Raw genomic sequence first — 57,671 nt, forward strand, 5'->3', positions numbered from 1 at the left:
TATCACTTATTGTTGCATTGCACGTTCCTGGAATGACATTGCAAGCTATGGATAAATCAATAAAGTTGTTAAATACAATCAATCAAGCTTCCAGGGTTGATCGAGCACAATTTAAAGAATTGGCGAAATATTCTCAAAGTTTTTTGATGACAAATATAGACAAATTAGCTTGTCAAAAAAACGAGTCTGGTTTTATAAGAATAAATATTCCCATTTTAAAACAAGTTAGATCTAAATTTTGTGGAATTAAAAAGATTAGGGCTAACTATTGGACCCCTAATGCAGGGATAGTTATTAGTCCAGAAAGTATACATACACATCCAAATTATTTTGAAAGTTTTATTGTTAAAGGGGGCTATAATCATGAAATATACGAACCTGGAAATAAAAAAAATTCTAAGTATGATCTTTATCGCATCTTAAAAGATGGTGATTCAAAAAGTTTTGTATTTATTGGCGATACTTCATTACAGTTTGTGAAAAATGAATGTGTAGAGCAAGGCGCAATTAAGGCCTTTGATAAAAAAATGATTCATCGAGTTATGAATACAATGCCTGAAACACTTTCTCTCAATGTAGTATTTAATGATAACAATGAAGATCAGGCCTCTTATAACATATATTTGACTAAACATGGAAAACTAGGTGATGTCAAAACAATTAGAGATTTAATTTCAAATGACAAATCAAAGCCATTTATACATGAAATTATATCAGGCCTTGAGGGATTAATTAAATCTACTTAACAAGGATTTGCTTGATGAAAGAGAAAATATTTATAAATTTAGTTTTGGGTTCTTTGGTTTTTCTAGCCATTTTCTTTTTGAGCGCGGAATATTATAAACATAAAAAACCAAAAGCTATTTTGATCGGGGCTGCAGGAAAGCAAGGTCAAGAATATTTTAATTTATTGAAAAATGATATTGAGTTTATGGCTTTTGTCGTATCTCCTAATACTTTTCAAGATATTGAGAAGCAAAGTTTTTTAGAAGCTGCAATGCGAGGCAATATCAAGATTTTTGTAGGAATAGAAGAATTAAAGCAAGCAATAAGTAATAACCAGATTAATTTTGAAGTTGCTTTTATTGCCATTCCACATCATCTTCATGAAGAATTCACTACATTATTATTGCGAGATAATAAAATAATTATAAAAGAAAAACCACTGGCGCTTAATAGTCAAGAAGTTGTGACTTATGAAAAAATATCAAAAATAAAGCAACCTCCTATATTTACTATAGTACAACGACACTTTCAAGCGTCATTGATTGAAGCTAAAAAAGATTTGCATCTTATAGGTAGGCCTCTTTCATTTTCTTATGAATATTGTTTTAATCTTCCCATGATGACGCCTGGATGGCGTGCTAATAGATTAAAAAGTGGTGGTGGTGTGTTGATTGATATGGGCTATCATATTATCGATGTTGTTAATGATTTTTTTGGAATGCCGATTATAAGTGAAATAAATGCTACGTTTGGTTTTTGTTATAATGAGATGTTTAAGGCAAAACTTGAAGACAAGGCCATTATTAGTTTTAATTATCCATCAGGGCTAAAGGGTGAAATTAAATTGTCACGTCATGATTTTAGAAAAGAAGAATTTATTATTACGGGCGCCTTAGGAGTAATGAGGATTAATGCAATTAATTATGTAATTTATGATTTGAATGGCAATGTAATTAAGTCATATGAATCGACACAGACAAAAAGTCAAAACAAATTAGATATGCTTAATATTTACCTCAAAAATCGCCATAATGAAAAATACATTGATCAAGAATTAAAGCGACACAAAAATAATGTTTATATTATTGATCAAATTTATAAAGTAGCACAATTAAATCATACTATATTACCGATAGTATAGTAAAAAAAGCCTCGCCTATTATTAGACATTACGATACCTTTTTATACACTAAAAGACATATGTGTTTTTGAGGGGGATAGTTTATGCATAATTGGTTAACGCTTTATTACGCGCGGTTGTATCGGCTTGATTATCTTATGTACGTTGTGAGTATTATTGCGATGTATATAGTGTCGCAAAATCTTTCTGTTCCAGCATATTTTGTATATGTACCATTGGTGCTTGCATGGTTTCCATTGGTATGGGTAGCGATTCAGGACTTACGTAAAAAACAAATTGGCACGGAATTTTTTCTTGTCTTCGCAACAATATTTGCGTTAATTGGTCACGAAGAACACGCGATTATGATTGTTCTTATTATTATGCTCATCGCGCGTTATGCAGAATTGTTTATCGAAAATCAAACAAAGCGTGCGCTTGAAAGTATTATTCGATTAATTCCAACGCATGTTATGGTGCGTAGTGGTAATGAAGAAGTGGTTATGCCCTTGCGTGATGTACAAATTGGCATGCATATTATTATAGCCACGGGAGCGCGGGTTCCGGTTGATGGTGTCGTAATCGAAGGTTGTGCATCTATCAATGAAGCTTCGTTAACCGGTGAAAGTGTGTTGCAAGAAAAGCAGGTTGGTAATTCTGTGTTTGCAGGGACGTTTGTTGAGGCAGGAAGCATTGTTATAGAAGCGCAAAAAATTAAAGAAGAAACGCTGTTTGGTAGAATGGTCGTGTTGCTGGTGCAAGCAGAAAAAGATAAAGCCGCTATAACCATATTGACTGATCGCATTGTGCAAATTTTTACGCCACTGTATTTGATTTTTATTGTTCTTATTTGGCTGATTACGCGTGACTTTGATACCGTGCTGACATTGTTAATTTTTGGGTCTCCGCTAGAGCTCGCTTTGGTAACGCCGTTAACGGTGCTTGCGGGGACTGTTGCTGCATTTAGGCATGGTATTTTGGTTAAAAGCGGGCGTGCTTTAGAAAGTCTTGCTCAAATTGATACGATAATTTTTGACAAAACGGGAACGCTCACGTTGGGGGAGCCTTCTATTGTTCATGTTCAATCATATATTTCAGATATCAGTAATAATGAGATTATACGATTGGCGGCAATGGCAGAAAAACGGTCTGATCATGTTGTTGCAAAAGCACTTGTAGCGAAAGCAAAAGAAGAACATATTGTTGTACCCTTGTCAGATAAATATACGTCTGTCGTTGGGCATGGGGTTGAAGTAGAATATCAAGGAACTCATTATTTTTTCGGCAATAAACATTTTATAGAAGCGCCGGAACATGGCAATAGCCTCATTCCATTGACGGCACCGGTATGTCTTGATGAAAAATTGCATAGTAATTTTTATCTTGCAGCGCAGGGACGGGCGTCCCACGGACGCGTATTGGGGAAAATATGTATGGCAGATGCAATACGCCCCGAGGCTAAAGATATAATTCAAGAATTATTGGTTTCTGGTATAAAAAATATCATGTTGTTGAGCGGTGATCGACAAGAAATAACTGATACCATTGCGCAGCAGCTCGATATTCACCAACGGTATGGCGGCATGTTCCCTGATCAAAAATTAACTATGCTTAAAAAAATGCAACAAGAAGGCCATGTTGTTGCCATGGTTGGCGATGGGATTAATGACGTTGCGGCACTTAAGCAGGCGCATGTGGGCATTGCCTTGGGCGCCATGGGCATGGAGCCCGCGATTGATGCCGCCGACGTGGTGCTGATGACTAATGATTTGCAGAAAATATTTTTTGTCAGAAGGTTGGCGCAAAAAGTTTTTAGAGTTATCCAGCAAAACCTTATTATTGGGTTTCTTTTTTTTCATATACTTGGCCTTGTGTTAACTCTGATGCATATTGTTACACCTACCCAAGCCGCCTTCGCCCATGCTATTTCTGATATTTTTATTGTCATTAATGCTAGTCGTCTTATTTATTTCAAATAGAAAAATTATTGCATTTTCGTCATTGTACATGTTACTCTTAACATGTAGTAAAGTACGGCTGAATCGTGTTGAATAGGTACATCCGCTCACCCTGAGTGGCGATCCGATAGGATCGATGTATCGAAGGGTTAGGAGGGCCAGATTTAAAATAGGTTTTGCTATGCTTGTAATTAATAAATAAATATATGATTAAGGGGTGGTATGAAAGCTTTGATACGTTTATTGCTCGTAGCAGCATGTGTGTTTTTCGCGTTAGATATCGTGTCTTCGATAGGTCCATCTAAGCTCTTTCGGCGCGGGGAGCGCGCATTGCAACAAGTGCCATCACAGCCAGCTTTGTGCCCACCACAAGTTCCTGGACTATTAAGTGCTGAACAGATGACCCTTTCGCCCGCATTTCAACTATCATTACAGCAGCGGCTGGCTGGCTTAAAGACGCAAAACTTCCAACCGATTATGCCATCACAGCCATTTGCACAGCATGCAGCAGCGTTCGATATGATGAAGCGTGGCGGCGGATCCACTACTACCAGTCTTTTTAGTAAAAACATGGCAAAAGCTGCAGCCCTTTCACAAAAACGCGGTTATCATTGGGATTATTCTCACGCTGATCTGAAAAAGATTGACTCTCTGAGGTCTTATGCAACAGAACTGGAAGATCAGATTAAAAAAATTCAAGTACCGGCCTTTTTAAAAGCGGGGGCTGTACCGCTTATGTATGTTGCAAAATATAGTAATCCTGATGTTATAAGAAAGATTTTTAATGAAGAGCTTTCCAATCCATCTTATGAAAAAGGAGATTCTGTATATACTGTTGGAAATATACTATATAAGCAAAATATTACATTATCCGCTTTGGCAATGGGTGTAGCTGGTAAGCTTGATATGGTTCCTCCACGTTTTCCAAAAACTGCTGAAACTCTAATCGAGGAAAAACAATGGCATATTGGAAAAAATTTAAAAGATATTGCAGTTCCTAACATGACTGAAATTGCAAAAAAGATATATTATATGAAATTTCCTATTGCTAAAAAAGGTTGGTTTGGGCGGCCTTATACGAAAGATGTATCTCTTGCGGAGATGGGGGGCAGCAATGAAAATTTCAATTATGTTGTTATGTACAACATCTTTACCATGCAGCGAGCAAAAGATATTGAGAAGCTTATTCAATTAAAAAAAGAGCAAACCTCTGATTCAGTTGAATTACAAGGACTGGATATATGCAATCAGAAAGTTGATGAAGTGTATAAAACAGCTGAATCCAATATGCAAAGTGCAATTCAAGATATTTTGGAAAAAAATAAGAAATTTGATCCACAAATATATGCCGCAATTAATAGATATGTACAAGATGAAAATTTTAAGGATCCCGTAGATCAAGAGTACTTTGATAGTCTTTCGGCATCACAATTTACGAAAGAGCAAGAAAAGAAAATAAAAAAATACGTAGAAGAGGTTGAGGATGTCATTAATAAATGGCAATCTGAGTTGAATGCGACCTTCCCTCATGGGAAGCCAAAGATAATCGAACACAAGACGCGTCAAGACGAAGAAATGCTTCTTTATGGAGTGAGTCGAGGCAATTAAAAAGATGAGGGATGGATATGAAAAGGCTGATGCGTTTATTGCTTGTAACGGCATGTGTGTTTTTCACGTTAGATATCGTGTCTTCGATAGGTCCATCTAAGCTCTTTCGGCGCGGGGAGCGCGCATTGCAACAAGTGCCATCACAGCCGGCTTTTTGCCCACCACAAGTCCCTGGGCTATCAACTACAGAACGGATGGCCTTTTCGCCCGCATTTCAACTATCATTACAGCAGCGGCTGGCTGGGTTAAAGACGCAAAACTTCCAACCTATTATGCCAATAGCACCATCATTCGCATCACAAGCGAGAGCGTTTGATATGATGAAGTGCGGTGGTGCATCTACTTTTCAGCAAAGCCCCACATTAACTAATTTTTTTAAGATGGCAAAAACTGCAGCTCCACAAAAACGCGGCTATGCTACTTATCCCATGAACATCCCGGTCGACATTAAGGAGCCAATGCTTGTTTATGAAACGTACCCTGCAATAAAAGCTCAAGCTGCAAAAATTGAAGTGCCAGAATTTTTAAAAACAGGAGATAAGGCGAGTGTACCACTTAAGTATGTTGCTCAATATATAAATTCTGGTTCGAACCTTTATCAATATATTGATAAGTTGCTGAGAAGACCATATGGCTTTACTGGTCATGACAAATATACTTTAGCGATGTATAATCGCGCTTATGATGAACATATTGCATTATCCGTTCTTGCGACGTACATAATTGGTGACTTAGAAGTTGACTCTCCTTTTAGCTATTCTGCAAATACATATAATGAAGGCGGATGGCGAATTAAGATAAGTCTAAAAAATATTGTTGTGCCTGATTTTACTCAAGTAATACATGAGTTGTATCACATGAAATTCCCTATCACTAAGAAGACAGGTTGGTTTAGAACCTCTACGGAAAATATATCGCTTGCAGATATGGGAGCAGATGAACTATTAAGTTCTGCTGTTATATTAAATGGCATTGTAAAGAAGCGAGTTGAGCTTATTGAGGAACTTGTTGCATTAAAAAGAAGCACAATAACTGATCCCGTTGAATTACAAAATCTAACTGAATGCAATCACATTATTAATTCTATACTATCTCAAGCTAGATCTCGTGAAACATGGTTGAAGCAAGATAGTATGGAAAGAAATACAGCAATTGATCCACAAATATATGAGGCACTTGAGAGTCATATAGCAAGCCGCAATTTTGAAAATCCTGTAGATAACAGTTACTTTGATCGTCTAACATCATCAAAATTTACATCAACAGAAGAAGAAAAAATAAAAGGTTATGTAGAAAAAATTGAGGGTGTCGCGCGTAAATGGAGAAATGAAATAAAAAAAGTCTATCCTGAGGGCGAATCAGAAAGGCGTATATACAGAGAGATATCGGAACATGACGAATCAGGGGCACTTAATCCAGCAGAATATGACTATTCAGAGGATGTAAAATATTTTTTATAAATCGGTAAAATAAAAAACGGTGATGATATGAAAAGCTTGGTGCGTTTATTGCTCGTAGCAATATGTGGTCTTTTTACCTTAGATATCGTATCTTCGAGAGCTACATCGAGGTTTTTTAAACGTGGAGGGCGTGCATTGCAAGAAGTGCCATCGCAGTCTGCTTTGTGCCCACGACAACAGATTTCAGGATTGTCCGTTGCGCAACAAATGACCCTTTCGCCGTTATTGCAGCAACGAGTATCTGGATTACAGCTAAAAAAAATAAGCCCCATTATGCCGTTAACGCCATCATTTATATCGCAGGCACAAGCATTGACTATGATGCAACAATGTCGTGCAAATTATCAGAATATTTTTGCTTCCCCTTTTTTACAAAAGCGCAGCTATTCTACTGAAGGTGAATCAGAACCACAAAAAGCACAGATTCCCAAAGAAACATATCAAGAAATATATCAGGATGTTGTGCAATCTCAGCTTGAAAAAATTACAGCGCCGACATTTTTAAAAACGGGCACCGTACGACTTGAGGACGTCATGCAATCTATTCCTGATGGTGAGAAAGTTCTGCGAGAATTATTGAGCAATATGTTTGGTAAAGAGATAACTTCTAGCCGCACAGAAGCTTATCGACAGCTCAAAGCATTATACGCCATTGCTCGTTACGTTTCTGGCGGGCCCGTTGATGTTAGATCCCCTTTTGAAAAGCCCTTAACGTTAAAAAATGTTATGAATATCAACAAATGGAGTATTGACCCCGCTTTATTTGAAATAGATTTGAGCAAAATAGAAAATGAAATCTATCACATGAAATTATTGCCCGTTATTAAACAGGGTTGGATATGGAAGTATACAGAAAAAGCATCTCTTGCGGATGCAGATTCATCAGGTTTTATTTTAATCCTAGGGAAAGATTCTTCGGTACTCAACTCTGTCATATTAAATAGTCTTGCAGAGAAACGAACGGAACAAGTTAAAAAACTTATTGCATTCAAAAGAAAACAAACAACAGATCCACAACAATTGCGCTATTTAGATATATGTGAAGCTATAGTTGATGAAATACGTATATTGGCTGAACAGGATCGGTTGCAGGCGATTAATGAACGGAAAAAAAGTACTATTGATCCAAAAATATATGATATGATCCGTGATTATATAGAGAAAAATTATTATACGGGTCTAATAAATCCCGTTTTTGATGCGGGGATGACAGAAAAAATTATCACAGCACAACAAAAAGAAGAAATAAAAAAGTATGTGCAAGTGCTTGATCAAATTGCGCAAGAATGGGCGCATGAAGTAGAATTCTTGTTACGAGAAGGATCTCGAGACACTGCATCAAAAGCTAGTCTGGAACGGCAACGCAAAATAGACAGCACCAAGAGACCTCAATTTAGTAAGGAAGAAGTGTACGGTGCTTTGGATCTTAGTTCGGATGCTACACCTCGACAGATATTGGGAATAAAAGAAGGGGCAAGCAAAGCTGAAATTAAGAAAGCACAATTAACGCTATTGAAACAATGGCACCCTGATGTTAATAAAAAACCTATTGCGACTGAAGTTTTCAAGTTAATTTCAGAAGCTGGCAAGAAGCTATTATAATTTTTTATGTTAAATAATTAAACTCGCCGTTGAGAATAACGCTGCGAGCGCGATTGAACATGTATTGATGTCCATTTGGGTTGGGATGATACGTGTCATTGCGTAACATGCCAAATGTCCACGGATAACTCATGTCAATAAAATAAACGGGTAGCCCATACTCTGTTCTTAATCGTCTGCAGATACTTCTTTGTATATCAAACCAGCATTGTCGCCTTCTTTCCATTCCGCTACTGAGAGGAGTTATAACGGAGTAATCTGGTATTGTTGGAGAAACGAGAAATGTTGTGTTGCAGTTTGGGTTATTTATATTGAATCCTGCAAGCCACGCAATATATCCCGTTGCTGTTGAGCTGGCATTATAATTAATTAAAATAGTATGGGGTGCATTGCTTCCTGTGTCATATACAAATAATACATCATTAATATCGCCCCCAAGTTGTGTAACTGGACTATTATGTGTTACTTGTTGAGCGACAACAATGGGCGTTCCATCGATAGTTACATCCCAAAAAATAGTATTACTCACGCAGGGCATAGCAATGCAAACAAATTGCCCAGTGACGGTTGCTGTTAATGTTGAGTTTGCGGTTGATGTTTGGAGTCCCCATAGGCCCAGAATAGGTGTAGTAGTCCAAACGCCGGTTGTACTTGCATCGCGAGCATTTACTTTTTGGCTATCCGGTAGGCAAGTGAACATGACCATAGTTTCTGTTGTTCTTCTAAATTCATCAAATATATTATCATTTGCAGGTCCATAACCGATATCATTGGTGCCAAATGCTTGAAAATTAGTTACGTTTGTTCCTGGCGGATACGTTGTATATATTTGCTGTATGCTATCATTTATCATAGTTCCATTAGAAGCATACATATTTTCGGTAGAGCCAAAATAATTACATAAAAGGTTTGGCCACCGTTCGCTTGGTAAAACAAATGCTCCAAATGCAAAAGAATCGCCATAAATGTTGACGGTGCCGGCCATTGCTGCGGTGAGCGGTGCGTAAGCTGGTACGTAATTTGCAAAAATTGCGGTGTTCATGCTGCCTGTATTTGAAAGTGTCATGTTATTGCCTGTAATGCTTCCTGTTACATTCAAGTTGCCACCAATGTTTGCATTCCCTGCTACCGCCAACGTATTGCTTGATAATGACGAGTTAGAAGTAATGCTGCCAGCGGTAAGATTATTAATGATGTTTGCACTGTTGCCAGCAATACCTCCTGTTACATTCAAGTTGCCGCCAATATTTGCATTCCCTGCTACCGCCAACGTATTACTTGATAATGACGAATTAGAAGTAATGCTGCCAGCAGTAAGATTATTGGTGATGTTTGCACTGTTGCCAGCAATACTACCTGTTACATTCAAGTTGCCGCCAATATTTGCATTCCCTGCTACTGCTAACGTATTGCTTGATAATGACGAGTTAGAAGTAATGCTGCCAGCGGTAAGATTATTAATGATGTTTGCACTGTTGCCAGCAATACTACCTGTTACGTTCAAGTTGCCACCAATATCTGCATTCCCTGCTACTGCCAACGTATTGCTGGATAATGAAGAATTAGATGTGATGCTGCCAGCAGTGAGATTATTGGTAATGTTTGCGCTATCCGCTGAAAGATTACCCGTTATTTGTAGGTTGCCATTGATAATGGTAAGTCCTGAGATGATTAAGTTATTGGTGGTTATTGAGTTTGATGTAATATTGTCGGCTGTTAATGAGTGACCGACTGTTGCATTCCCCTCTATAGTAGCATCATCCAGAACGGTTAATTTTCTGGCTATTAATTGATTATTGACAACAAGATTCCAAAATTTTTTTAGCATACGTGTGTGAGTCAGAATATCATTTTCTTCGTGATATTCAGTTGCTCCAAGAGTAATTAGGTGAAGGGTGAAAAATAGCAAAAATATTTGTTTCATAGTGACATCTTTTTTGTTAAAAAAATTATTTACATGTAATGTAGTATGCTGCGCGATCACCTGTCTATGGATGGGCGTTTTTATTAAAATAATAGTAACTTACCTATGAAAGTGTAAATATGATTCACCCAGATCTTCTTGCCGTGCAAAAGCTTGCGTATATACCGAGCGGTTTAATGTGCACAGATATTGTTCAAGAAGCAGAAAGTCAAGAATATGGGGCATGCGAATTTACCATGAACAACAAGCGCATAAAGTTTAGGGTGAGTAAAATTACGCCAACAAAAATTGGCCAGTTTGTTACGCTCTGGAAGCGTAGTAGCGCTGGGCCTATAGCCCCCTATGATATGGCAGACGCAATCGATTTTTTTGTGGTGAGCGTACGTACTGCTGAACATTTTGGCCAATTTGTTTTCCCTAAGTACGTTTTGCATGAGCATGGTTTTGTTTCTCAGTATGGCAAGGGCGGCAAGCGCGCCATGCGCGTGTATCCACCATGGGATGTAACTGATAGCGCACAGGCTCAGAAAACCCAATCATGGCAAGTTAGGTATTTTTTTGAAATTGATCAAAATGGATCTATTGATACTGCCAAAATTCAGAAACTATTTTTGTAAAATTTGTTGGGGTTTTCGTTAATTTTTTAGCAGTATAACGGCTTATTTTAATGCATTATTCTGTTATAATTAAACAGTATGAGAATATATTTAAATTTAAGGATAATATATGGCAATAATCAAATTATCAAAAAATATGATTATTGAAGCAAAAATAATGAGACTTATTGAAGAAAATCCCGATCTAACGTATGAATTTATTAAGAATATTCTTATAGCTCAGCAAGAGGCCATCGCTAACAAATTTGAGAAATACGCATGTTAAATATTTTGCATGAAAAACAAGAGCATAGTACGTATAATTTATGGTTTTTGTGTTTTTTTAAAGATAAAATGAATTTTTTTCTATTTTTGGCTATTTTTCCATATAACACTTTAAATGCTGGTTCTCCGAGTGATGAGAGCTTATTGTATATAAATAAATCGGTTCAGGAGATGGCAAAAAAATTTGATATGAACGCTCCTAAAATCTTTTTACAGACAACTTTGAGGACTCAAGAAGGTAGCGAGAGGCCACGGCGACGAGATATGAGTCTTATATTTGGCAATTTATTTATAGGAGATTATTTATGGGAGCACTTGACTGACGAGGAATTAGAATTTTTAATAGCACGAGAGTTTGTTCATTGTTATCACTGGCATAGGTTAAAAAAAATATTTTTTATATGCGCTGTTTGTTGTATTGATTATTGTCTTTTAGATAGAAATAACGGTTTATTAAGTCAAGGTAAAGATTGTCAAGAAATGGCTGCCGGGCTTTTATTGTTTGAATTGCTTATGTATATAAGATTTGTAATAAATCAGGAACGCTTTGCTGATAAAGAAGCATTAAAAACAACTCAGAATCCACAAGCTTTTGAAAGTGCTTATAAAAAAACGTATCCTAAGTGGTTGCAAGTGTTTTTTGCTATGGTTCCGTTTGAGTGATGCAAAAGATATTATAGCTTGGCAAGAGGCTGTACTTTCTTTTTAACTTCTGTAATAAGTTGGCCAACTATTTGTAAAAGTTCTTTATTGCTTATTTCGAGTTGTGCAATGCGGGCGTGGTCTTTTTGCCATTCATTTAAAAGCATTATTGGTAAGTATTGGTACTGTATAGTTTCTGGCAGGCCTTCATTATTTTTAACAACAATGTTGGGATAAATGTCTTCTACTTCTTCAGCAATAAGGCCGTATTCAAGATGGTTATCATTTTCATGTGTAATATAATTGAACGTAACTGGATGTAATGTATATAAATTTTCTGTTGCGTCGCCCATATCTTGAATATTACGTTTTACTCGTCGCGATGAGGATACCGTTCCTAGCTGATTAGCTGAATCAACGAGTACCGGTATAGCAGCATTACTTGTTGTAACGCCATGAATTCCACCAATGTAACAAGAAGTGCCGCTTGTTACGCCTATATGTATTTGGCCATTAACTGAACCGGGCGATTCAAGTGCGCCTATTATAATGGAGTTGCTGGCATTATAATTGTTTGGGCTGCCGCCGGCGTTTAATCCAATGATAACGTTATTTGATCCTGTGGTAAGCGAAAGAGCAGCATTATTTCCGACTGCTGTATTGCCGGTCCCCGTATCGTTGTTGAATAGAGAAAATGTGCCAATGGCTGTATTATTGTCGGCTGCAACGCTATTTTGAAGAGAAGATACTCCAACGGCGGTATTGCTGTTGCCGATGGTGTTATTTTGCAGTGCAGATGTGCCAATTGCGGTATTCGCACTACCCGTAGTATCACTTTGAAGGGAAATTGATCCAACTGACGTGTTATTATTTCCAGAAGTTAGATTTAATAATGTTTCTGTTCCGACGCCTGCATTTCCATTGCCAGTTAACGTAAAATTACCGGCATCTGTACCTAAAAAGGTGTTCGATGTTCCATAAGCGTGCATAAATGGATTTGTTGCAAGAACTATTTGCCCACACGTAGCTGTTGTTGCGGGTAAATTCAGTACACAAGTATCCACTGATTCGGTATCTATGCAGGATGTTGTTAAACAACTATTAAAATTTAAATTGCCGTTTACGGTGAGATTGTTGAGTGTGGTATCCTGATATACCCTTAAGTTGTTTGTTGTTACATTTTTTTCGACGAGCAGAGAATAGAGTATTTTGAGTTTTCGTCGTGTGCGCGTTATAGGCTCATTTTGATCGTGGTTTCCGTAAGTGTTTAAACAAATAATGCTGAACAGAATGTGGTAAAAATAGGAAGATTGCTTCATTAAAAATTCCCTCAGGTACACAGGCTATATTTTTTAATTATTAATTAAAATTTATTATATGCGTCAAGAAATAGCTTTAATGCATTTGACAAGCTACATAAATAGGGACAAAATGATCCCTATTATGAAAACAATGACACCACAACAACAACAATTTTTTGCAGCATTGCCTGCTTCTTGGAAAACGCCGCTCGCAACTGTTTGTCATACAGCAGAGATTGAAGCATTAGTGGAGTATTTACAGCTACGTGAAGCAGCTGGTGCAACAATATATCCGGCAAAAAAAAATATATTTGCGGCATTGCGCGAAACACCGTTTGATAAAGTTAGTGTCGTTATTGTGGGTCAAGATCCTTATCATGGCCCTGGTCAAGCACATGGATTAAGTTTTAGCGTACCGCTAGGCGTCCGCATCCCACCATCTTTACGCAATATTTTTAAAGAACTTCACAAAGACATTGGTGTGGCTATTCCTCATAATGGTACGTTAACTGGTTGGGCGCAACAAGGCGTGTTATTGCTGAATGCCATTTTAACCGTTGAAGAGGGCAAACCAGCAAGCCATGCAGGAAAAGGGTGGGAAATTTTTACTGATGCTATTATTGAGCAATTGCTTAAGCGAGATCATCCAACGGTCTTCATGTTGTGGGGTGCTTATGCCCAAAAAAAAATGCAACATCTACATATTCATATGGATCCATCGCGGCATTTAATCTTAAAAGCCGCTCATCCGTCCCCATTGTCAGTAACTGGTTTTTTGGGATGCCGCCATTTTTCACAAGCAAATGCTTTTTTACAACAACATAATCTACCGGAAATTAACTGGGGCTGACCTGTCTCCTGATCAGCATTTCACTACATTTATTGCCAGGTAAATGCAATTTGACAATAAGATTAAAATATGATTTACTATTAAAGATAATATATTTAAAATAATTTTACTTTATAAAAATATTTGTGAAAGACGTTATGAACATAAAATTATTTTTATTACTGCTTTCAATGTTATTAACTGGACATATAGTCGATGCGCATAAGTGTATAGATGTAATACAAAGCCAGTGTCATAAGCATGACATTGAACCATTGATCAAAAATAAACGCTTTTTTAATAATCATGCAGAAGATAGATTTAAGCATATACTTGATGCAGCAAAGATTTTTTGGGCAACAAAAACTTCATTTAAAAAATATTTTACGGATAATCCAGCACGTTGGATCCAACGTGATATGGTACTGCAAAAATCGGTTCCTTTGCAACTGCAATGGATTGGGCATGCATCATTCCTCATCCAAGTAAATGAATTTAATATTCTTACTGATCCAATATTTTACGATCTGAATGCTGTGTTATATCCACGCAAAACGCCTGTGGGTATCGAGCCAAGAAATTTGCCTCAAATAGACTTTGTAGTTATTTCTCATAATCATAGAGATCATTTAGATGAAGCTAGTATGAATATTCTTAAATCTCATCAACCTATTATGCTGGTTCCGCAAGGTACGAAAGCTTGGTTTACCAGTCGTGGGTTTGAACATGTTATAGAAAATATCTGGTGGCAGATGACTACGTTCGATCGTAATGGTTATACCATAAAATTTACTTTTGTTCCTGCGGTACATTGGTCTGGACGAGATCCGTTTGATGCGCATGCCTCATTATGGGGTGGGTGGATGATCAAGGCGAATAATAAAACAGTATACTTTGCTGGTGATACTGGGTTTAATGAACCGATTTTTAAAGCTATTACAGACTATGCAAGAACTATTGATTGTGCATTGTTACCCATAGGACCATGTGAACCACGCTCTCTTATGTGTCATTCTCATATGGGGCCTGAGGATGCTGTTGCGGCATGTAAAATTCTCAATGCACAAGTATGTATACCAATGCATTGGGGAACTTTTGGATTGGGCCCAGACTCATTTGATACGCCAATTAAACGGTTGGATATAGCATGGAAAGCGCATGTTTCTGCCGAGTCTCAAGACAAATTATACAAAATTAAGTTTGGTGAACGAATCAGCGTTTAATATAAATTTAGAATACAGCCCTTAAAGAAGCGGGATGTCGGGCGTAGCTCGAAGAGCGAAGCTTGGTGTGCCCGGCGGGACTCGAACCTGCAACCTACGGATTCGAAGTCCGGCGCTCTGTCCAATTGAGCTACGGGCACATATAGTATGTCAAAAAAGTACCATATATTTAGATAAAAAGCCAGTCCCTTATGATATTATTACACAAAATAGTAATTCAATTTGAAAAAATATACAATTGTAATTGCGAGTTTTTACACATTTTGTTATGCTTACATAAGTATTAAACAGTAACTACGAGGTTTTTATGAAAAAATATGCAATTTTTTTTTGCGCACTATATTGTGCGATAATGTTGTCTAACAATACTGATAGAGCTATCGGTTCTTTTATAGCGGGGACAAATACAGGTATATGGTTTAAAAAAGGAGATATTACGCACAGCAAGCACGAGGCTATCGTGAATGCTGCAAACGAACAGCTTGCTCATGGTGCTGGCGTGTGTGGAGCAATTTTTGCGGCAGCAGGAGCTGATGAGCTACAAAAAGAGTGCGATGCTTATCCTGTTATAGATAATAATGTCCGTTGCCCGGTTGGACAAGCGCGAGTGACATCAAGCTGCAACTTAAAAAAACAGGGAATTCAATGCATTATACATGCCGTTGGCCCTGACTGTAGAATTATTAAAGATACAAAAAAGCAGGATGCATTGTTGCGAGACGCTTATTATAATTCTTTGTTGTTGGCGGATGAGCAGCACGTTACGTCTATCGCGTTCCCTTTTATTAGTTCCGCAATTTACGCTTTTCCAAAAGAACGTGCTGCTCAGATAGCAGTAGATACTGTTAGAGAATATATATGTGCACATAGAAAAACATGTGTTACGTCTGTAACGTTTATCTTGTTTTCTCAGGCAGATTTTGATTTATTTGCTCACATGCCTGTTAAAAAATAAGCTAAAAATTCTGTTAAGTTTTATTGTTTGTGGTTGCTTAATCAAGTAGACTGAGAATGCACATGATAAAGAAAGGGTTCTTATGAAAGCTATAGAGTTTACGACTAAAGCAAAAAATGGGGTTATTGAAATTCCAAAAGAATATCTTACAACGCTTCATAATGAATTTAGAGTTATTATTTTGGTTGGGCCGGAAGTTGTTGTAGATAAAAAAAGAAAGAAACTTTCATCGATCAAAATAAAAACCAAGGGTTTGGTTTTTGATCGAGATGAAGCAAATGAGCGATAAAATTTTCCTTGATACTAATACTTTGATCTACGCATATTCTGTCGATGAACCATTAAAAAAATTAGCTATCGAACAAATTATAGAAAATAATTACGATATCATTTTGAGCACGCAAGTTATCAACGAGTTTGTTAATGTTATGAGTAAGAAAAGAAAAATTCCTTTGAGCGAAATTGTTATTACTGTTGACGAACTTGTTGCTAATTTTTTTATTGTTCAAGTAACCATGCAAACTATTCAACAGGCTTTGATGCTTTCTCAAAAATATCATTACTCATACTTTGATAGTCTTATTATCTCTTCAGCGCTTGAACATGGTTGCTCAATATTATATACGGAAGATATGCATCATCAGCAGCTAATAGAAAATAAACTTTTCATTAAAAATCCATTTATGCGCGGGTAAAATAAGCTAAAAATTCTGTATTACCCTGCGTGCCTTTGATGGGGGATTCTATAACCCCATGAAAAGTAAATCCCGCTTCAATAATTCCGGCGATTACTTTATCGACAATTTTTTTATGTAGCAGCGGATCAGTGATAATCCCTTTGCGCCCAACTTCATGCTTTTCAGCTTCAAATTGGGGTTTTATGAGCGTAATGAGTTGACCATTCGGTTTGAGCAATTGTTTGACGACAGGTATAACTTTTAAGAGAGATATAAATGACAAGTCAAGCGTTGCGAGATCAACTTGTTCTGGCAGTGATTCAAGATGTCGTAAATTAGTTTTTTCCATGACAATAACGTTGGGGTGCTGGCGAATTTTTTCATGCACCTGTCCATGCCCAACATCAACCCCATATACCCTTGCCGCTCCTTTTTGTAATAAGCAATCGCTGAACCCCCCAGTGGAAAGCCCTGCATCAAGTATAACCAGTCCGTTAACATCGATGTTAAAATACTCGAGAGCTTTTTCTAATTTGAATCCTGCTCTGCAGACATAACGTGGTTCTTCATGCGTGAGAATAATCTCTGCCGTGGGTTTTACGGCGACGCCCGCTTTGGTCATCGGCTTGCCATCTACGGTAACCTTGCCTTGAACGATCCAGCTATTCAGCTGGGTTCTGCTATATTGAGGATATTGTTCTTGTAATGCTGCATCGAGCCGTTTTTTTTGTGTCATAATCTCTTAGTATATCACAATTGACGAGAAAGATATAACGCCCATTTTTTATTGATAATGCCCTCTCTGCGCTTACAATTGACGCATAACTATAATTATATAATAATAGCCCCCATGTTACATATATGTTTATTTTTTTTTGGGAGTAATTATGAAAGTAATTTTTAATATAATACCGTTGCTATTTCTTGTGCCTGCGCAGGCTATGCAGCTTACGCGTTTGGTGAAGACCGCGAGCAACAATGCCGTATATAATCGAGCATTTTGCACTCACTCATTTAAAAATTTTTCTCAGCAGCATCTCAATGCTCTTTTAGCCTCATCAGAAACAAGAATAGAGTTTAAAAAAATATTTAATGATTTGCATGAATGCGATAAGAGACAAGCAAAACATTTATTTTTGCGACAAAAAGATAATTATTTACAGGAAATACATAAAGAAATATCCGAGATAAAAAACCCTGAATTAAAAGATGCAATAAAATATGGCGCCGGATCGTTAGCAGGCCTTAGCTTAATAATACCAAGCATAATATTTAATATTGAGTGTATGGATGGTCTTAATGTACCTTTATTAGTTCAATTCGCTTTGTTGGCTCCAATGTTTGCGGGAACAACGCTTCCTGCCTTATTTGTTGGAGGTGGTTGTGGAGCACAAGCTCTTGAATCAATTTCTCTGGCGAAAAAACAATCAGAAATCAATGGGCATATCCGTGATAGATTATTTGAAAAACAGAAAGCTGTTCAAGAATTGTCTGAGATTTTTGAATCTAAAAAAATAAATTGAGAGAAATTATGAAACTTGTTTTTAATATAATACTTTTGTTATCTATTGTGTCTGCGCAAGCTATGCAGCTCACGCGTGTGGGGCGTATGAGCCAGGTGGTGGGCAAAAATTCGATGCATTCCAGATCATTTTGCACGCAATCGCCTGTACAATTTTTGCACAAGCATTTTGAAGAACTTATCGCTTCTCCGATAAAGCGAGCGGAATTTAAAAAAGCATTTATTAATTTTAATGAGCTTGACAAGAAAACAGTAAAAGATTTGTTTGTGTTTCATAAAAATAGTTATTTGCAAGAAAAGAATAAAGAAATAGCCGAGATAAAAAATCTGACAATCAATCAGAGGATATTGTGTGGCGTCGGATCATTGGCAAGTTTTAGTTTGGTGTCGCCTAGCGCTAGGTTGGCGGACGAAGTTGCTGGCAAATGTGCTGACTTTACTGATTCTGACATAATCGGGGTGTCTGTATTTTTTCCTATGTTTTTTGGAATCACTGCGCCTTTAGGATTAGTGTGTCTTCGTCTAGCGGTAGCAGTAATTGACGGCGAACCGCTTGATGGTGGTGTCGACTATCATCGTAAGAGATTATTTGAAAAGCAAAGCGCGATTCAAGAACTGTCGGATATTATGGAAACTAAAGAATAAATTGGGAGAGATTATGAAACTTGTTTTAAATATAATACTTTTACTGTCTATTGTGCCTGCGCAGGCTATGCAGCTTACGCGCGTGGGGCGATTAGGGAACGCGCTGAGTAAGCATTCGATGCATGGTAAATCATTTTGTACGACGCAATCGCCTGTACAATTTTTGCACAAGCATTTTGAAGAACTTATCGCTTCGCCAGAAAAAAGAATGGATTTTGAAAAAAGATTTAATAATTCGAGTGAGCTTGATCAAAACAGTGTAAGAGCTTTGTTCTCGACTCAAAAAAATAGTTATTTGCAAGAAATAAATAAAGAAATGGCTGGGATAAAAGATCCAATAATCAATGGAAGAATGTTGTGTGGAGTTGGAGCATTGACAAGTTTTACTTTAGTGGGTCCTACTTACATATTAGCATTTGAAGTTGCTAACAAATGTGCAGATATAACCGGTTCTGATGTAATTGGAGCTGTCCCACTTATACCTATAATTGCTGGTTCGCTCTCATTGACTATGATTGGTGGTGTCTTAATGGGTGCCGCGATTGGTAGTGGTTCTGAGTTTAATTATCAGGTGCGTACAAAAAAGAATGCAAGAAAACGTGAGCAATTATTTGAAAAGCAGAAAGCGGTTCAAGAATTGTCTGAGATTTTTGAATCTAAAAAATAAAAATTTGTGTGCATATTAAAGTTGGTTTAAAGAGGGGAAGGCATAGCGCCTTCCCCTTAAAAATTAAAGCTCTTGCACTTCTTTAATAAATGCTTCTGGAGAAACATCAAGAAGTTCGCTGCCCCATTTTTTGAGAATTGTTCCTGATTGCGGATCAATCAAGAGTATTGTCGGGAAGCCTATAATCGAAAATTTATTTTGTATCGATGAACAGGGTTCTGCTTGCGGATTAGTGCAATCTATGTGAACCAATGTAAATTTTTGTAACGCAGTAATGACCTGTGCATTGCCAAAGAGATTGCGTTCAATAGCTTTGCATGATGAACACCAGGCAGCTCCAAAATCTATCATGAGTAATGTTTTGTTGTCTAGCGCTTGCGTTATTGCTAATTCATAATCAGAAAGCCACGCTTCATGCATGGTATGTTCCTGAGAAATAAACGTTGTTTTATAAGCTTGAAAAAGTGATAGACCAGCACTTATGAGTAAGATGAGACCTACAAGATATTTGTAGCGTTTCAGCGTTTTAGCGTCATGCTTTTTTATAGAAGCGATATAAAAGCTGCCACAGACTAATAAAAATCCTGCAGCAAGTAAGAGCACGAGATACCATGGTGCAATGTTGCTGATATAATAAAAACACATGCTGATTAACATGAGCCCGAAGAGTTTTTTAACTTCGATCATCCACATGCCTGCACGCGGAAGAAGATTGAGCGAGCTTGAAAATGTTCCGATAAGTAATAACGGCATGCCAAGACCTAATCCAAAACAATATAGTAGCGAAAAGCCGAGCAGTTTATTGCCCAATGTTGCAACAACGCTTAATAACAGTAAGAGCCCTGGTGAAAGGCATGGAGATGCAACAGATCCACTGATTGCACCAAAAATAAATGCAGAAATATATGATCCCTGGCGAACCGTATGATTTTTTGGTTGCATAAAGCGTGGTATGTACATTTCATAGATACCGAGCATGGATCCGGCAAGGTACAGCAAAAAAGAACAGAGTAAGAGAACAAATGTTGGATTGCCTAATAATAAACCAAATTGAGCGCTTCCTGATGCTGCCAAAAGACCGAGCAGAGCAAAGGTTGTTGCAATCCCCATGGTATACGATAAGGCGAGCAGGAAATTTTTTGCAATACTGCTACCGCTGCTTGTTTGTAAAATACCAACAGTGATAGGAATCATAGGATAAATGCACGGAGTTAAGCTCATCATAATTCCCAATAAAAATGCAGTGAGGAAACGTACGGCAGGGTGTTGTGTCGTTTCGATAGCTTGAGAGAGTTGTTTTTTTAAGAGGGTGAGAGCGTTTGTTATATATGATATAACATGTGTAATATTTTCTTTGAAAAGCTTTACAAGCGACGTTGGCTGATACGACCTATTGGGGCATGTTATACGTTGTGTTGGCTTTTCTTCAGTAATCTGTGCTTCTTCGTTGCTCGCAATATCAAAAAAATGTTCTTCGGGTTTATTTTTTTCCCGTATATAGCGCATATAGAGCTGAGCGGGGTTATTGTTGTGCTTGTTTTTATGAGCGATAATAGTGAATGTAACGGGGCCTTGAAATACGTCTACGCGCTCTTGTGATATTGTGTCAAAAATTGTGGTAGCAGGTGTAGCGCTTTGCCACGGCTGAAGTTGAATGTCCTGATTGTCTAGTGAAAAAGCTAGCGAATCTTTGTAAATATATTCCTGTGGGCTGAGATTACATGTAACAGAAAGCTCATGTGTTGTGTCATCAATTATTGTATCGTTGAACGTGCACGGTATGGCCGCTGTGGCGGATATCGTCGATAGCGATAAAAAATGTATCATAAAAATTGATACTAGATTTTTTTTAATCATAAAAGACCCTTTTTGTGAAGTAATTATTTGCAATTTTGAACGCTCTATCTTACACTTTTAGTATAGCATGAATTTTTTAGGGGCTGTAGCTCAGTTGGTAGAGCGCATGGATGGCATTCATGAGGTCACCGGTTCGATCCCGGTCAGCTCCACCAGTCTTATAATTATACCAACTCTTCTATTTTTATATTGCCCTTAACAACATCCAGAGTGATTGGTGCTCCGCCATTACCGAATGTTGCCTTAAGATCTCGCATAACATTTTTCCATGCAGTTTTATTGAGCAGCGTTTTAATAGGGTTTAAAGTGACATTAAGAGTGCTTTCTATTGCTCCATGTAATGTTTTTGCATGAAGGTTTGCATTGATAGTTCTATCAAGATACAGTGTAATGCCCTTGCCAGCTTCTAGAAAAAGACTTGCTGTAGAAGGTAATTTTTTTTGTTGTGCACTAATTTTTCCATGCGGTGCTTTTGCGGTAATGGTCGATATGCCATTATTGATAAAAATATCACCATTTTCTGTTATTACTGATAGTATGCCTTCGGTGCCATTAAGTGTAATCAAGCCTTTTTTAGTGACAAGATTTACGGTTGCTCCTGTGGGAACTAAAAATGTGTAATCGAGCATAGTTTCTACATCGCTTTTTGAACGAGTGGAAACTATAACATGGGAACTTTTTATTTCTGTATGTAGCGCTGTATCATTGAGCTCATCATATGAGCCTTGCATTTCGATAAATAGTTTTTTTTGTTTGAACGGTTTGAGTGTAACGTTTCCATAAACTTCTATGGTTATTGTAGCGCTTGGATTTATATCATATTCTTTGGTGATGATTTCTGTTTGTTTTTTATTCCAGAGTGATGACCAAAAATCTTGCCAAGATCCTTGCCAAGAACCTTGCAATGTAAAGCTGTATAATGAAAGGCTATAGAGTACTATAGTAGAAAATATTCTTTTTTTTAGCATAATGTCCTTTATGAGAGTAAAATATTTTATAATTGTTATATAGTGTAACAAAAATAGTTTAGGTTGCCATGAATAGTATATATATTTCTTCTGAACAAAAAAAAGCATTAGCCACACTTTTCGAGCTGCATCCTATTATTAATGCAGTTGCTCAGGATTGCATGCGTACCGGTGGTAAAATATATCTTGTTGGCGGCGTTGTACGTGATGTGGTGATGAATCTGCCTATAAAAGATATTGATGTTGAAGTGCATGGGCTTACGCTTGAGCAGTTGACATTAGTATTGCGTCAATATGGCATTGTAAATTATGTGGGAAAAAGTTTTGGCGTGTTGCGTTTAGAGCACAGTATCATTGATTGGTCTTTGCCGCGTACGGATAGTGTTGGTCGTAAGCCGGAAGTTGTTGTTGATCCGTCACTTGATATTACTCGTGCATTACAGCGTCGTGATCTTACCATGAATGCGCTTGCATTGGATGTTGAACAGGATTGTATTATTGATCCGTTTGGCGGAATTTTAGATATACAGAATAAGATATTGCGCTCGCCCGACATTGCTTTTTTTGCAGAAGATCCCCTGAGATTTTTTAGAGTTATGCAATTTATTAGTCGCTTTGACATGTATCCGGATGCTATTTTGGAGAATACGTGTCGCACTATGAATCTTGCAGGTGTTTCTCGTGAGCGCATAGAGCAAGAGTTTGAAAAACTGCTTCTTCAATCGACATTTCCATCATTAGGCATTCGATGGTTGCAGTCCATTGGTCGATTAGAAGAATTATTTCCTGAGCTGGCAGCTCTTGTAGTTGTACCGCAAAATCCTGCATGGCACCCGGAAGGCGATGTTTTTGAACATACAATGCAGGTTGTAGATGCTGCTGCAGCGCTTACTATTACTGATAAAGAAACTCGTTTAATTATTTTATATGCTGCATTGTGTCATGATCTTGGCAAAGTGACGACAACGCGCGAGAAAGATGGAAAAATAATAAGTTATGGGCATGACGAAGCTGGCGTGCCTCTTGCGCAACAACTATTAAAGCGAATTACTCATGCGGCGCACATTATTGATTCGGTGAAAATTCTTGTTCGTCATCATATGGCGCCGGGGCTTTTTGCGCGTCAAAATGCGTCAGCATCGGCGTATAAAAGATTAGCGCTTAAGGTATCACCAGAGGTTTCTTTAGAAATGTTATCATATCTTTCTTACGCAGATTTTCGCGGGAGAAATGGTGAAGAGAACAGGCCCTTAATAGGATCCGTTCCAGAAGTTGATGTTTTTGTGCAAAAAGCACGCGATTATAATCTTTTACACGCGCCGGAAAAACCATTATTAGAGGGTAGAGATCTTCTTGATAACATTGAGCCCGGCCCGCGCATAGGCGCACTTGTTCGAGAAGCTTATCAGATCCAAATTAATGAAAATATTCGCGATAAAGAGCTATTAAAAACAAGAGTTTTAAAAATAAAAAAAGCTTAGAATCTTTTTTTATCAAACTTTCCCGTTAATTCACGAGTTCTTAATGCTAACAATACATTTTTTTGACGTGTTTTTTTTGCGAATTGTTCATACTCAACTTTTGCGCCTGCTGTAATAATTTCTTTGATTGCGTAAGGCTTTTGAGCTATACAATCTTTGACAAGAGTTCTAAATGTTGCATCTGGGTATCGAATCAGATCAGGAGGTGTTACGCCATTTTTGTTTTTTGTTGTATCCATTGTAGGCAATAATTCTTTTTGCCAAGCGTGATATAGAAACAGTTTTACAATAAATCTTTTGTTTTCCATGGTCAGATCATTATCATCCCATGACCGACTTAAGTTACAAGCTATGTGCATGGGTGTATTGTGGTAAGTGTCTTTTATGAATATATTTGCCCCATGATCAATTAATTCTGCGATTTGTTGTGTATTGTGTTTTTTGGTTGCTTTATGTAGCGGGCTTTCTCCATCAGCGTCTTGTGCATCTACTTGAGCGCCGGCGCTCAATAATAATTGTGTTGTGGTTGAATTTTTTGACATATGAAGCGGTGTTGTTCCCGCAGGAAACCAACTTGGAGACACTGTTAACAGAGAAGTATTGCTTCCTTGCATATCAAGGCGAGCGCCTTTGTTCAGCAAAGCTTTTACAACTTCAGTTTGATTATTGTATACAGCTCCGTGCAATGAGGTCAGTCCATTTAGATCTTGAAGGTTTGGGTTAGCTCCTGCAGCGAGTAATATTTCCATAACAGCAATTTGTTCAGGGGTTTTACAATGATGTAAGCTAAGATAGTGTAAAGGCGTTTGCCCGTTTTTATTTTGAATATCTGGATTTGCATTATGCTTGAGTAAAACTGATGTAATTTCGGTAAATCCGTCTAGCAGTAGAGCATTATAGTGCAATGGTGTATTGCCACTGTTATTTTGAATATTAGGGTCTGTTTTTTTATGCAGTAATGTTTTGACTGTGTGTAGATCGTTTTTGATAACCGCGTCTATCAATTCGATGTTTCCACCAGCTTGAATGCTTGTAGACACTATGAGTAATAATAATAAATTTAACATAATGCTTTTCCCATCAGGTAATTAATTTTAATATGGCTGTGTGCAATTTTATCAGATTTGTTTTGATTGTCTATTGAAATGTAAGCTTAATTAGTCTTATATGGTGCTTGCATAATCATTTTTGAGTGTGATAGTTTTTAATATATGTATATTTTTTATAATGCATTAATTACTCTTGATAATAATTTAGACGCTTTAAGCAAAACGTATAGTGCGAATCTGTTATATGGTACAAGATTTGCTGCTGATTACCCACAGTTAATTATTAATAAAAATCTATTTTCGCCGCTTGAGCATTGTTATCAAATACGCGTTCTAGACCAAATTGGAGTGGTGTGCAGAAAGCACGCGATTATAATCTTTTACACGCGCCGGAAAAACCATTATTAGAAGGCAGAGATCTTCTTGATAGTATTGAGCCTGGCCCACGCATAGGCACACTTGTTCGAGAAGCTTATCAGATCCAAATTAATGAAAATATTCGCGATAAAGAGCTATTAAAGAAAAGAGTTTTAAAAATAAAAAAAGCTTAGAATCTTTTTTCATCAAACGTTCCCGTTAATTCACGAGTTCTTAATGCTAACAATACATTTTTTTGACGTGTTTTTTTTGCGAATTGTTTATACTCAACTTTTGCGCCTGCTGTAATAATTTCTTTGATTGCGTAAGGCTTTTGAGCTATGCAGCCTTTGACAAGAGTTCTCAGTTTTGCATCTGTGTATGGAATCAGATCAAGAGGTGTTACGCCACTTTTGTTTTTTGTTGTACCAATTATAGGCAATAATTCTTTTTGCCAAGCATAATATAACAATAGTTGTGCAATGTCGGAGGATGATTGAGCCAATTCAAAGGCATAATGCACAGCTGTATTGCCCCAAGTGTTCTTTATGAATAAATTTGCTTCATAATTAATTAACTCTTGAATTTGCTTTATATGCATGCGTTGCACTGCATAAATGAGTGGTGTATTGCCCATGTAGTCTTGAGCATTTACTTGAGCACCAGCGCGTAATAATAATTTTGTTATAATTGACTCCTTTGAAATAAGGAGCGGCGTGGAGTCAAGAAAATCCTTATCTGCGTGTATTTGAATAAAGTAAGACCCTTGCACATTAACGAAAGCACCATTGCTGAGTAAATATTTTACGAATTCGATTGCATTATTGTATACGGCGCCATGTAATGGGGTTAATCCGTTTTTGTCTTGGATGTTGGGGTTTGCTCCTAAATTAAGTAATCTTGTTGCATCATGTATATTATTTTTCATAGCGGCTTGCACTAGTTTACAATCTTTGTCGATATGTTTTGGGGTACAGATTTGTCCGCCGGCTTGAGCTATGGTAGACGCTGTTAGTAATAATAATAAATTTAGCATGATGATATTTCTCGTTGATAATCAATTGTAATATAACAATGTGTAATTTTATCAGATACATCCGAGTTGTCGATTAAAATAAAAAATTAAATGTTGAAATTTTTAATATATGTTTGCTTGCGCAATAATTTTTGAGTGTGATAGTTTTTTAATATATGTATCTTTTTTATTAATTGGTGTCAGATATGAAAATTTTTTTTGCTGCGCTACTTTTTATTATGTTTTGCGGTGTTAAAGCAGATAATTTTGTGCATGCATTAATTACTCTTGATAATAATTTAGATTTTTTAAGCAAAACGTATAGTGCAAATCTGTTATATGGTACAAGATTTGCCGCTGACTACCCACAGTTAATTATTAATAAAAATCTATTTTCGCCGCTTGAGTATTGTTATCAAATACGCGTTCTAAATCAAACAGGAGTGGTGTGCGGATATCATGCGCTTAAAAATCTTTTTCTTTTTTTAGCGGCGTTAACCGCGCCTAGCTCATCAGAAGAAAAAAAATATCTTATTGATCTTGAAAGCCCAGAATATTTTACACAATTTAATACAAAGATAAGTACATTTTTAAAAAAACAAGATGTGTGTGGGGCTCTCAATGATGATGAGATAGCTCGTGTTATTAATAATATTGATAGATTTAGTGATCTTATGCCATCTGCCAGTGCTCAAAGAATTAAGTCATTAATTATGCCTCGGGTAATTGTTCCTAATCAATTTTCCCCTGAAAGAAAAAATATGATTATAGCCGATGGCGAGGCGGTTTTTACTGAATACGAACGGTATAGTATGCCCGATGCATATAAAGATGTATTTATTATGTACTATATTTTTTCAACGATTGATCCATCGTATATTGATAAATTATATAACAGCAAAAAAAATATCGATCAAGAACTGTACGGGTTTGTTCTTCAGGTTGGCAAGGGCCTCACGTCTGCTGCAACAGCACATTGGATTGCGATTGTTGTTAATTTACATGCCCAACGCAATGAATGTTTTATTCTTAATTCTATTGCCGGAGAAGGTCCCTTTGCGCTTGCGAGTAAAGAATTTATTACACACTACAAGCAACTGAATGATCTTACTTTGGAGGGATTGCAAGGCCTTATTGTGCGCGTAGCTGTTGCTCAGCATAATTTTTCTCTTGAAAGTATTGAAGTGTTAAAAAAAATACACGCGGAATCTGAAGAAGTAGTTTTACCCCAAAAAACTCTTATATTTCGATCGTACGATTCTATTCTCAATGAACGAGTTCAGGCGCTTGAAAATCTTATGAGCACGATTCGCAAATATGATAGTGCGTCAATTGAATTATTTAAGAATGTGTATAAACCTGTTTTATCAAAAAAAATAAATATGTTACGTGATGTTATTGAGCAAGCAGGGCAAGAAAAACTTATTTCTGAAAAAGAAATGAAGAATCTGCTCGCTAGAATTTCTGCAATTACTTTGCAATAAAGAGCCTTTTTTATAAACTATCTTATGCAGATCATACAGAGCCAGATTAATGTTAAAAAAATAGTGTAAGGGATAGGCATGAATATAATTGGTAATTCGTTGTGGGAAATATTGCGCCAAGTTGATATTGTTACGCTACTTATTTTGATGTTTTTGTTATTGATGTCGATAACCTGTTGGGCTATTGCATTATATAAGTTAACCCTTATTCGTAGTAAGCAAAAAGAGGTTGATGATATTGCGCGATTTGTTGCTACAGCACATACGCGTGAAGATTTAGAAAAAATAGCCCTGCAATGTCAGGGGACGGTAGGCGGTGTTGTTTTGCAGCAGATGCTTGCTGCTGCGCGCAGAAACATGTCAGAAAAAGAATGTGAATTATGGCTATTATCTTTGGATCGTGAATGCGCTCATATTATTCGTCACGAAGAAGAATATATGACGGTCATTTCTACGAGTGCGGCAGCATCGCCCTTGATTGGATTGTTTGGTACGGTATGGGGATTGATACATTCTTTTCTACGTATTAGTCAGCAGCAATCAGCGGATATCGCAACGGTTGCTCCCGGTATCGCAGAGGCATTAATCACAACGCTCGCGGGCTTGATAGTGGCGATTCCAGCGCTGATTCTTTTTCATTATATTTACGGAAAAATTCGTTCATTTGAATATAGTTTTTTGGATGTAATAGATACATGCACATGGATTATTCAGCGATCGTTTATTTCTAAGGAGTTATAATGGCACGTTATTCGCGCATGCGCGGCAGGAATAGAAATCTAATAACTATGCCAGAAATCTCATTAACGCCGCTCATTGATACAGCCCTTGTATTGCTGGTTATTTTTATGGTGGCGACCCCCATGATGCATAATTCACTTAAAATTGATTTGCCTCAGGGGAAGAGTGCCGAAGTTGATACGGTTCCGCAAGAAATTATTGTATTTATGGATAAGCAGGGCGTGTTGTTTGTGAATGATCAGCACGTGACACATGCCAATCTTGCATCGGCATTAAAAAAGAAAATATTAGATATGCATAATGATAGAGTTTCAATTCAGGCTGATGGGGCATTGCAATGGGAAGCAATTTATCAGCTAGCAGAATTTATTCAAGATAGTGGGGTTGAGCATGTTGCTTTTGTGGGACAGCGACCAAAGGCTGCATAGCAGTATATATATATCCTGTATTGTTCACGGTATATTGTTTGGTGGTATTATTTATTTTTCTTATCATCAAAAAGAGCTTCGGTTAAAAATTTCTACTGACGGTAAAAAAACGCCAGTTTTATTTGTGAGTCGCAAAAAATATCAAAAAAATAGTAAGCAGCCATCACATATTTCTTCTCAGAAAAAAAGTTTGTCTCGCAAAAGTGTGACACGGGCAGCGCAAAAAGTTGCGCCAAAAAAAGTGCGTTCTGCGCCGGTGACAAAGCCGTCACCACAAACGCATCGGTTTGCCAGTGTGTATCCACGCAGCGCTTTGCCGCCAAAAAAAATTATTAAACCAGAAAAAAAAGAAAAAAAAGTCGCACAACACGTATTGCCAGAGCTGTTACCGGCAGAACCAGAGCATGTAGAACAGAGCCAAGAAGATATAATTCAGCATGATCATGATATACCTGTGGTAGAACGTGATGAATACGTTGAACTGTATCAAGATATTTATAATAATTGGCAAATTCCACGAGGTTTTTCTCCTGAATTATCATGTACATATCGTGTTATGGTGACGACTGAGGGTAAAGTTGCTGACGTTGTTTTGCAAAAAAGCTCTGGAGTATTAGTGTATGATACGGCCTGTCAGGCAGCTCTATTTAAAACAACATACCCAAAATCAATATGGGGAAAAGAATTTACAATAAGCTTTGATAAAGAGGTGTTATGATTTTTTTAGTTACAGTATTGTATGTGATAAGTATATTGACCAGCGCTCTTCAAGCGCATCCTGGTCATGAAGCCCCAATGAACATTTTTGTTGGTATTATTGAACCGCAGGAAACTCTTGTAGAAGTTGCACAAGGTGTTGCTGAACATTTAGCATATAGTAAGCAGTTTGTCGTAACATGTTTGCCCGTTGAATTTCCCAAAAGTAAACAAGATGTTACCAAGCTGTTTGATAGTGGATATCCTTTGGCTTTGTTTATATCGCAAGAAAAAGGATCGCAGGCTATTTTGTGGCGATTATATGATGCAACGCGGGGAGTTATGTGTAAAGGAAAGCGCTATGATTATAATGGTTTGCTGCCGCATCATATAGCCCAAACTATTGCGCATGATGTGTGGTTTGAAATGACGGGAGAATTTAGTTCATTTAGCTCTTGTATTAGTTATATAAAAAAAAATAAAACTAAAACAACTTCAACATATAATCTGTGTTTGATGGATTATAACGGCAAACATAATAAAGTGTTGTATGCAACACAACGTATTATTATTGTACCAGCATGGAATAACGATATAAAAAAATTACATATTGTTTTTTCTGAGTTTACCCCCTATAATGTGCGGCTGCTTGCAATAGATATGCAGGGGAAATTGCGATCTGTTCTTGATGCTGATGGTACCTATGCTGGTGTTGCTTATGCTCATAAAGGTAAAGACGTTGTTTATTGTCGTTCTGGAGAAGTGTGGCATTATCATTATGATCAAGACCAAAAAAAAGGCATTCATGAGTTAATTATTCAGGATGATGAAACATGTGCATCTCCTAATATTACTGTGGAGGGGGATGTTATTTACTGTTCTCAAGGCAAAGTGAAATATTATAAAAAATCTAATAAATCTATAACTATCGTAACGCCAGAAGGCTATTGCGTAGCTCCAACGTATACAAGTTGTGGTAATAAAATTGCTTATTCTCGGCGTATGCGTGAGCATATGCAATTATTTGTGCATGATACTGGTGCAGGAACGCATCGACAAATAACGTTTGATAAGGGGGATAAGACAGACTCCTCTTGGTCTCCGTGCGGCAATTATTTGGCATTTGTTTATATAGAGAAGGGGTTATCTCAGATCGGGATCATCCATGTTAAAACGGGAGCTCGTTATATGGTAACATCACCTCTGGAAAATTGCTCTTATCCGTCATGGTCGCCCTTTTTACAGTAGTGCATATTGCTGTAATTATCGACAAAATTATATTTTTTGTGTATTATTTTATGTAAAGACTCTTGTTTTATCAGAATTTAAATGTATTATACGGCAGGTATGTTATGAAATTTACCAAAATGAATTTTAAAAATTTTAAAAGTGGTCCTCGCAATGTCATGATGATGGTAGCGCTCTTTACCATCAGTCTTTTAGTGATGACCAAATTAACTGATTATTCCCGTTCAACTCAAGCAATGAGTTATTCCGCGTTTTTAAAAAATGTAGAAACCGACCAGGTCAAGGCGGTCCATATTTCTGGGCAGGATGTTACCGGGGCGCTTAAAGATGGCAAAAGATTTGAAACGGTCATTGCAGACAATAATCAAAATTGGGATCTTTTACGAAAGCACAATGTTGAATTTTCTGTAGGGTCAGCCTCAGGGCAATTTTCAGTGTGGCATTTGGTGTTTCTTGCATTTTTTGTTCTTTCTCTTGGAGCGATTTGGTTTTTTGTGCGACAAAACAGAGGTTCTGGCGGTGGCAGCACTCTTTTTTCAATGGGCAAGAGTAAAGCAAAGATGTTTATGCCTTCACAAATAAAAATTAATTTTGATGCAGTTGCAGGAGCTCAAGAAGCTAAAGATGAACTAAAAGATATTGTCGACTTTTTAAAAAATCCTGAAAAATACAAAAAGCTTGGCGCGACCTTAACGCGCGGCGTGTTGTTGGTGGGTGAGCCAGGTAATGGCAAAACGTTGTTGGCAAAGGCTGTTGCAGGCGAAGCAAATTGCCCATTTTTTAGCATAAGCGGATCTGATTTTATAGAAGTATTTGTTGGTGTTGGGGCTGCTCGCATGCGAGATCTTTTTGCTCAAGCGCGCAAAAATGCTCCAAGTATTATATTTATAGATGAAATTGATGCCATTGGTCGTCAGCGCGGTGGCGGTATTGGTGGTGGCGGTCTTGAGGAGCGTGAGCAAACGCTCAATCAGTTGTTAACCGAGATGGATGGATTTGATTCTTCTTCGGCTGCTCCCGTTGTTGTTCTTGCAGCGACCAATATTCCCGATGTTCTCGATAAAGCGTTATTGCGTCCTGGCAGATTTGATAGAAGAATTAGTGTCCCGTTTCCGGATATTCATGCACGCGAGCAAATTTTAAAAATTAATGCTCAGGCAAGTAAGCTTTCTCCGGATGTTGATTTATATGCTATAGCGGTTAAAACAGCAGGTTTTAGTGGTTCTGATTTAGCAAATTTGGTAAATCAGGCAGCATTGAATGCGTCTAAAAAAAATCAGGAGCTTATTACGCAGGCTGATTTTGACTATTCTTATGCAAAGCTGTTGCAATCGCAAGATGCTCAGGCCGTGACTAGCTCTATGGATGCTCGTACGTCGAGTAAGGCTAAGATGTATATGCCAACGCAGGTTAAGGTTAATTTTAATTCTGTTGCGGGTGTTCATGAAGCTAAAGAAGAATTATATGATGTTGTTGATTTTTTAAAAAATCCTAAAAAATATCATGATATCGGTGCGCGGCTAACGCGCGGTGTTTTGCTAGTCGGTGAGCCCGGTAATGGTAAAACGTTGCTAGCAAAGGCTGTTGCGGGTGAGGCTAATTGCCCATTTTTTAGCGCAAGCGGTTCAGAATTTGTTGAAGTATTTGTTGGTGTTGGTGCAGCGCGTGTGCGTGATCTTTTTGCGCAAGCCAGAAGACATTCTCCGAGTATCATATTTATAGATGAAATTGATGCGATAGGTCGTCAACGTGGTGGCTCTTCGTATAGCAATGATGAACGCGATCAGGCGCTTAATCAATTATTAACTGAGATGGACGGATTTGAATCACGCAATTCTTCGGTTATTGTTATCGCGGCTACTAATAGGGCTGACATCCTTGATAAGGCATTGTTACGGCCGGGTAGATTTGATCGTCGGGTTGATGTTCCGTATCCTGATTTGGTAAGTCGTGAAGAAATATTACAGGTCCATGCTCGTGGTGTAAAAATTGATGAATCGGTTGATTTAAAAAAGATTGCACGTGGAACTCCTGGTTTTTCAGGCGCTGCGCTGGAAAATCTTATTAATGAAGCTGCTACGCACGCAGCTAAGTTTAATAAGCCCTTAGTGACCTTAGAAGACTTTGATGAAGCTCGTGATAAAATTATTTTGGGCAAAGAAAGTAAGTCTATTATCATGTCTCCTAAAGAGCTAGAGATGACGGCGTATCATGAAGCTGGTCATGCGATGGTTACCTTGGTTATGCCAGAAGTGCTTGATCCGTTATACAAAGTAACTATTATTCCACGAGGTCCAGCATTGGGTGTAACGCATTCATTGCCAGAGCGGGATAAATATTCTGTAAATAAAGAAGAGCTTTTTGCTAAAATTATGATGTGCCTTGGTGGTAGGGCTGCAGAGGAATTGATATTTAATAATATTTCTGGTGGTGCTCGTAGTGATTTTATGAATGCTACCAATATTGCACACAATATGGTAACGCAATATGGCATGTCTGATGATCTCGGTATGGTTGTTTATCAAAATGGTCAGTATTCTCAAGAGAGTGCGGCAAAAATTGATCACGCCGTAAAATCTATTATTGATGACTGCTATAAAAAAACACAACAATTATTGGTTGATAATAAAGACAAGCTTGAGATCTTATCCAAGAAATTGTTAGAAAAAGAAACCCTTTTCGCGCACGAAATATATGAGCTTCTCGGGATAACTCCTCGTACAGATCATAGACTTTTGTAAATTATGAAAAAATATATAGGTGTGTTGCTGGTAGCGGCACACCTATTCAGCTCACTGCATTCATTTTCTCTTGATAAAAATTATAAAAAAGCTTTAGGCTTTGGCATTTTCTCTGTTGGCTCTGCTCTGTATCTTAAAGAAGAACTTAACAACTATTCTTTTGGGAATCCTTTCCCGCGTGTGATTATTGGTTCTGCGGGGACAAGTATTATATGCGGCGTCGTAAGCCTTGCTTATGGTCTTTTTGGAACGTATAGGCTTTGGAAGGCTGGTCGCGAACGGCCGTTTGATAAAAAATAAGAAAAAATTATAGTCGTTGTTATTTGTTTAATCATTGACAAATATGCGCAAAGTTAGATAAAATTGTTATATAATGGAAATATTTATAAAATATATTTCGATACAGATAGAAAATATGTAACAATTAACCAATGAGGGTCTTGTGAAACGTATGTTATTGCGAATGGCGCTCATAGCCGTGGTTGTCGCACAATGTGAAAATCAGGTGTTAGCCCAAACAGAACCAACGGGTTTGGGGCGATTTAGAAATTGGTGGCAGAAAAATATTGATACTCGGCCAGTCGAGCCGGCAAAAAGTATGTGGGCGCGATATACCCCATCCGAAGAAGTATATGAATTGGGGGCTCAGGAAGAAAGTTATAGGCCATTGATTAAGCAATATGCCACGGGCATGCGCGATTGGGTGCGCGACTCCATGTTTAAAAGAGCTCATGCATTGACTAAGCAAGATGCGCTTGAGCGTTCAGAAGAACAGGAAAAAAACATAATAAAACAAGTGATGCAGGCCGCAAGTCATCCAGGGGCTTTTCGGGGTATTTCTGAGGGTGATTGGCAGAGAGTCTTTAATTATATTAAAGCAAATCCTCATGATGTAGCAATTCAGGATGATTTTTGGGCAAGGATTATGTATGACCCTGGAATGATTGAAAAAATGAGAATGTATGCTCCGGAGCTTATAAATCAGTCTCGTGTATATTCGTATGCTGGCTTACGTGGTCCGGGTAATCTTTCAGCGATTAGCTCTCAACCAACAACGCCACTTGTTCGTGCTATAGAATTAGGAAGTGTTGCTGTTGCAAAAACTTTGTTGGATAATGGGGCAATAGTTGATGATGCAGCTCTTATGGCGATAAATAATGCTATGACAGAGATTGAAAGTTATCCGCTAAACTGGTTGGGTAGAGAACGTTCTGAAAAAAAAGAACAACTGAAAAATCTTAAGTTGCTCAAGCAAGAGCTTGATGATAAGTATATTGTCGATAGAGGTGCTTTTTCTCAATCTGGTGTTTTTGTTGACAAAGCTTTTGGGGAAGGACTGGCGGATGAGCAGCAACGTGCATTGGCAAGAAATAGAGTGCTCAATGTCGCAGATATGTTGCGAAGATCTGAAGTGCCAGTTAATAGTATTTCTGCAGATGATTTGCAAGCTGCTATTGATTATGTTCAAAGCAACCCTCATGATGGAGCGATATCGGATCTTTTTTTACAGGCAATGACAAGCGATCCTGAAAGACTTAATGAGTTTCAGGGAGCGTTGATGCGAAAATTATCATTAGGGAGTTACTATTTGATTCCATTTTATCAGGCTCTTATGAATCAACCTAGCTTATATTCGAGTAGCGGTGAAAAGATAACGCCTCTTGTTCATGCTATAGAGATGGGAAATATTCGTGGTCTATATATGTTGTTTGATTCTCAAGGTGGGCCGCTTAATGTCGATAAGAGTGCGCTAAGGGCAATTGATAAATCTGTGGCGGAAACGGAAGCAAAGTTTAAGGATCTTAGTCAATATTCATCGCGTAATGCTATGGAGTCAATAAGTCCTAGCCAAAAGCGGGCTAAGGAACTTCTTAAACAGAAGCTCTATAAAGAGCTTAATGAAAAATTAGCTCTGAGGGATAAATTATATAATAACTATTTAATGCGTGATCAATCTGAGTGGCACTTTCAGCAAAGACTTTTTAGGGACTATCCTTCTAGTCAGCTCAGTCGTGAAGAAAAGGGCTGGTAAAGTATAACAATGTAAGAAAGAGGTGTTTTGTGAAACGTATGTTATTGCGAATGGCGATCATAGCAGTGGTTGTCGCACAATGTGAAAATCAGATATTAGCCCAAACAGAACCAACGGGTTGGTGGCAGTCGGCCAAAAAGTGGCGGCAGGCAAATATTGATAGAGAGAAAGCCAAGCCGGCAAAAAGTATGTGGGAGCGATATGCTCCATCAGAAGAGGTATATGAATTAGGGGCTCAGGAAGAAAGTTATAGGCCATTGATTAAGCAATATTTTCCAGATTTGCGTAATCGAGTATATGGTCAACGAGCACAGTTGCAACAACCTTGGCGTCCTCCTGTTCGCTATGGGGTAGTTACTACTCCGCCTCGATGTGAAAATCAACCAAAAGTGGTAGATAAACCAGAGGCGTCTAAACCTCTCGCCAAGGCTATTAATGCCGCTGATCCTGAAGCAGTACTCTTTCTGTTACTTTCTGGAGTTCCTGTGCATAAAGAAGATCTTGCTCGGGCTATTCAGGTTGGTGATCCTGAAATTGTAAACACGTTGTTGATGGCAGGGGTGCCCGTGGGGACAGCGGATATAGAAGCGGCAAAATTACGTATTGGGCTCTTTGCTCGATTCAACGCAAGGGGATTACGGGATGCAGAGCGCTTACAAAAAGGTGAACAAATTGTACAAGACCTTCTTCGGGTTGCAGCTGATGGACAAAGGGCTGATATACTACAAGACATCATGCAGCGAGGAAGACGCACATATGCGAAGAATTTGCCCAGTGACGAAGAATTGGAGCAATTTGTAGCACTTGCTAAAAGGCAAGCTAAAGACCGAAGGCGTGGAACGAGATCGTCTTTCGAGTATAGTGAATGCGATTGATATAAGCTCTTGAAAGAGAATTTAAATAAGGGGATATGTGTATACAACGCGTACCCCCCCTTATGCTTTGAACTTGACGCTTTCTTAATATAAGTTACAATTAGAAATAATAAACAATAATATTCGCCATAATGGAGATTTGCGTGAAAAAGTTGTTAACTATTTCTATAGTTACTTGTCTGCTGTATGGCCAGGGCGCGGAGGCTATGTGGGCGCGGGCTGGTGGGGGTTTATGTAAAAAAACTGCTCTTGTTAAAGCTGTAGCAGCTACAGGTGCTCTTGGCGCTGGTGTTTATGCTTATAAAAATAGAGATAATCTGCAGGATAAAGCCGTTAAAACGGGGCTTAATCTTATACAAGAATATGCCCCACAAGATAAAAAAGATCAGTACGCTTCGCGCGTTTTTACTACATTAAAAAAATATAAACCTGCGCTGCTGAGCTCAACGCTTGATTATTATGCAAATCGCTTTGCGAATGCTATTGCTACTCAACAAAAAATAGCTCAGCATGAAGAATCTGCTTTTCATGAATTTACGCAAGTTATTGCCCCTGATATAACGAAATTTCCCCTACCAATAATAGACTATGTGATGCAAAACAATCCACAGGCCCGCTCTTTATTTGTTGATGCCGCCGTTAATGATATAAAAAATCTTAATGAGGGATTGACGCATCTTTTGGTCGCTCAATATTTTTACAGCGATCCGAATACTTCATTGATTTTTCCTGGGCGTATCTATGACGATAATACTCGAAAAATTATTGACGCAATACAAGCTAATTTTAAAGATGTTGACGCCAGAGTCTTACGGGGCATTGTTATTAATTTTCATAAAGAAGTAAACAAAGCCTTTCATGATTTAACCGTAAAAAATATAACCAAAAAATATGCTCAGGGTTATATAGAATTTTTATGCTCTCGTGACCCGTTTTTATTGGCTGCTAGCTTACAACCCACGTTTGGTTATGATTTTTCTTCAGAGATGTTACAAGAATTGGCTACTGCCATGGAGAATAAGTTTAATGAAGTTCAATTTTCGATGGTAAAAGAACTCTTAGCATGCAATGCTTCTTTTTCAAATTTTTTTACCAGAAAAATTATTGAATGTATTGATATGCTTGATGCAATTACATTATCGATTATCATGAAAAACGCTTCTTACAGAAATCGTGGCAAAATGCTTAACGCGCTGCGTGATCGGCTTGTAAAAGATATACCGTTAACTGAAACTTTTTCGATACAAGATTTTTCTGCTATTCCAGAGTCAAAAGCTGGTCTTATAGATTTGTATAATCACTATTCGATACCGTGGTATCGTCCGGCGTTGGCGCACGTGTCAGCATCTCAAGCGATTAGCCAAACAGAAGCGCATGCATTGGTGCATCAGGATCTCATAAAAAAAGAATTTAGTGATGCATTAAAAGATCTTCAAGCGGTGTGCATGCTCAATAGCTTGCATGAAAAAGAAAAAGAAGAAGAGCGTGCGGGTAATTTTACTTTTGTACACGGATGCGCATGGGATTGGGATTTGAAGCAAGATATATTTACACATTTGATGGAAATCAAGCTCAATAAAAAATTTGAAGATTATAGATTTTTGCGTTTTAAAGACAATTATAATGTAACGCAAGTTGACGAAAGCGTGCATGCAACTTTGGCCCAGGGTAATGCTGAAGCATTGCGTTCTGATATCCTGTTTATGAACCACGCAGTATTTGGCAATAGCAGTAGAAAGGGCAGTTGTACGTTTGATTATTGGTATCATAATTATGATCAATCTGTTAACAATAATAGAAATCTCATCAACGCAGAAGAATTATTTGCACAAGTGGGCATGCGAGATTTTTTTACTAGATATAAAAAAGATATTCAAAATCTTGAACGGTTGCATAAAAAAGCAGAAAATAAAGGGGTTATATTATTAATTTCTGCCAATCAAGAGATGGTACGGCAGAATATATACCCTACTACGTCCGGCGGTGCAAAAGTTGTGGTGAAAACTAAAGATAAAAAGACGCTTGATTCCGCGCAAGCAATTATTACGCAACTCAAGCAAAACCCAACAGTATTACAGAACGCTGATGCTATCGAGTATGGGCTGCTGTGCAGCAATAAGTTTGTTCTTAATCCAGACAAAGCTGGTAAAGATATAAAAATATTTCCCTATAGCTTAGCCCACGGCACCCCTGCATATCAGGAATATTGCAATGCCCGCGATCAGCTGATGGCAAAAATAAAACGTGATATCTATGAACAAAATCATCCTGAATTGGTTCAAGAAAGTAGAGTACGCAGTATTTTAGCCATGAGTATGTAGTTTTAGTTATTGCTTTGACCTTGACACCCTTTTTGTATAAGTTACAATTAGAAATAATAATATTCGCCATAATGGAGATTTGCGTGAAAAAGTTGTTATCTATTTTTATAGTTACTTGTCTATTGTATGGCAGCGGCGCGGAGGCTATGTGGGCACGGGCTGGCGGGGCTTTATGTAAAAAAACTGCTCTTGTTAAAGCTGTAGCAGCTACAGGTGCTCTTGGCGCAAGCACTTATGCTTATAAAAATAGAGATAATCTGCAAGATAAAGCGGTTAAAACGGGGCTTAATTTTATACAAAAATGCGCCCCACAAGATAAAAAAGATCAGTACGTTTCGCGCGTTTTTAATACAATAAAAAAATATAAGCCTGCGCTGCTCAGCTCCATGCGCGATTATTATGAAAATCGCTTCGATAATGCCATTTATACTCAACAAACAATAGCTCCGCATGAAGAAAATGCGCTTTATGAATTTGCACACATTATAGCACCTGATATGACAAAGCCTATGGCAGAACGGGGGGGAGGTATATCAGAGTTTCGATCCTATGGGTTCGTGCAAAATAATCCACGAGCAGATTCCTTTCTTGTTGATTATGCTGCGAAAAATATTACACGTCTTACGCAAGATGGCGCGTTCCTTTTGTTGTTAGCAGGTCGCACAGTAAAACTTTCACGTGAATATAGAGATCGATTAATTCATGCAATTAAAGAAAATTTTAAAGATGTAGATTCCGGGGTGTTAAGTTATGTACCAGACCTTTTAAATAAAGAATCTAAAGAATCTCACGAATTTGTTGATTTAGTAATTCAATATCCAGAAAAAGAATATCCGCTTAATTTTTTTGGGTGTTTATTTGAAAAGCCACTAGCCCCCACTCAAGACGATATAAAAAAATATGAAAAGTTGTACAAAGCGGCTATGGCAAATATCGAACATATTCATATTTCTATGTTAGATAATATCTTTCACAAATATCAATCTGTTTACAATCATGTTATCGTTCCTAGCATTATTGAAAATATTAATAACATGAACGCAGCAAAATTAGAATACGTATTACGCCGATTATTTCGAATGGGCAGTGATGGTATTTCTTATGGTGATAGAGAGCTGATTCTTAATGCATTACGAGATCGCCTTGTAAAAAATATGTTCTTAGCTGAAAACTTTTCGATACAAAATTTTTCTACAATTTTACAATCAGAAGCTGGTCTTATTGAATTATATAATAATTATTCGGAATGGGTTTATGTAAATCCACCGGATGGATATGTTTATCGTCCATCATTGAAGCAGACACCCATACCTCTGTCGATGAGTCAAACAGAAGCTCATGTATTCGTACATCAGTGTCTAATAAAAAAAAAATTTAGTAATGCGTTAAGAGATCCTCAAGTGGTACGCATGATAAATAGCCTGCATGAACAAGAAAAAAAAGAAGAGCATGCGGGTAATTTTACTTTTGTACACGGATGCGCATGGGATTGGGATTTGAAGCAAGATATATTTACTCATTTGATGGAAATCAAGCTCAATAAAAAATTTGAAAATTATAGATTTTTGCGTTTTAAAGACAATTATAATGTAACGCAAGTTGACGAAAGCGTGCATGCAACTTTAGCCCAGGGCAATGCTGAAGCATTGCGTTCTGATATCCTGTTTATGAACCACGCAGTATTTGGCAATAGCAGTAGAAAGGGCAGTTGTACATTTGATTATTGGTATCATAATTATGATCAATCTGTTAACAATAATAGAAATCTCATCAACGCAGAAGAATTATTTGCACAAGTGGGCATGCGAGATTTTTTTACTAGATATAAAAAAGATATTCAAAATCTTGAACGGTTGCATAAAAAAGCAGAAAATAAAGGGGTTATATTATTAATTTCTGCCAATCAAGAGATGGTACGGCAGAATATATACCCTACTACGTCCGGCGGTGCAAAAGTTGTGGTGAAAACTAAAGATAAAAAGACGCTTGATTCCGCGCAAGCAATTATTACGCAACTCAAGCAAAACCCAACAGTATTACAGAACGCTGATGCTATCGAGTATGGGCTGCTGTGCAGCAATAAGTTTGTTCTTAATCCAGACAAAGCTGGTAAAGATATAAAAATATTTCCCTATAGCTTAGCCCACGGCACCCCTGCATATCAGGAATATTGCAATGCCCGCGATCAGCTGATGGCAAAAATAAAACGTGATATCTATGAACAAAATCATCCTGAATTGGTTCAAGAAAGTAGAGTACGCAGTATTTTAGCCATGAGTATGTAGTTTGTCATTTTTACATAAATAATAGGGCGCTTAATACTATGAAGTTATTGTTAAAATATGCTAAATTTGGCATATTATTAAATAACTAGGAAATGTATGGAAAAAGTAATTATATGGGTAGGTTCAAGTAAAAATGATTTAATGTCTTTATCTGAAGATGTTATAGATGCTATCGGGTATGCCTTATATTATGCGCAAACAGGAAATAAGCATGACGATGCAAAAGTGCTTAAGGGATTCCATGGCGCAAGTGTTATTGAAATAATTGCCGATGATAGAGCGGGAACGTATCGTGCGGTGTATACGGTGAAGTTTAAGGAAGTGGTATTTGTATTACATATATTTCAAAAAAAATCGAAAAGTGGTATTTCGACTCCAAAGAAAGAGTTAGGACTTATAGAAAATAGATTAAAGCAGGCCGAAGAACTATATAAAGAATACTTAAAAAGATTTAAAGAATAAAAGTGGTATGTATGAATAATAAAGATTTTGAAATAAGTTCAGGCAATATTTTTGCCGATCTTGGTGTTTCAAATCCTGAAGAACGTTTAGCTAAAGCAAAACTTGCTATGCAAATTAGTATTCTCATTAAGAAAAAACGTCTTAGTCAAAAAGATGCTGCGGAATTTCTTGGCATTGATCAACCAAAAATATCTGCACTGTATAAGGGGAAATTAGCTGGTTTTTCTCTTGAACGACTTTTTCGTTTTTTAAATATACTTGGACAAGAAATTATTATTAAAATTGCTCCAAAAACAAAAGCAAAAAAGACATCAAATATTACGGTAAATCTTCAAAAAATAAAACCAAAACCTACCAGTGCTGAAGTAGCGCCTCGTTCAGCTGTATTGGCTAAAAAGAAATGAATTTTTGCCATGAGTATAGCGACCCCGGTAAAGTCGATAATGAATTGCGATACCTAATATTTTGATACTGAGTAAATTATTGATTGCCATGCTTGCCTTCATAATTTGTTGCTCCTGAATTGGTTCTAGCGCGTGAAAATAGATTCTGCGAGATCATTGGCTTTTAGAATGCAGGGTGTTGTTTGGCAGGTATATTTATTTAAAATATTGACTTATGCATGATGCGCTATTTATAATTAAATTATATTTGAAATAATTATGTAAAATATATTACTGTGAGAGGATAATTTATGGTCTGTTTTAAGGCTAAAACGTTAATAATAATGTTGTCAGGGCTTATTTTTATGCCAATTGGGGCTGGGTTAGCACGTTTTCGTACGGGTGCGGGGGAACTTGCATCCCATTATTGGAGTCCTAAGCCAGTAAAAGCTCTTGGTCAAGCTGCCTATTCAACCGCTATTCCGCAACCATCAGGTGTGCCTGTTGCACCACGTGATGGTCGGTTTGAACGTTTTGTTGAGGGACTTCCTGGTGGCACCGCATTCGGTGATGTAAGCACTTTGGCTAAAAAACAGGCCCTTATGAAAGAAAAAGGCGGATTCTTTGGAAGTTTCTTTAAGAAGTTTGCTCAGCCGAAAGTTACGCCAATTGATACGTACAATAATCTTCTTGAGTATGCTCTTGCTAACGGTGTGGATGATGTTGATGCTTTTAAACAATTTCCCAATGAACCAATTTGGTTACCCTCACAGGCTGTCGCTCAGGGGCCTCTTTTATGGAAAAACATAGAATACATAAAGGGTTATACCCATGCGAGAGATAGAATGGTACGCTATTTTAATGACCTTCTTCGAAATGATAGATTGTTTCCAACGAGTATGACTCCTCTTAAAGATGCTATTTTACGTAAGAGTCCTGCTGCTGTTAAGAGCTTGCTCGATGCGGGAGCTCAATCAAATTTTAATCCTGCAATTACCGAGGGTGAACCTGGCTATATATCTCAATATGCACATTCTCCCCTATGGCTTGCTATACAACAAGAAGATCTATCGCGCGTGATAGATCTTCTTCAATTGCTTATTGAGCATAAGGTTGATGTTAATATAACGTTATTTGCTGATTATGTTAAAACTCATCCTGAGCAATTGACCCAAGAGTTACCTATTGACAGGGACTTGCTTGTGACGCCGCTTGATTATATTGATGGTAAGATTCAGGAGGCTGAATCTTATATTGAGAAAGGGCAGAGCGAAGTTGATGCGTATTATAAACGGGATGACGTACATAGTCTCGTACATAGTTTATTAATGGCTCCAACTAAGCGGCGAAAAGAAAATCTTAAACACAAAATTGGGCTTCTCAATGTTGAATTGGCTAAATTACAAATCATACGCGCTGTGCTTTTAAATGCGGGCGCAAAAAGCGGCCGTGAAGAAGTGCAATCGCTTGAAGCATTGGATTAAAATATTTAACATTAAGTTTTAAATATTACAAGAGGGCCTGCAAATAGGCCCTCTTGTAGCTATCAGCGCTAAAGTAGTATCTTGTTCAGGGGTATATTAGTTCTGTAAAAATTCTGTGATAGCTGGTGCACATAGTTGTTGTTGTGTAGGTTGTTATAACTTTATTGTAGCCATTGCGGGCGCAGGTTGAGCGCAGGTCGGGATTATACATAAATTCTTTAATTGCATGTGTGAGTGCTTCTTGATTGCGCGAGGGGATAATTATGCCGTCGTGATAATTTTCTATAACATCGTGATTATTAATACCAGTACTGGTAACACCGGTTACTATAACGGGGAGTTTGTGGCTCATGGCTTCTAGCAGCGCCATAGAGATCCCTTCATAATCAGATGATTGCACAAAGCAATCAAACTTGTTGTAATAGGCATCTGCAGGCTTGTTAATAATAAACGTAACGGCGTGGCCAATATCGAGTTCTTGCGCGTAGTTTTTGAGATTCTGTTCAAGCGGGCCGTGGCCTATGAGTATCAGGCGCGTGTGATGACATGTTGTATAAATTTCTTTAAAGCTTGCTATGAGTAGGTGATAATTTTTTACTGGCACAAATCTACCGACACTGCCTATCGTAAATATTTTTTTATTTTTTTTCCTACATAGCGCGCTGCGCATGCATGCTATGCCATTAGGTATAGTAATAATATGTGCAGTGGGGCAGTTGTATTCAAAAGATTTTTTGATAGACGGTGATACGGCGCAATAACGTGTTGCATGAGGCGCCATGCGGGTAAGCCAATTTTTGAAAGCGCCTTCATGTTCTGGTAGTGCATGTAGTGTAGAAATTACGGGTATGTTCAGCGCGTATCCAATGCAGCGTGCGTAGATATTTGCTGCCCATAATGCACCACATAATATGTCAGGCTTTAATTTTTTTATAAGTAAGAACAGGCGTAGCGAGAAAACAGGATCATAACGTGTTATAAATCCCGATATGCTATACGTTGTTATGCCCATGCTATTAAAATGTTTTTTATAGGGCCCGTCATGAAAAAAAATAACGTGATGTTTATACATATCTTGTGGCAGGTTGCGCATAAGCAAGTCGAGTACTTTTTGAGCGCCGCCTTGTTCTAAGCTTGATATAATATGAACAATGTTAATGTGCGCCATTATTTTGTATTGTGTGAAAGTTTTTCTCGTAATATTTTTTTATCAATTTTTCCGGTTGCCGTCATGGGGAGTTCCTGTTCAACAAAGAAGCGCCGTGGAACTTTATACGGAGCGAGATTATTTTTGCATAATTGTTCAAGCTCTGCAATGAGCGTATCAGAAATAGATGCAAGTTTTTCTTTTGTGGCAACAAATGCTACCGGAATTTGATCGCCGTGATAGTCCATGCCAACAACACCGACGGCGGTTATTAATGCATGGCTCATAATAATATTTTCGATTTCTTGTGGATATATTTTGATGCCTTTGTTCACAATAAGATCTTTTTCTCGTCCACAAATAATAAGTCTTCCACAAGTATCCATGACTGCAAGATCACCGGTGTTGAGCCAATTATTTTGTAGTACATGAGCAGTTGCTTCTGGCGCATTATAATAGCCCAGCATGACATTATTGCCTTTAACCCATAAAACGCCAATGTCACCTTGTTTGACAGGCTGATTGTTGTTGTTCCGCAGTTCTATGCTTATGCCAGAAACTGGTTTGCCAATCGTATTGGTGGGGAGTGTGGCATCTTCAGTATTCAGCGATATAAATGGCGATGTTTCGGTGAGGCCATAACCATTACACAATTTTCTTTTAAAAATAAGTTCAAAACCCATTCTAATTTTATCGGGGAGTGCGTCTCCTCCACAAATAAAATATTTAACTCGTGGGAATGAAATATCGCGAAGGTGGCAGTATAAACCGTAGAGTACTGGTATGCCAAGAACAACCGTTGGATTGTGCTGGAGCGCTTCTTTAAGTGCACGGCGATCTATTTTGGGAACAATGATAATAGTTGCTCCGCCCATGATGCCGGTCCATAAGCAGGAATTTTGTGAATAACTATGGAAAAGCGGGAGTACGCCAAAAATAATTTCCCCACCTTCTGTAACATTAAAATTTGCCGCTGCTTGAGCGGTGTTGGTCAAAATATTGCGGGAGCTCAACATGACGCCTTTTGGAAGGCCTGTTGTTCCTGATGTATACAACAGGGCGGCAAGTTCGTCAGGGCCGCGTCTTTTGATGGAATAATTATTGTTTTTATGTTCAAGATGTGCGAGATCATCTTCGGAATATATTTTTATGCTTGATTTTGTAGCGTCAGAAATTTTGGTGCTATATTTTTTGGAAATAAATAATGCTTGTGGCTGTGAGTCGTTAAAAACATGGGCGAGTTCATGTTCATGTAAGAATGTGTTGAGAGGTATCACGATTGCACCTGTTTGCCAAATTCCATAATACGCAATAAAAAAGGCTATAGAATTGTCGCAGAGTATGATAATTTTGTCACCGTTTTTAATGCCGTCTGCTTCAAGGCGTTCGCTAAAAGCTGTTGCCTGGTTATAGAGGTCTTGATAGGTTATGCGTTCATTTTGGCAGATGAGTGCAATGTTGTTGGGCCACGTGCGAGCGGAGCGCTCTAATAATTCTGCCGCGTATATCAGTGATCCATTGCTATCGTGAAAGCCATTATAAAATCTATTAAAACGTTCTAGCTCTGTCATTTTCTCCCCTTTTTTAGATTATTCAGAAGTTTTTTTGTAGCAGATCACATTAACGGGGCATGCATCTATCGCTTTTTTTATAGCATCTTCATGAAGTGTCACATCAGCATCGCTGTTAATGTGCGAAATATCAGTAACGGTAAATACTTCCGGAGCAATATATTCGCATGTTCCGCAGGTGATGCATCCCGGTTCTATCCATAATTTTTTCATTGAAGTCCTTTCTTAACAGAGTTTATAAAAAAGAGTAAAGTATGTAGTATAAGTTTATAATATTCTATTTTACCTGTGTGCGCATGAAAAAACTACAACGAGGAATTCTTATTACGTTTGAAGGGCTTGATGGTTCTGGTAAAACTACGGTGATCCAGCAAGTCCAGGCCCATTTTGGACAAAGTCTTGTGACGCAAGAGCCGGGCGGTTCTTCTTTGGGGCAAGCGGTGAGGGCGATTGTGCATAATCCTGAGAGTAACTTGGATTATACCGCAGAGTATCTGTTGTTTGCCGCAGCGCGAGCGCAGCATATTAAAGAAGTTATTCGGCCCGCTCTTGCCGCAAAAAAGATAATATTGTGTGATCGTATGGGTGATTCTTCGCTTGCATATCAGGGGTACGGGCGTGGTGTAGATCTTGAACATATAAAAAAAATTAATGAATGGGTGATGGCTGGCATACAGCCTGATCTTACTTTTTATATAGACATTGATCATGCAGATGCGCGTGCGCGTATACATGCGCGTGGTGAACTGACCTCGTTTGAACAAGAAAAATATGACTTTTTTGAACGTGTTTTGCAGGGGTATACTACTATTTTTCAACATGCAGCCCATGTGAAAAAAATTGATGGAAGCCAGTCGCCTGAGGCGGTAGCTGCGAATGTTATACGTGAATTGGCCTTGTATCTTGAAGAGGTATGGTCTTGAGTGTTGAACGCATTCCTCAGGTACAGTTGTGGATTGGAAGCGCAGAGGGACTGCTTGTTCGCGCAAAGCAATATGTGGCGAATAGCGTGTGTGTGCACTCTGGGTGTACGCATTGCAGAATATGTAAAAATATTGAACGTGAAACATATCATGGATTATCTATTCTGCGCCCTGATAAAAGTGCATATACGGTATCTTGTATAGAAAGTACTTTTAAGCGTTCCTGGTTGTTGCGTGATGCCGATGATCCTTATTTTTTTATTATTACAAGCGCTGATATGTTGTCATATGCAAGTGCTCCGTCATTGCTGAAATTATTTGAAGAGCCCGCTGCGGGGTATTATTTTATATTATTGGCTGAGCGAAAAGAGTTGATACTGTCAACTATTATTTCTCGTTGTGTTGTTTCTGAGTATGAAAAAAATGCTGTGGATGGGGTAGGAGAGTTTGTAGAGCTGTATCTTGTTCCCGGCAAATACACCTTGCAGTATTGGGGCACTATATTTGACAAAATTGCGCCCACCGAATATCAATCGTTGATGATTTTTGATAGCATAGGTACGGCATTGCGGGAGCGTTATCGAGTAGCGGTATCACATAATAATAGTAATGATATAGTGAGTGTGCAGAAGCTTATTGCATGTCTTGAAAAAAAATGTATAAAGCCGATGCCAGGAAGTGTTAAAATCTTTTGGCGGTCTCTTTTTTTAACAATGAAGGCGTGTTTATGAAGTGGAATATGAAATTGCAGAAAATGGGATTATTGTTTGTGGGAATGGGGCTTTATGGATCTTCCCCCAAGGAAAATAAAAAGTTAGCAAAGATTTTTTATGATACTCCAACTTTTATAACATTATCAGCGCGAGATATAGAAAATAGTACTACGAGAGAAGATAAAATTAAGCAGATTTTAACAAATCAAGTTGAAAATGCTGAATATGTCAATGTAGCACGTGAAGCATTGGCCCGTGAAAAGGCGACAACAATTTTATTAAGATCTTTTATTGAGACGACTGCCCGCAGTCATAGAATGTTAAAATTACAAAACGAGAGATTAGAGCAAGAAAATAATCTTTTGAAAACGCACAAGCCTGTTGTTAAAAAACATGACCATCAGCATTAAAGAATATCTTGCGCCCTATTTGCAAGAAACTCCTGATAATTGGAAAGCTGATCTGTTGCGTAATTGGCGTACTGTTGTAGGTAGTTTGTCGGAAAAAATGCGTCTAGAGAAAATTGAATCAAGTTTACTTATTATAGGGGTCTATGATCCGCATTGGATGCAGGAGCTTTTTTTATTGTCTCGTACCATTATTAGAACAATTAATACGTATCTTGGAGGCAGTTATATTATAGATTTACGATTTAGACTGGTTCAAAAACGACATGTTAAGAGTTTTGTGCTTAAGCATGAAACGTTTTCAGCGCGTCGCAACCAGATGGCGTTAACCTATGAGCAGCAAGAAACATTGAAAATTATAAAAGATCAGGAGCTACAAGTTTTGTTAAAAAATTTTTTACACACTTGTGCGCATGAATATGATAAAAAATAACAGTCGAGCATTTGTTGCTGGTAAGTCGGGTGGGCACATTATTCCGGCGATAACATTGGCTCAAGACTATAAAAAACAGCATCCCAACGCTGATATTCTTTTTTTTTCTGGTGACAGCGCGTTAGATAAAAATTTAGTGTCTCATGAAAATTGGACACATGTTGCGCTTGATGTACCCAATTTTCCTCGCAAAAATATTATGCGTTACCCGCAATTTATTTATTTATTTATACGTGCATGCGTACAAAGTGTTACAGCATTGCGACGAGCACGCATAAAGAGCGTGGTGAGTACGGGTGGTTATATTTCTATCCCTGTGTGTTTCGCAGCAAAATTATTAGGAATTCCGTATGATCTATATGAATTTAATGTGATGCCCGGTGCGGCAGTTACGCTTTTGGCCAGATGGGCGCATGGCGTATATGTTACGTTTGCTGAAGCAAAAAAATATATATCACACAATAATATTATTGTTGTCGACTACCCCATAAGAAAAGGTTTATCGGTGCATGCTCCGGCAGAGTCGCGCGCAGTGCTTGGACTATCGCCCGATATGCGCGTTATTTTTGTGATGGGTGGATCTCAAGGGTCTCAAGCACTTAATGCGATTATGATGAAGTATGTTGCTCTTGGCGCCTGCGACAATATGTATATTATACATCAAACAGGTGCGCACGCAGTTGAGGATGTTCGTGCGTATTATGCACGGCATGGCGTACAACACCATGTGTTTAGCTTTGAAAAAAATCTTTCGTTATATTATTCAGCAAGTGATCTTATTATTACTCGTGCCGGCGCCGGAAGTTTGTTTGAAATTCTTTATTTGAGAAAAAAAGCCATTGTTATTCCATTGGTTGCATCTACAACTGATCATCAAGTTGCCAATGCGCAGGTTATGGCAGAGCGCCACCCTGAGCTTTTTGTATGTCTATTTCAAGCCGATATTGAAAAAAATATATCTTTATTTGCAGATCGTGTTCAGTATTTATTATTGTAATTTATTTTAAAAAATGTATTATATGTTCGCGATATATTTTTTACGTTTTTTATAGCAGGATTTGTATATGAAAAAACCACTTTTGTTTTTGGTATGTATTATTACATGTACACAGGCGATGGAAAATCGCTTGACGTTAGAAAATCGTAATGCTATTCAAGCCGAACATGATTGGTGTCATTTTTTAACTGATCTGAGTATGACTGCTCGAACAGAAGGGGTTAAAAATACACAGTTTTTTGGTGGCACAAAAGTTCAAATGTCGAATGTATTATTAGAAGAAAATCCAGTATCTTTGCCATTCACTGTTTATATGTGTAATCATCAGCTAGATCAAGGTAATTGTACTTTTACGAGCAAAGACAGACATGTGTTAAAATATCATAGAAAGCGGAAGCATACCGCTGGACCGAAGTATTGTTCGTTTCCATTTTGTAGATCAATTTTTACCTTAACTTCTCAATTGCAATCGCACGCCAAGCTGCATTCTTCTGGGCTTGTTCGTTATTATAGTAGAATGCATACCGTTTTTTTAATGCATGGGGACAAGTAATTTTATAGCGTTATGATCATGGAATAATATTTGTTGTCTCGTAATTTTATCGATATAAATTTCTGTCACCTCAGGGGAATGGTTAAACTGTTTTATAGGTTTATCTCTATCTGGCAAGATATTTAAATGTATTATGTAAATTTCTTTTGTGATTTGTTTTAAAAAATGTATTATATCTTTTTGATATATATTTTTTTACGTTTTTTACAACATGGGTTTCGCATGAAAAATTCACTTTTATTTTTGGTATGTACTGTTGCCTGCACGCAGGCTATGGAAGAAGGTTTGACTTCGGTAAATAATGGCCCCGTTCGTGGCGAGCAAGATTGGTGTAACTTTTTGGTCGATGTGAGTGCGCGTATTAAAAAAGAATGTCATGCGCGTGGTGCAAATATTGCTACAAACGAGATAGGAAAAAAATCGATGTCATTAAAGGTACAATTACCTAGTCGTAAATATATGTGTAATGTTTCGCTTAATCAAGGCAGTTGCACTACTCTTTTTAATTCAAGAAATTACCTTGGACGCCATAGAACTCAGTCTCACCACGATTTTAAAAAGCATTGTTCATACCCATTTTGCTTGATGACGTTTGCAACAACCAGTGATTTAAGGGCGCATGCGCATATTCATCGTATACGTCTTGCTCGATTTAAATCTTCTATTAATGCTATTTGATAGCGCGTTTCTATCATATTATTGATTGTGTACGGTGTTTATTATTGTAATTTATTTTAAAAAATGTATCATGTATTCCCGATATATTTTTTATTTTTTTTACAACATGGGTTTCGCATGAAAAATTCACTTTTATTTTTGATATGTACTGTTTCCTGCACACAGGCTATGGAAGATCGTTTGGCTTCGGTAAATAATGGCACTATGAGCGACGAGCACGATTGGTGTAACTTTTTGGTTGATGTGAATGCACTTATTAAAAAAGAATGCCATGTGCGAGATATGTGGGATATATTATCTATTAAAAAAAATATTAATAAAGATGAAACAGCATTAGGTTTATTGCGCAAAAGAAAACAAGAGCGTGTAGCATTTGGCAAATATATGTGTAATGTTCGCCATTGCACTGTTGTTAGTGTGAAAAGAGATGGTATAAAGTATCATAGAAGGTTGTGTCATGAGGTTTCTCTCAAGCACTGTTCATTTCCATTTTGCTCGACTACGTACGAAACTACTGCTGGTTTAAAGACGCATGTTATTGCTCATAGTCATCGTCTTGCTCGATTTAAATCTTTTATTGAGGAGGTTAACGATGACGTTAATCACGTATCGGAAATTTTGGCCGCTATGAAGTTATAAGTAGTTTAATAGCGTTATGATCATGGGGTGACATGTGTTGCCCCGTAATTTTATTGATATAAATTTCTGTCACTTCAGGGGAGTGCGAAAACTGTTTGATGGGTTGTTGTATTAAGCTATTATACGTATACCACGCTGGAAAAGCCGTTGTGGTGGCAAAAATACTTTCTTGCATGGCTTTGTTATCGTCTCTTCCAAAATAAAAGACCGTTGTATAATTTGGTGTGCATCCTGCAAACCATACGGTTCGAGCATCATTGGTGGTTCCCGTTTTTCCCAATAATTCATAATCAACATCCGCGAGTTTAAGTCTGTGTTGTATGCGTTGGCATGCGTTAATAAGTACCTGATTTATTTGACTAATAATGTTCCATGGAAGTACTTGTTCAGGTGCAGGGATATGTTTCCATATTTTTGTTCCCCATTCATCTTTTATCCATTCGATGAGATATGGTTTTTGGTAATAACCATTATTATTAAAGATATTAAACATGCCTACTACATTAAATAAAGAGCTTTCTACGCATCCAAGGGCAAGCGATGGATAATGGTGAACGTCTGTGGCCAAGTGCGTTGCGCGTACAAGATTTGCAAGATTATGGGCGCCATATTTTATGATTGTTTTAATGGCAATAATATTGTTTGATAGTGCAAGAGCATGTGCAAGTGTCATGGGTCCGCTATATTTTTTATTAACATTTCGTGGATTCCATGTGCGATTATTGTCGGCTATACTCAGCGGCTCGTCGTATTCCACATCAGTAAGAGATGCTCCATTTTGCAATGCAATTGCGTAAAGGAGTGGTTTTATAGTTGATCCAACTTGTCGTACTGCGTGTACTCGATTAAACTGCGATGCATTAAAATTATAGCCACCGATATATGCTTGTATAGCACCAGTCTTTGCTGCAATAGATATCATCCCTCCCTCAAGAGGTATTTTTAATGTTGATCTAATTTTTTCTATTGATTGTTGAAAAATTTTTTCAGCAGTTTCTTGATGCGATATATTGAGCGTTGTTTGGATGACAAATCCTTCAGTATAAAGAGCTTTTTTTCCTACAAGTTCTTCCATGAATAATCTTATATTTTCCCGCGCATACAGCGCAAAGCTTGATTCTGCTTGCGCAATAGATAGCGGGATTTTTTTTAAAGAGATAACTTCTTGTTGACTGATATACTTGCATGCATACATAACCTCTAAAACAATATTACGACGTAATAGGGCATTGTCTGGATTAAAAATCGGGCAATAGCGTTGTGGCGACTTTACAATGGCAGCCAAAAGAGCAGATTCTTGTATATCTAACTCTTGCACATTTTTGTTCCAAAATCTTTGAGCGGCTGCCTGAATTCCATACATGCCGTTGCCAAAATAAACATTATTGAGATATGTTTCCAGGATTTGTTCTTTGCTATATTGTCGTTCAATAATGAGTGCAAGCGCTTGTTCTTTTAGTTTTCGGGAAAAAGTTTTTTTGCTATCAAAAAAGAGTAGCTTTACCAACTGCTGCGTTATAGTACTGGCTCCTTGCGCCTTTTTCCAATGATACATGTTGACCAGTATTGATCTAATAATTCCTTTGCATGAAATACCAGTATGCTTAAAAAAGTTTCTATCTTCCGCAGCTAAAAACGCTTGTATAAGATGTTGTGGTAAAATGTTATAACGAACAGGCTCTCTTTTATCAAGTTGGAACCGGGCCCACTCGTTGCCCTGATTATCAAGAACAAGAGAGGGTTTGCTTGTATTGTCACTATCAAGAAGTGAAAAATCAACCCACTGATGATTAATGAGAAAAAAAGCTGCACCCAAAAAAAAGGTGAAAAAAGATATAAAAATACTAGTATATATACGTACGTGATCCATTATTTTATGGTACGCTTATTTTAAACTTTTATCCACATGTAAGGCTTTTTTATGCATAAAAAAAATACATTATCATGGTACGTGACGCCGGTTGTTTTTATAGTTGACACTATGAGCTTCTTGTTTTTCAATCATCCAGTGTGTTACATTACGCGCACTGCCTACATGGATAGTATTATACACACGACATTTTCATGGACGTCTGCTTGTGCAAGCTTTTTTTGCGCCTTGTGCTATGCCGCGTTGATAGGCAATAATATTATTCTTGAAATGAATAAGTTGATTATTATTTCTGTATTTCTCTATTTTTGTAAAAAAATGGTTGATATTTCTCGTCCCGTTAAAATCGCAATAATTACCATTTTTTCTATTTTTTTGTATCTTGCTGATTATTTTATGGCATATCCTGATGCAGGGCTTTCATGGACATTTCAAACAATTATTGCTAATATGATAATGACATATATGATTATAAAATAGTAGCATTGCAAGGCAATCTAGGCAATCGCGGATAAAGTTCTCATAGAATTATATCTGAGGAAAGTCCGGACTCCTAACGAAAAAGATACCTGAGATAATTCAGGGAGGCGTAAGCCTATGGATCGTGCCACAGAAAATAACCGCCTTTAATTTTTAAATTATGGGTAAGGGTGAAAACGTGCGGTAAGAGCGCACGCGCCAAGGTAGTAATATTTTTGGTGGGGTAAACCCTATCTGGAGCAAGATAAACAGTGTGTTCGATGTTTCGTTTCGCAAGATTAAGTTCTTGAATAAACACGCGGGTATATCGCATAGATAAATGGTTGTCATACCTGTGAAGGTAACAGAATCCGGCTTATTGATCGCCTTGTAGTGCTCGTTCTTCGATATATTTGTATACATGAATAGTAAATATCTCCTCTGTCTTTTGCCCGTTTTTTCTTTTATTTTTGGTTATATAATTCTTGCCCGATTATTGACACCTGAATCATTTGAGATGCCTTCTCTGTTGGGTCTTAATGTTTATGAAGCGTTTCCGGTTCTATCGAGACATAATCTTAATGCCAGGATTATGCATATTAAGGAGGATGCAGATGTTGATGAAGGGACTATTTTAGAGCACAGGCCTTATCCGCAGCAAAAAGTTAAGGCGCAGCAGCCCGTTTTTTTGGTTATTTCAACAAAACCTGCTTGTATAGAGACGCCAAATTATAGCTTATTATCTGAGTTAGAAATTCATAAAAAAGCACATTCCCTGGGTGTAAAACCAAAAATCTATACACTGCCATTTCAAACAATTGCTGGAACGTGTATTGCTCAAGCGCCTGCGCATGGCACACAATTATCGCAAGATAAAAGTATGCTTGTATATGTTTCGCAGGGGATAACTTCGATGCGGCTTTTTCCATCTCTACGTGGCAGGTCTTTGGAAGATGTGTGTCGGTTTTGTGATGAACATAGTTTTAGGTATCAGATAGTATATCCAGAACTGTTTGAACATGAGGCTCGAGTAGAGTATACTGTGATTGATCAAAGGCCCTTTGCCGGGTCATTTATAGATTACCGTAATCCGCCTTTTATTCAGGTACAGGTTGCATAACAGAGAAAGAATTTTTATGAAAAACAAAGTAATAGTAGCAGCGCTCAGTATTTTTATCATGCATAGTAGCGCGTCTTGTGGTGTGGCCGATGTATCAGCTCCTGTAAAAAATTTTGTAGTGCCCTTGGGGTTGTACGCAGCAGGATTTTTGTTTGCACATCACACGCTCGTAGATTGTGGTTATCGATATATTGATATCAAAAAAGTGTATTATGCCTGTAAAGAGCAACTCACAGAAGAATCTAAGGGTTTGTTGAGTGAGCAAGAGATCGAGTTTTTTTCTCGCCTACAAGGCATAAGTGCGATGCCATCAGTTTATTGGAGAGAAATAGCATCCACCGCGATCACCATAGCCCTCTTTTATGCCGGCACCCGCTGTCTTCGTCAAGCTCTTTAAGTTTGGTTTTTTCAATGAGGCTGCTTTTTTGAATCCTGCACGTCAACCAAGTTCATATTAACCTTTTTTCCCAATACGTGAGCGGCGCGATTTAAGGTCAAAAGTGTAACGGAATAATTTTTTGGATCAAGCAATCTTTGTAAGCCCGATCGGCTTGTTTTTAGTTGCTTCGCCATTTCTGTTTGTGTGATGTGCATATTTTTCATATGATCTTTTAAGTTTCGGGCGATGACTGTTTTTATAGCAGCAACATTTATTTCTTCAAGAATGCCTTCTTTTTCAAGAAAATCTTCGAAGTTAGAACCAATATATTTTTTATTTTTCATGAGTCACCTATAGTTTTTTAGCTCTTTTTTTTGCGAGTGTAATTTCTTGTTGAGGGGTTTTTTGTGTCTTTTTTATAAAACCATGCAGTAAAATTATACTACTATCGTGGAATACAAATAAAATGCGAGCAATGCGATTGTCTAATTTGCTTCTTATCTCCCATAGCCCAGCGCCTAGTGATTTTACCAAGGGAGAACCTATCGGCCAATCTATTTGTACTATTCTGATATCTTTACCTATAATTTTGCGATCAGCGCTTGATAATTCATGTAACCATTCACGTACCGGTTCATTTCCAGATTCTTCCTGGTAAAAATACACGGGTATTGTTTTTATGAATTCCATCAATCGCCTTTTTATTTACTTGATTATCACTTATCGTACCAAATGTGGTACGATTTGGTCAAGTAATTTTTAAAGACCCCGCTTTATCCACCATTCATCAGTATTAAATTCTTGTGGGTAGTTGATCTTATATGGATCATCTATCCCATATTCTTTTTCTAAAGTTTCAAACCATGTATCGCTTAGTTCTTTTGGTAGCTTAGTCCCGCACCACGGACAATAAAAAACACCTTGGGTGCTTTTATGAGGCCATGATAGTGGTAAATAATATCTTCTTTTTGCGGCATCGTAGCCAATCATTATTCTTCCATCTGCAAGTGTTTTTTCCATCATCTCGCAACAATGTTGAATATGTTTTTGATATATATAGCTTCTCATATTTTGCAAAAATCTTTTTTTGGGGTTTTTTTTCTTTAATCATCTAAAATATTATGCAAATGAAAGTGCATTCTCATTGCTTCGTGTATTTTTTCTCTAAAGCATTCGACGTGACAATAAAAATTTTGATTATATTGTTGATCTTTTGATTTATCTAAATTAATCAAAACGTTGATCTCGGCAGGATTTGTTTTTGACGATTCAATGCCTTTATTACAAAAACAACATCTAAATTTTAGTCCATTCATTTATTGCCATCCATAGTTTTTCCCTAAATTACATAGTGCTTTTTTATCAATATTTTTTAATGCAGTAATCACTTCTTCCATGCATTCATTTATTACTATGACATTATAATTTGCGCCAATTTGTCTGATATACGCTTTTGAACCATCTGCTTGTAGTTTTGTCAATGTTGGTGTTGTTATGGCCTCTTTTACTTCTTCGGGAGTGAATCCGCGTTCAATTAATCTTTTTATCCCATGCGCAGTAACTTTAATAATACTGGTAAATTCTTTAATTCTTAGATCTATTTTTAATTTTTCATACTGAGCAGCATTATGTGCCGAATTATCTCGTTTTTCGGGTGTGTTTTTTTTGCGTTCATCGTTCTTATGATCTTTGTCATCTTTTTTGGGTTTTTTATTTCTTGGATCTTCAGGATCATTTGGGTCGCCGGGGCTGGCGCTGCAAGATTGTGGGATATTTGTAAAACTTACTTCGCCAGAATTATTTTTTTGATCAGCATTATATATAAAGTGTTTCTCGATAGTGTTTGCATGAAACACTAGTTCATAATGAGATAGTTTGTTCTTGCGCGGGATCATTTTCATGGCGATGCCAATGACACCCCCAATAGCAGCGCCACCTATAATAGTGAGTGGTCCAAGAAAGCTACCAGCCGTGCCTCCAGCTACTGCGCCACTACCAAATGCCATGCTAAACCCAAGGTGAAAGGCGACTGGAAAAAACATATTGTGCGTTACAATGGCATGTCTGCCTACCAGAAAATTGTGGGGGCGTGTGACCCCAAGCGAATAAACCGTGAGCGTTTTTTTTACAAATTC

Annotated in this window: 59 protein-coding genes, 2 tRNA genes and 1 other RNA gene (2 of these 62 only partly in view); 46 read left to right on the forward strand and 16 right to left on the reverse strand. The window is 37.6% G+C overall.

Annotated features, from left to right (window positions below):
- From WC707_00635 to WC707_00660, 6 genes are all read left to right on the forward strand, one after another.
- Nucleotides 1-746, forward strand: partial view of a hypothetical protein gene (locus WC707_00635; GenBank protein MFA6065670.1) — the 3' portion only. Its footprint begins 19 nt before the window's first position; the window shows 746 of its 765 coding nt (coding positions 20-765); its start codon lies off the left edge, out of view; the stop codon is at nucleotides 744-746.
- A 14-nt stretch (nucleotides 747-760) separates the two neighbouring features.
- Entirely contained in the window at nucleotides 761-1,867 is a 1,107-nt protein-coding gene (locus tag WC707_00640; GenBank protein MFA6065671.1) for a Gfo/Idh/MocA family oxidoreductase, read from the forward strand.
- Nucleotides 1,868-1,950: 83 nt separating this feature from the next.
- Nucleotides 1,951-3,825, forward strand: a complete 1,875-nt coding sequence (locus WC707_00645; GenBank protein ID MFA6065672.1) for a cation-translocating P-type ATPase — start codon at nucleotides 1,951-1,953, stop codon at nucleotides 3,823-3,825.
- 201 nt (nucleotides 3,826-4,026) lie between these two features.
- A complete protein-coding gene (locus tag WC707_00650) occupies nucleotides 4,027-5,412 on the forward strand; it encodes a hypothetical protein (protein ID MFA6065673.1) in 1,386 nt (461 codons plus the stop codon).
- A gap of 17 nt (nucleotides 5,413-5,429) precedes the next feature.
- Nucleotides 5,430-6,872 carry a hypothetical protein gene (locus tag WC707_00655; protein MFA6065674.1) on the forward strand — a complete coding sequence of 481 codons (1,443 nt, stop codon included), beginning with the start codon at nucleotides 5,430-5,432 and terminating at the stop codon, nucleotides 6,870-6,872.
- Nucleotides 6,873-6,899: 27 nt separating this feature from the next.
- Nucleotides 6,900-8,474 (forward strand): DnaJ domain-containing protein, encoded by a 1,575-nt coding sequence (locus WC707_00660; protein MFA6065675.1) that lies wholly within the window; start codon nucleotides 6,900-6,902, stop codon nucleotides 8,472-8,474.
- 4 nt (nucleotides 8,475-8,478) lie between these two features.
- Here the strand turns inward: WC707_00660 and WC707_00665 are convergent, their stop codons facing one another.
- Nucleotides 8,479-10,398 (reverse strand): hypothetical protein, encoded by a 1,920-nt coding sequence (locus tag WC707_00665; GenBank protein MFA6065676.1) that lies wholly within the window; start codon nucleotides 10,396-10,398, stop codon nucleotides 8,479-8,481.
- Between the two features lie 119 nt (nucleotides 10,399-10,517).
- Here WC707_00665 and WC707_00670 point away from each other — a divergent pair, with 119 nt between their 5' ends.
- The 3 genes from WC707_00670 to WC707_00680 all read left to right on the forward strand — a co-directional run bounded on the left by WC707_00670 (nucleotide 10,518) and on the right by WC707_00680 (nucleotide 11,942).
- Entirely contained in the window at nucleotides 10,518-11,015 is a 498-nt protein-coding gene (locus WC707_00670; protein ID MFA6065677.1) for a MepB family protein, read from the forward strand.
- Between the two features lie 109 nt (nucleotides 11,016-11,124).
- Nucleotides 11,125-11,280: a hypothetical protein gene (locus tag WC707_00675; GenBank protein MFA6065678.1), complete on the forward strand. Its 156-nt coding sequence runs from the start codon at nucleotides 11,125-11,127 to the stop codon at nucleotides 11,278-11,280.
- On the forward strand, nucleotides 11,274-11,942 hold the full coding sequence (locus WC707_00680) for a hypothetical protein (protein MFA6065679.1): 669 nt from the start codon (nucleotides 11,274-11,276) through the stop codon (nucleotides 11,940-11,942). The genes WC707_00675 and WC707_00680 overlap by 7 nt, the downstream gene beginning before the upstream one ends.
- An 11-nt stretch (nucleotides 11,943-11,953) precedes the next feature.
- Here the strand turns inward: WC707_00680 and WC707_00685 are convergent, their stop codons facing one another.
- Nucleotides 11,954-13,240, reverse strand: coding sequence for a tail fiber domain-containing protein (locus tag WC707_00685; protein MFA6065680.1), 1,287 nt, complete (start codon nucleotides 13,238-13,240; stop codon nucleotides 11,954-11,956).
- A gap of 124 nt (nucleotides 13,241-13,364) precedes the next feature.
- On the opposite strand from WC707_00685, the gene ung reads away from it, so the two are divergent.
- Both ung and WC707_00695 read left to right on the forward strand, forming a co-directional pair.
- Complete coding sequence (ung, locus tag WC707_00690; GenBank protein MFA6065681.1) at nucleotides 13,365-14,072, forward strand: uracil-DNA glycosylase; 708 nt, start codon at nucleotides 13,365-13,367, stop codon at nucleotides 14,070-14,072.
- Between the two features lie 137 nt (nucleotides 14,073-14,209).
- Nucleotides 14,210-15,274, forward strand: coding sequence for an MBL fold metallo-hydrolase (locus WC707_00695; GenBank protein ID MFA6065682.1), 1,065 nt, complete (start codon nucleotides 14,210-14,212; stop codon nucleotides 15,272-15,274).
- Nucleotides 15,275-15,337: 63 nt separating this feature from the next.
- On the opposite strand, the gene WC707_00700 is transcribed toward WC707_00695, so the two are convergent.
- Nucleotides 15,338-15,414: transfer RNA gene (locus WC707_00700), tRNA-Arg, on the reverse strand.
- Nucleotides 15,415-15,581: 167 nt separating this feature from the next.
- Between WC707_00700 and WC707_00705 the strand changes: the two genes are divergently transcribed.
- From WC707_00705 to WC707_00715, 3 genes are all read left to right on the forward strand, one after another.
- Nucleotides 15,582-16,229, forward strand: a complete 648-nt coding sequence (locus tag WC707_00705; protein MFA6065683.1) for a macro domain-containing protein — start codon at nucleotides 15,582-15,584, stop codon at nucleotides 16,227-16,229.
- A gap of 82 nt (nucleotides 16,230-16,311) precedes the next feature.
- Complete coding sequence (locus WC707_00710) at nucleotides 16,312-16,518, forward strand: hypothetical protein (GenBank protein ID MFA6065684.1); 207 nt, start codon at nucleotides 16,312-16,314, stop codon at nucleotides 16,516-16,518.
- On the forward strand, nucleotides 16,508-16,924 hold the full coding sequence (locus WC707_00715; GenBank protein ID MFA6065685.1) for a PIN domain-containing protein: 417 nt from the start codon (nucleotides 16,508-16,510) through the stop codon (nucleotides 16,922-16,924). Before WC707_00710 ends, WC707_00715 begins: the two co-directional genes overlap by 11 nt.
- Here WC707_00715 and WC707_00720 read toward each other — a convergent pair.
- On the reverse strand, nucleotides 16,911-17,642 hold the full coding sequence (locus WC707_00720) for a TlyA family RNA methyltransferase (protein ID MFA6065686.1): 732 nt from the start codon (nucleotides 17,640-17,642) through the stop codon (nucleotides 16,911-16,913). The two genes, WC707_00715 and WC707_00720, sit on opposite strands and share 14 nt — an antisense overlap.
- A 151-nt stretch (nucleotides 17,643-17,793) precedes the next feature.
- Here WC707_00720 and WC707_00725 point away from each other — a divergent pair, with 151 nt between their 5' ends.
- The 3 genes from WC707_00725 to WC707_00735 are packed head-to-tail and all read left to right on the forward strand — an operon-like array spanning nucleotide 17,794 to nucleotide 19,740.
- A complete protein-coding gene (locus tag WC707_00725; protein MFA6065687.1) occupies nucleotides 17,794-18,429 on the forward strand; it encodes a hypothetical protein in 636 nt (211 codons plus the stop codon).
- A gap of 8 nt (nucleotides 18,430-18,437) precedes the next feature.
- Nucleotides 18,438-19,073 carry a hypothetical protein gene (locus WC707_00730; protein ID MFA6065688.1) on the forward strand — a complete coding sequence of 212 codons (636 nt, stop codon included), beginning with the start codon at nucleotides 18,438-18,440 and terminating at the stop codon, nucleotides 19,071-19,073.
- Nucleotides 19,074-19,086: 13 nt separating this feature from the next.
- Nucleotides 19,087-19,740, forward strand: a complete 654-nt coding sequence (locus WC707_00735; protein ID MFA6065689.1) for a hypothetical protein — start codon at nucleotides 19,087-19,089, stop codon at nucleotides 19,738-19,740.
- Between the two features lie 63 nt (nucleotides 19,741-19,803).
- Here the strand turns inward: WC707_00735 and WC707_00740 are convergent, their stop codons facing one another.
- The gene (locus tag WC707_00740) at nucleotides 19,804-21,597 is read right to left on the reverse strand and encodes a cytochrome c biogenesis protein CcdA (GenBank protein ID MFA6065690.1); all 1,794 of its coding nucleotides are present in this window, start codon (nucleotides 21,595-21,597) and stop codon (nucleotides 19,804-19,806) included.
- A gap of 79 nt (nucleotides 21,598-21,676) precedes the next feature.
- Here WC707_00740 and WC707_00745 point away from each other — a divergent pair.
- Nucleotides 21,677-21,752 (forward strand) — tRNA-Ala (locus WC707_00745).
- A 9-nt stretch (nucleotides 21,753-21,761) separates the two neighbouring features.
- Here WC707_00745 and WC707_00750 read toward each other — a convergent pair.
- Nucleotides 21,762-22,565, reverse strand: a complete 804-nt coding sequence (locus tag WC707_00750) for a hypothetical protein (GenBank protein ID MFA6065691.1) — start codon at nucleotides 22,563-22,565, stop codon at nucleotides 21,762-21,764.
- 68 nt (nucleotides 22,566-22,633) lie between these two features.
- Here WC707_00750 and WC707_00755 point away from each other — a divergent pair, with 68 nt between their 5' ends.
- The gene (locus tag WC707_00755) at nucleotides 22,634-24,046 is read left to right on the forward strand and encodes an HD domain-containing protein (GenBank protein ID MFA6065692.1); all 1,413 of its coding nucleotides are present in this window, start codon (nucleotides 22,634-22,636) and stop codon (nucleotides 24,044-24,046) included.
- Here WC707_00755 and WC707_00760 read toward each other — a convergent pair.
- Complete coding sequence (locus WC707_00760; protein ID MFA6065693.1) at nucleotides 24,043-25,113, reverse strand: ankyrin repeat domain-containing protein; 1,071 nt, start codon at nucleotides 25,111-25,113, stop codon at nucleotides 24,043-24,045. The genes WC707_00755 and WC707_00760 overlap by 4 nt on opposite strands.
- A gap of 335 nt (nucleotides 25,114-25,448) precedes the next feature.
- On the opposite strand from WC707_00760, the gene WC707_00765 reads away from it, so the two are divergent.
- Nucleotides 25,449-25,646, forward strand: coding sequence for a hypothetical protein (locus WC707_00765; GenBank protein ID MFA6065694.1), 198 nt, complete (start codon nucleotides 25,449-25,451; stop codon nucleotides 25,644-25,646).
- Here WC707_00765 and WC707_00770 read toward each other — a convergent pair.
- Complete coding sequence (locus WC707_00770; protein ID MFA6065695.1) at nucleotides 25,643-26,488, reverse strand: ankyrin repeat domain-containing protein; 846 nt, start codon at nucleotides 26,486-26,488, stop codon at nucleotides 25,643-25,645. The two genes, WC707_00765 and WC707_00770, sit on opposite strands and share 4 nt — an antisense overlap.
- A 185-nt stretch (nucleotides 26,489-26,673) precedes the next feature.
- Between WC707_00770 and WC707_00775 the strand changes: the two genes are divergently transcribed.
- The 14 genes from WC707_00775 (at nucleotide 26,674) to WC707_00840 (ending at nucleotide 43,647) form a co-directional block, all read left to right on the forward strand.
- Nucleotides 26,674-27,951, forward strand: a complete 1,278-nt coding sequence (locus WC707_00775; protein ID MFA6065696.1) for a hypothetical protein — start codon at nucleotides 26,674-26,676, stop codon at nucleotides 27,949-27,951.
- 78 nt (nucleotides 27,952-28,029) lie between these two features.
- Nucleotides 28,030-28,692 (forward strand): MotA/TolQ/ExbB proton channel family protein, encoded by a 663-nt coding sequence (locus WC707_00780; GenBank protein MFA6065697.1) that lies wholly within the window; start codon nucleotides 28,030-28,032, stop codon nucleotides 28,690-28,692.
- Nucleotides 28,692-29,120: a biopolymer transporter ExbD gene (locus WC707_00785; GenBank protein MFA6065698.1), complete on the forward strand. Its 429-nt coding sequence runs from the start codon at nucleotides 28,692-28,694 to the stop codon at nucleotides 29,118-29,120. The genes WC707_00780 and WC707_00785 overlap by 1 nt, the downstream gene beginning before the upstream one ends.
- Nucleotides 29,083-29,838, forward strand: coding sequence for a TonB C-terminal domain-containing protein (locus WC707_00790; protein MFA6065699.1), 756 nt, complete (start codon nucleotides 29,083-29,085; stop codon nucleotides 29,836-29,838). Before WC707_00785 ends, WC707_00790 begins: the two co-directional genes overlap by 38 nt.
- Nucleotides 29,835-31,064: a hypothetical protein gene (locus WC707_00795; GenBank protein ID MFA6065700.1), complete on the forward strand. Its 1,230-nt coding sequence runs from the start codon at nucleotides 29,835-29,837 to the stop codon at nucleotides 31,062-31,064. The genes WC707_00790 and WC707_00795 overlap by 4 nt, the downstream gene beginning before the upstream one ends.
- 104 nt (nucleotides 31,065-31,168) lie before the next feature.
- Nucleotides 31,169-33,805: an ATP-dependent zinc metalloprotease FtsH gene (ftsH, locus tag WC707_00800; protein ID MFA6065701.1), complete on the forward strand. Its 2,637-nt coding sequence runs from the start codon at nucleotides 31,169-31,171 to the stop codon at nucleotides 33,803-33,805.
- Nucleotides 33,806-33,808: 3 nt separating this feature from the next.
- A complete protein-coding gene (locus WC707_00805; protein MFA6065702.1) occupies nucleotides 33,809-34,105 on the forward strand; it encodes a hypothetical protein in 297 nt (98 codons plus the stop codon).
- Nucleotides 34,106-34,247: 142 nt separating this feature from the next.
- Nucleotides 34,248-35,837: a hypothetical protein gene (locus tag WC707_00810; GenBank protein ID MFA6065703.1), complete on the forward strand. Its 1,590-nt coding sequence runs from the start codon at nucleotides 34,248-34,250 to the stop codon at nucleotides 35,835-35,837.
- Nucleotides 35,838-35,866: 29 nt separating this feature from the next.
- The gene (locus tag WC707_00815) at nucleotides 35,867-36,712 is read left to right on the forward strand and encodes a hypothetical protein (protein MFA6065704.1); all 846 of its coding nucleotides are present in this window, start codon (nucleotides 35,867-35,869) and stop codon (nucleotides 36,710-36,712) included.
- A gap of 143 nt (nucleotides 36,713-36,855) precedes the next feature.
- Nucleotides 36,856-39,033 carry a hypothetical protein gene (locus WC707_00820; GenBank protein MFA6065705.1) on the forward strand — a complete coding sequence of 726 codons (2,178 nt, stop codon included), beginning with the start codon at nucleotides 36,856-36,858 and terminating at the stop codon, nucleotides 39,031-39,033.
- Nucleotides 39,034-39,116: 83 nt separating this feature from the next.
- Nucleotides 39,117-41,318 carry a hypothetical protein gene (locus tag WC707_00825; protein ID MFA6065706.1) on the forward strand — a complete coding sequence of 734 codons (2,202 nt, stop codon included), beginning with the start codon at nucleotides 39,117-39,119 and terminating at the stop codon, nucleotides 41,316-41,318.
- A gap of 96 nt (nucleotides 41,319-41,414) precedes the next feature.
- On the forward strand, nucleotides 41,415-41,780 hold the full coding sequence (locus tag WC707_00830; GenBank protein MFA6065707.1) for a type II toxin-antitoxin system RelE/ParE family toxin: 366 nt from the start codon (nucleotides 41,415-41,417) through the stop codon (nucleotides 41,778-41,780).
- An 11-nt stretch (nucleotides 41,781-41,791) separates the two neighbouring features.
- A complete protein-coding gene (locus WC707_00835) occupies nucleotides 41,792-42,184 on the forward strand; it encodes a helix-turn-helix transcriptional regulator (protein ID MFA6065708.1) in 393 nt (130 codons plus the stop codon).
- A gap of 290 nt (nucleotides 42,185-42,474) precedes the next feature.
- Nucleotides 42,475-43,647 (forward strand): hypothetical protein, encoded by a 1,173-nt coding sequence (locus WC707_00840; protein ID MFA6065709.1) that lies wholly within the window; start codon nucleotides 42,475-42,477, stop codon nucleotides 43,645-43,647.
- 85 nt (nucleotides 43,648-43,732) lie between these two features.
- Here WC707_00840 and WC707_00845 read toward each other — a convergent pair whose 3' ends face one another.
- The 3 genes from WC707_00845 to WC707_00855 are packed head-to-tail and all read right to left on the reverse strand — an operon-like array spanning nucleotide 43,733 to nucleotide 46,578.
- Nucleotides 43,733-44,815 carry a glycosyltransferase gene (locus WC707_00845; GenBank protein ID MFA6065710.1) on the reverse strand — a complete coding sequence of 361 codons (1,083 nt, stop codon included), beginning with the start codon at nucleotides 44,813-44,815 and terminating at the stop codon, nucleotides 43,733-43,735.
- Nucleotides 44,815-46,365 (reverse strand): AMP-binding protein, encoded by a 1,551-nt coding sequence (locus WC707_00850; protein MFA6065711.1) that lies wholly within the window; start codon nucleotides 46,363-46,365, stop codon nucleotides 44,815-44,817. Before WC707_00850 ends, WC707_00845 begins: the two co-directional genes overlap by 1 nt.
- Nucleotides 46,366-46,383: 18 nt before the next feature.
- Nucleotides 46,384-46,578, reverse strand: coding sequence for a ferredoxin (locus tag WC707_00855; protein ID MFA6065712.1), 195 nt, complete (start codon nucleotides 46,576-46,578; stop codon nucleotides 46,384-46,386).
- 83 nt (nucleotides 46,579-46,661) lie between these two features.
- Here WC707_00855 and tmk point away from each other — a divergent pair, with 83 nt between their 5' ends.
- The 8 genes from tmk (at nucleotide 46,662) to WC707_00895 (ending at nucleotide 51,708) form a co-directional block, all read left to right on the forward strand.
- Nucleotides 46,662-47,288 carry a dTMP kinase gene (tmk, locus tag WC707_00860; GenBank protein MFA6065713.1) on the forward strand — a complete coding sequence of 209 codons (627 nt, stop codon included), beginning with the start codon at nucleotides 46,662-46,664 and terminating at the stop codon, nucleotides 47,286-47,288.
- Nucleotides 47,279-48,019 (forward strand): hypothetical protein, encoded by a 741-nt coding sequence (locus WC707_00865; protein MFA6065714.1) that lies wholly within the window; start codon nucleotides 47,279-47,281, stop codon nucleotides 48,017-48,019. The genes tmk and WC707_00865 overlap by 10 nt, the downstream gene beginning before the upstream one ends.
- A complete protein-coding gene (locus WC707_00870; GenBank protein ID MFA6065715.1) occupies nucleotides 48,016-48,411 on the forward strand; it encodes a hypothetical protein in 396 nt (131 codons plus the stop codon). The genes WC707_00865 and WC707_00870 overlap by 4 nt, the downstream gene beginning before the upstream one ends.
- Nucleotides 48,395-48,841, forward strand: a complete 447-nt coding sequence (locus WC707_00875; GenBank protein MFA6065716.1) for a DUF721 domain-containing protein — start codon at nucleotides 48,395-48,397, stop codon at nucleotides 48,839-48,841. The genes WC707_00870 and WC707_00875 overlap by 17 nt, the downstream gene beginning before the upstream one ends.
- Complete coding sequence (locus tag WC707_00880; GenBank protein MFA6065717.1) at nucleotides 48,828-49,838, forward strand: UDP-N-acetylglucosamine--N-acetylmuramyl-(pentapeptide) pyrophosphoryl-undecaprenol N-acetylglucosamine transferase; 1,011 nt, start codon at nucleotides 48,828-48,830, stop codon at nucleotides 49,836-49,838. The genes WC707_00875 and WC707_00880 overlap by 14 nt, the downstream gene beginning before the upstream one ends.
- Nucleotides 49,839-49,905: 67 nt before the next feature.
- On the forward strand, nucleotides 49,906-50,391 hold the full coding sequence (locus WC707_00885; GenBank protein MFA6065718.1) for a hypothetical protein: 486 nt from the start codon (nucleotides 49,906-49,908) through the stop codon (nucleotides 50,389-50,391).
- A 222-nt stretch (nucleotides 50,392-50,613) separates the two neighbouring features.
- A complete protein-coding gene (locus WC707_00890) occupies nucleotides 50,614-51,069 on the forward strand; it encodes a hypothetical protein (protein ID MFA6065719.1) in 456 nt (151 codons plus the stop codon).
- A gap of 117 nt (nucleotides 51,070-51,186) precedes the next feature.
- A complete protein-coding gene (locus tag WC707_00895; GenBank protein MFA6065720.1) occupies nucleotides 51,187-51,708 on the forward strand; it encodes a hypothetical protein in 522 nt (173 codons plus the stop codon).
- Here the strand turns inward: WC707_00895 and WC707_00900 are convergent.
- Nucleotides 51,695-53,578, reverse strand: a complete 1,884-nt coding sequence (locus tag WC707_00900) for a transglycosylase domain-containing protein (protein MFA6065721.1) — start codon at nucleotides 53,576-53,578, stop codon at nucleotides 51,695-51,697. The two genes, WC707_00895 and WC707_00900, sit on opposite strands and share 14 nt — an antisense overlap.
- Nucleotides 53,579-53,629: 51 nt before the next feature.
- On the opposite strand from WC707_00900, the gene WC707_00905 reads away from it, so the two are divergent.
- The 4 genes from WC707_00905 to WC707_00920 all read left to right on the forward strand — a co-directional run bounded on the left by WC707_00905 (nucleotide 53,630) and on the right by WC707_00920 (nucleotide 55,554).
- Nucleotides 53,630-54,058 (forward strand): hypothetical protein, encoded by a 429-nt coding sequence (locus WC707_00905; GenBank protein MFA6065722.1) that lies wholly within the window; start codon nucleotides 53,630-53,632, stop codon nucleotides 54,056-54,058.
- An 8-nt stretch (nucleotides 54,059-54,066) separates the two neighbouring features.
- Nucleotides 54,067-54,432: RNase P RNA component class A (rnpB, locus tag WC707_00910), an RNA gene on the forward strand.
- A gap of 122 nt (nucleotides 54,433-54,554) precedes the next feature.
- Nucleotides 54,555-55,157, forward strand: coding sequence for a PASTA domain-containing protein (locus WC707_00915; GenBank protein MFA6065723.1), 603 nt, complete (start codon nucleotides 54,555-54,557; stop codon nucleotides 55,155-55,157).
- A 16-nt stretch (nucleotides 55,158-55,173) separates the two neighbouring features.
- Nucleotides 55,174-55,554, forward strand: a complete 381-nt coding sequence (locus tag WC707_00920; protein ID MFA6065724.1) for a hypothetical protein — start codon at nucleotides 55,174-55,176, stop codon at nucleotides 55,552-55,554.
- 11 nt (nucleotides 55,555-55,565) lie between these two features.
- On the opposite strand, the gene WC707_00925 is transcribed toward WC707_00920, so the two are convergent.
- The 4 genes from WC707_00925 to WC707_00940 form a co-directional block, all read right to left on the reverse strand.
- Complete coding sequence (locus tag WC707_00925) at nucleotides 55,566-55,880, reverse strand: hypothetical protein (GenBank protein ID MFA6065725.1); 315 nt, start codon at nucleotides 55,878-55,880, stop codon at nucleotides 55,566-55,568.
- 7 nt (nucleotides 55,881-55,887) lie between these two features.
- Entirely contained in the window at nucleotides 55,888-56,226 is a 339-nt protein-coding gene (locus WC707_00930) for a type II toxin-antitoxin system RelE/ParE family toxin (GenBank protein MFA6065726.1), read from the reverse strand.
- Nucleotides 56,227-56,295: 69 nt separating this feature from the next.
- Nucleotides 56,296-56,556, reverse strand: a complete 261-nt coding sequence (locus WC707_00935) for a hypothetical protein (GenBank protein MFA6065727.1) — start codon at nucleotides 56,554-56,556, stop codon at nucleotides 56,296-56,298.
- A 296-nt stretch (nucleotides 56,557-56,852) separates the two neighbouring features.
- Nucleotides 56,853-57,671, reverse strand: partial view of a hypothetical protein gene (locus WC707_00940; protein MFA6065728.1) — the 3' portion only. The gene runs 384 nt beyond the window's last position; 819 of the gene's 1,203 nt are visible here — the last part of the coding sequence; its start codon lies off the right edge, out of view — the gene reads right to left on this strand; its stop codon occupies nucleotides 56,853-56,855.

It is taken from the genome of Candidatus Babeliaceae bacterium (assembly GCA_041660765.1).
GTDB lineage: Bacteria > Babelota > Babeliae > Babelales > Babelaceae > JBAZVR01.

Excerpts from the sequence above, each read along its gene's own strand:
- WC707_00640 (MFA6065671.1), top strand. The coding sequence starts at position 761 with ATGAAAGAGAAAATATTTATAAATTTAGTTTTGGGTTCTTTGGTTTTT.
- WC707_00645 (MFA6065672.1), top strand. The coding sequence starts at position 1,951 with ATGCATAATTGGTTAACGCTTTATTACGCGCGGTTGTATCGGCTTGAT.
- WC707_00650 (MFA6065673.1), top strand. The coding sequence starts at position 4,027 with ATGAAAGCTTTGATACGTTTATTGCTCGTAGCAGCATGTGTGTTTTTC.
- WC707_00655 (MFA6065674.1), top strand. The coding sequence starts at position 5,430 with ATGAAAAGGCTGATGCGTTTATTGCTTGTAACGGCATGTGTGTTTTTC.
- WC707_00660 (MFA6065675.1), top strand. The coding sequence starts at position 6,900 with ATGAAAAGCTTGGTGCGTTTATTGCTCGTAGCAATATGTGGTCTTTTT.
- WC707_00665 (MFA6065676.1), bottom strand. The coding sequence starts at position 10,398 with ATGAAACAAATATTTTTGCTATTTTTCACCCTTCACCTAATTACTCTT.
- WC707_00670 (MFA6065677.1), top strand. The coding sequence starts at position 10,518 with ATGATTCACCCAGATCTTCTTGCCGTGCAAAAGCTTGCGTATATACCG.
- WC707_00675 (MFA6065678.1), top strand. The coding sequence starts at position 11,125 with ATGGCAATAATCAAATTATCAAAAAATATGATTATTGAAGCAAAAATA.
- WC707_00680 (MFA6065679.1), top strand. The coding sequence starts at position 11,274 with ATGTTAAATATTTTGCATGAAAAACAAGAGCATAGTACGTATAATTTA.
- WC707_00685 (MFA6065680.1), bottom strand. The coding sequence starts at position 13,240 with ATGAAGCAATCTTCCTATTTTTACCACATTCTGTTCAGCATTATTTGT.
- ung (MFA6065681.1), top strand. The coding sequence starts at position 13,365 with ATGAAAACAATGACACCACAACAACAACAATTTTTTGCAGCATTGCCT.
- WC707_00695 (MFA6065682.1), top strand. The coding sequence starts at position 14,210 with ATGAACATAAAATTATTTTTATTACTGCTTTCAATGTTATTAACTGGA.
- WC707_00705 (MFA6065683.1), top strand. The coding sequence starts at position 15,582 with ATGAAAAAATATGCAATTTTTTTTTGCGCACTATATTGTGCGATAATG.
- WC707_00710 (MFA6065684.1), top strand. The coding sequence starts at position 16,312 with ATGAAAGCTATAGAGTTTACGACTAAAGCAAAAAATGGGGTTATTGAA.
- WC707_00715 (MFA6065685.1), top strand. The coding sequence starts at position 16,508 with ATGAGCGATAAAATTTTCCTTGATACTAATACTTTGATCTACGCATAT.
- WC707_00720 (MFA6065686.1), bottom strand. The coding sequence starts at position 17,642 with ATGACACAAAAAAAACGGCTCGATGCAGCATTACAAGAACAATATCCT.
- WC707_00725 (MFA6065687.1), top strand. The coding sequence starts at position 17,794 with ATGAAAGTAATTTTTAATATAATACCGTTGCTATTTCTTGTGCCTGCG.
- WC707_00730 (MFA6065688.1), top strand. The coding sequence starts at position 18,438 with ATGAAACTTGTTTTTAATATAATACTTTTGTTATCTATTGTGTCTGCG.
- WC707_00735 (MFA6065689.1), top strand. The coding sequence starts at position 19,087 with ATGAAACTTGTTTTAAATATAATACTTTTACTGTCTATTGTGCCTGCG.
- WC707_00740 (MFA6065690.1), bottom strand. The coding sequence starts at position 21,597 with ATGATTAAAAAAAATCTAGTATCAATTTTTATGATACATTTTTTATCG.
- WC707_00750 (MFA6065691.1), bottom strand. The coding sequence starts at position 22,565 with ATGCTAAAAAAAAGAATATTTTCTACTATAGTACTCTATAGCCTTTCA.
- WC707_00755 (MFA6065692.1), top strand. The coding sequence starts at position 22,634 with ATGAATAGTATATATATTTCTTCTGAACAAAAAAAAGCATTAGCCACA.
- WC707_00760 (MFA6065693.1), bottom strand. The coding sequence starts at position 25,113 with ATGTTAAATTTATTATTATTACTCATAGTGTCTACAAGCATTCAAGCT.
- WC707_00770 (MFA6065695.1), bottom strand. The coding sequence starts at position 26,488 with ATGCTAAATTTATTATTATTACTAACAGCGTCTACCATAGCTCAAGCC.
- WC707_00775 (MFA6065696.1), top strand. The coding sequence starts at position 26,674 with ATGAAAATTTTTTTTGCTGCGCTACTTTTTATTATGTTTTGCGGTGTT.
- WC707_00780 (MFA6065697.1), top strand. The coding sequence starts at position 28,030 with ATGAATATAATTGGTAATTCGTTGTGGGAAATATTGCGCCAAGTTGAT.
- WC707_00785 (MFA6065698.1), top strand. The coding sequence starts at position 28,692 with ATGGCACGTTATTCGCGCATGCGCGGCAGGAATAGAAATCTAATAACT.
- WC707_00790 (MFA6065699.1), top strand. The coding sequence starts at position 29,083 with ATGTTGCTTTTGTGGGACAGCGACCAAAGGCTGCATAGCAGTATATAT.
- WC707_00795 (MFA6065700.1), top strand. The coding sequence starts at position 29,835 with ATGATTTTTTTAGTTACAGTATTGTATGTGATAAGTATATTGACCAGC.
- ftsH (MFA6065701.1), top strand. The coding sequence starts at position 31,169 with ATGAAATTTACCAAAATGAATTTTAAAAATTTTAAAAGTGGTCCTCGC.
- WC707_00805 (MFA6065702.1), top strand. The coding sequence starts at position 33,809 with ATGAAAAAATATATAGGTGTGTTGCTGGTAGCGGCACACCTATTCAGC.
- WC707_00830 (MFA6065707.1), top strand. The coding sequence starts at position 41,415 with ATGGAAAAAGTAATTATATGGGTAGGTTCAAGTAAAAATGATTTAATG.
- WC707_00835 (MFA6065708.1), top strand. The coding sequence starts at position 41,792 with ATGAATAATAAAGATTTTGAAATAAGTTCAGGCAATATTTTTGCCGAT.
- WC707_00840 (MFA6065709.1), top strand. The coding sequence starts at position 42,475 with ATGGTCTGTTTTAAGGCTAAAACGTTAATAATAATGTTGTCAGGGCTT.
- WC707_00845 (MFA6065710.1), bottom strand. The coding sequence starts at position 44,815 with ATGGCGCACATTAACATTGTTCATATTATATCAAGCTTAGAACAAGGC.
- WC707_00850 (MFA6065711.1), bottom strand. The coding sequence starts at position 46,365 with ATGACAGAGCTAGAACGTTTTAATAGATTTTATAATGGCTTTCACGAT.
- WC707_00855 (MFA6065712.1), bottom strand. The coding sequence starts at position 46,578 with ATGAAAAAATTATGGATAGAACCGGGATGCATCACCTGCGGAACATGC.
- tmk (MFA6065713.1), top strand. The coding sequence starts at position 46,662 with ATGAAAAAACTACAACGAGGAATTCTTATTACGTTTGAAGGGCTTGAT.
- WC707_00865 (MFA6065714.1), top strand. The coding sequence starts at position 47,279 with ATGGTCTTGAGTGTTGAACGCATTCCTCAGGTACAGTTGTGGATTGGA.
- WC707_00870 (MFA6065715.1), top strand. The coding sequence starts at position 48,016 with ATGAAGTGGAATATGAAATTGCAGAAAATGGGATTATTGTTTGTGGGA.
- WC707_00875 (MFA6065716.1), top strand. The coding sequence starts at position 48,395 with ATGACCATCAGCATTAAAGAATATCTTGCGCCCTATTTGCAAGAAACT.
- WC707_00880 (MFA6065717.1), top strand. The coding sequence starts at position 48,828 with ATGATAAAAAATAACAGTCGAGCATTTGTTGCTGGTAAGTCGGGTGGG.
- WC707_00885 (MFA6065718.1), top strand. The coding sequence starts at position 49,906 with ATGAAAAAACCACTTTTGTTTTTGGTATGTATTATTACATGTACACAG.
- WC707_00890 (MFA6065719.1), top strand. The coding sequence starts at position 50,614 with ATGAAAAATTCACTTTTATTTTTGGTATGTACTGTTGCCTGCACGCAG.
- WC707_00895 (MFA6065720.1), top strand. The coding sequence starts at position 51,187 with ATGAAAAATTCACTTTTATTTTTGATATGTACTGTTTCCTGCACACAG.
- WC707_00900 (MFA6065721.1), bottom strand. The coding sequence starts at position 53,578 with ATGGATCACGTACGTATATATACTAGTATTTTTATATCTTTTTTCACC.
- WC707_00905 (MFA6065722.1), top strand. The coding sequence starts at position 53,630 with ATGCATAAAAAAAATACATTATCATGGTACGTGACGCCGGTTGTTTTT.
- WC707_00915 (MFA6065723.1), top strand. The coding sequence starts at position 54,555 with ATGCCTTCTCTGTTGGGTCTTAATGTTTATGAAGCGTTTCCGGTTCTA.
- WC707_00920 (MFA6065724.1), top strand. The coding sequence starts at position 55,174 with ATGAAAAACAAAGTAATAGTAGCAGCGCTCAGTATTTTTATCATGCAT.
- WC707_00925 (MFA6065725.1), bottom strand. The coding sequence starts at position 55,880 with ATGAAAAATAAAAAATATATTGGTTCTAACTTCGAAGATTTTCTTGAA.
- WC707_00930 (MFA6065726.1), bottom strand. The coding sequence starts at position 56,226 with ATGGAATTCATAAAAACAATACCCGTGTATTTTTACCAGGAAGAATCT.
- WC707_00935 (MFA6065727.1), bottom strand. The coding sequence starts at position 56,556 with ATGGAAAAAACACTTGCAGATGGAAGAATAATGATTGGCTACGATGCC.